The 57,671-nt window shown below is 68.9% G+C and carries 48 protein-coding genes, 1 tRNA gene and 1 pseudogene (2 of these 50 only partly in view); 22 read left to right on the top strand and 28 right to left on the bottom strand.

Annotated elements, in window-relative coordinates:
* Together OG801_RS20315 and OG801_RS20310 are read right to left on the bottom strand one after the other, a co-directional pair.
* A protein-coding gene (locus OG801_RS20315; protein WP_355022089.1) for a sugar ABC transporter ATP-binding protein crosses the window boundary here: on the bottom strand, positions 1 to 217 show its 5' portion. The gene continues 1,367 nt to the left of window position 1, outside the view; 217 of the gene's 1,584 nt are visible here — the first part of the coding sequence; it begins with the start codon at positions 215 to 217; the stop codon falls past the left edge of the window.
* A 153-nt stretch (positions 218 to 370) separates the two neighbouring features.
* A complete protein-coding gene (locus tag OG801_RS20310) occupies positions 371 to 1,348 on the bottom strand; it encodes an ABC transporter substrate-binding protein (RefSeq protein ID WP_355021576.1) in 978 nt (325 codons plus the stop codon).
* A gap of 153 nt (positions 1,349 to 1,501) precedes the next feature.
* On the opposite strand from OG801_RS20310, the gene OG801_RS20305 reads away from it, so the two are divergent.
* The 3 genes from OG801_RS20305 (at position 1,502) to OG801_RS20295 (ending at position 3,887) form a co-directional block, all read left to right on the top strand.
* Positions 1,502 to 2,593, top strand: a complete 1,092-nt coding sequence (locus OG801_RS20305) for a DNA glycosylase AlkZ-like family protein (RefSeq protein WP_406030891.1) — start codon at positions 1,502 to 1,504, stop codon at positions 2,591 to 2,593.
* A gap of 109 nt (positions 2,594 to 2,702) precedes the next feature.
* Positions 2,703 to 3,152: a VOC family protein gene (locus OG801_RS20300; protein ID WP_355021574.1), complete on the top strand. Its 450-nt coding sequence runs from the start codon at positions 2,703 to 2,705 to the stop codon at positions 3,150 to 3,152.
* Positions 3,153 to 3,221: 69 nt separating this feature from the next.
* Positions 3,222 to 3,887 carry a GPP34 family phosphoprotein gene (locus tag OG801_RS20295; RefSeq protein WP_406030889.1) on the top strand — a complete coding sequence of 222 codons (666 nt, stop codon included), beginning with the start codon at positions 3,222 to 3,224 and terminating at the stop codon, positions 3,885 to 3,887.
* A 58-nt stretch (positions 3,888 to 3,945) separates the two neighbouring features.
* On the opposite strand, the gene OG801_RS20290 is transcribed toward OG801_RS20295, so the two are convergent.
* Positions 3,946 to 5,043 (bottom strand): epoxide hydrolase family protein, encoded by a 1,098-nt coding sequence (locus OG801_RS20290; protein ID WP_406030887.1) that lies wholly within the window; start codon positions 5,041 to 5,043, stop codon positions 3,946 to 3,948.
* Positions 5,044 to 5,156: 113 nt separating this feature from the next.
* On the opposite strand from OG801_RS20290, the gene OG801_RS20285 reads away from it, so the two are divergent.
* A complete protein-coding gene (locus OG801_RS20285; protein ID WP_406030885.1) occupies positions 5,157 to 6,122 on the top strand; it encodes a helix-turn-helix transcriptional regulator in 966 nt (321 codons plus the stop codon).
* Between the two features lie 16 nt (positions 6,123 to 6,138).
* Here the strand turns inward: OG801_RS20285 and OG801_RS20280 are convergent, their stop codons facing one another.
* The 7 genes from OG801_RS20280 to OG801_RS20250 form a co-directional block, all read right to left on the bottom strand.
* Positions 6,139 to 6,795: a glutamine amidotransferase-related protein gene (locus OG801_RS20280; protein ID WP_406030884.1), complete on the bottom strand. Its 657-nt coding sequence runs from the start codon at positions 6,793 to 6,795 to the stop codon at positions 6,139 to 6,141.
* Positions 6,796 to 6,848: 53 nt separating this feature from the next.
* Positions 6,849 to 8,654 (bottom strand): methionine--tRNA ligase, encoded by a 1,806-nt coding sequence (gene metG, locus OG801_RS20275; protein ID WP_406030882.1) that lies wholly within the window; start codon positions 8,652 to 8,654, stop codon positions 6,849 to 6,851.
* A 68-nt stretch (positions 8,655 to 8,722) separates the two neighbouring features.
* A complete protein-coding gene (locus tag OG801_RS20270) occupies positions 8,723 to 9,937 on the bottom strand; it encodes a peptidoglycan recognition protein (protein WP_406030880.1) in 1,215 nt (404 codons plus the stop codon).
* Between the two features lie 77 nt (positions 9,938 to 10,014).
* Positions 10,015 to 10,572 (bottom strand): maleylpyruvate isomerase family mycothiol-dependent enzyme, encoded by a 558-nt coding sequence (locus OG801_RS20265; RefSeq protein ID WP_406030878.1) that lies wholly within the window; start codon positions 10,570 to 10,572, stop codon positions 10,015 to 10,017.
* Positions 10,573 to 10,584: 12 nt separating this feature from the next.
* A complete protein-coding gene (locus OG801_RS20260) occupies positions 10,585 to 11,136 on the bottom strand; it encodes a TIGR03086 family metal-binding protein (RefSeq protein WP_406030876.1) in 552 nt (183 codons plus the stop codon).
* A 43-nt stretch (positions 11,137 to 11,179) separates the two neighbouring features.
* A complete protein-coding gene (locus OG801_RS20255) occupies positions 11,180 to 11,824 on the bottom strand; it encodes a DsbA family protein (protein ID WP_406030874.1) in 645 nt (214 codons plus the stop codon).
* Between the two features lie 40 nt (positions 11,825 to 11,864).
* On the bottom strand, positions 11,865 to 13,520 hold the full coding sequence (locus OG801_RS20250; RefSeq protein WP_406030872.1) for a CHAP domain-containing protein: 1,656 nt from the start codon (positions 13,518 to 13,520) through the stop codon (positions 11,865 to 11,867).
* 201 nt (positions 13,521 to 13,721) lie between these two features.
* Between OG801_RS20250 and pepN the strand changes: the two genes are divergently transcribed.
* Complete coding sequence (pepN, locus tag OG801_RS20245) at positions 13,722 to 16,265, top strand: aminopeptidase N (protein WP_406030870.1); 2,544 nt, start codon at positions 13,722 to 13,724, stop codon at positions 16,263 to 16,265.
* Between the two features lie 199 nt (positions 16,266 to 16,464).
* Positions 16,465 to 18,705 carry an RNA polymerase recycling motor ATPase HelR gene (gene helR, locus OG801_RS20240; protein ID WP_406030869.1) on the top strand — a complete coding sequence of 747 codons (2,241 nt, stop codon included), beginning with the start codon at positions 16,465 to 16,467 and terminating at the stop codon, positions 18,703 to 18,705.
* A 13-nt stretch (positions 18,706 to 18,718) separates the two neighbouring features.
* On the opposite strand, the gene OG801_RS20235 is transcribed toward helR, so the two are convergent.
* On the bottom strand, positions 18,719 to 19,009 hold the full coding sequence (locus OG801_RS20235) for a hypothetical protein (RefSeq protein ID WP_355021561.1): 291 nt from the start codon (positions 19,007 to 19,009) through the stop codon (positions 18,719 to 18,721).
* A gap of 256 nt (positions 19,010 to 19,265) precedes the next feature.
* Between OG801_RS20235 and OG801_RS20230 the strand changes: the two genes are divergently transcribed.
* The 5 genes and pseudogenes from OG801_RS20230 to OG801_RS20210 all read left to right on the top strand — a co-directional run bounded on the left by OG801_RS20230 (position 19,266) and on the right by OG801_RS20210 (position 25,790).
* Positions 19,266 to 20,198, top strand: a complete 933-nt coding sequence (locus OG801_RS20230; protein ID WP_406030867.1) for a hypothetical protein — start codon at positions 19,266 to 19,268, stop codon at positions 20,196 to 20,198.
* A gap of 86 nt (positions 20,199 to 20,284) precedes the next feature.
* The gene (locus OG801_RS20225; RefSeq protein ID WP_406030865.1) at positions 20,285 to 21,379 is read left to right on the top strand and encodes a hypothetical protein; all 1,095 of its coding nucleotides are present in this window, start codon (positions 20,285 to 20,287) and stop codon (positions 21,377 to 21,379) included.
* Between the two features lie 105 nt (positions 21,380 to 21,484).
* Positions 21,485 to 21,664: pseudogene (locus OG801_RS20220) on the top strand (multiprotein-bridging factor 1 family protein); the annotation flags it as partial.
* A 180-nt stretch (positions 21,665 to 21,844) separates the two neighbouring features.
* On the top strand, positions 21,845 to 24,766 hold the full coding sequence (locus OG801_RS20215; RefSeq protein WP_406036290.1) for a BTAD domain-containing putative transcriptional regulator: 2,922 nt from the start codon (positions 21,845 to 21,847) through the stop codon (positions 24,764 to 24,766).
* A 73-nt stretch (positions 24,767 to 24,839) separates the two neighbouring features.
* Positions 24,840 to 25,790, top strand: coding sequence for a mechanosensitive ion channel family protein (locus OG801_RS20210; protein WP_406030863.1), 951 nt, complete (start codon positions 24,840 to 24,842; stop codon positions 25,788 to 25,790).
* 48 nt (positions 25,791 to 25,838) lie between these two features.
* Here OG801_RS20210 and OG801_RS20205 read toward each other — a convergent pair whose 3' ends face one another.
* A complete protein-coding gene (locus tag OG801_RS20205) occupies positions 25,839 to 26,264 on the bottom strand; it encodes an OsmC family peroxiredoxin (RefSeq protein WP_355021556.1) in 426 nt (141 codons plus the stop codon).
* 86 nt (positions 26,265 to 26,350) lie between these two features.
* Between OG801_RS20205 and OG801_RS20200 the strand changes: the two genes are divergently transcribed.
* The gene (locus OG801_RS20200; RefSeq protein ID WP_406030861.1) at positions 26,351 to 26,722 is read left to right on the top strand and encodes a globin; all 372 of its coding nucleotides are present in this window, start codon (positions 26,351 to 26,353) and stop codon (positions 26,720 to 26,722) included.
* Between the two features lie 16 nt (positions 26,723 to 26,738).
* On the opposite strand, the gene OG801_RS20195 is transcribed toward OG801_RS20200, so the two are convergent.
* Positions 26,739 to 28,637 carry an amino acid transporter gene (locus tag OG801_RS20195; protein ID WP_406030859.1) on the bottom strand — a complete coding sequence of 633 codons (1,899 nt, stop codon included), beginning with the start codon at positions 28,635 to 28,637 and terminating at the stop codon, positions 26,739 to 26,741.
* Between the two features lie 147 nt (positions 28,638 to 28,784).
* Here OG801_RS20195 and OG801_RS20190 point away from each other — a divergent pair, with 147 nt between their 5' ends.
* The gene (locus tag OG801_RS20190) at positions 28,785 to 29,108 is read left to right on the top strand and encodes a hypothetical protein (RefSeq protein WP_355021554.1); all 324 of its coding nucleotides are present in this window, start codon (positions 28,785 to 28,787) and stop codon (positions 29,106 to 29,108) included.
* Here OG801_RS20190 and OG801_RS20185 read toward each other — a convergent pair.
* From OG801_RS20185 to OG801_RS20160, 6 genes are read right to left on the bottom strand one after another with little or no spacing between them, the layout of a single operon-like run.
* Positions 29,084 to 29,770: a response regulator gene (locus OG801_RS20185; protein WP_406030857.1), complete on the bottom strand. Its 687-nt coding sequence runs from the start codon at positions 29,768 to 29,770 to the stop codon at positions 29,084 to 29,086. The two genes, OG801_RS20190 and OG801_RS20185, sit on opposite strands and share 25 nt — an antisense overlap.
* Positions 29,767 to 32,313 (bottom strand): DUF4118 domain-containing protein, encoded by a 2,547-nt coding sequence (locus OG801_RS20180; protein WP_406030856.1) that lies wholly within the window; start codon positions 32,311 to 32,313, stop codon positions 29,767 to 29,769. Before OG801_RS20180 ends, OG801_RS20185 begins: the two co-directional genes overlap by 4 nt.
* A 4-nt stretch (positions 32,314 to 32,317) precedes the next feature.
* Positions 32,318 to 32,932 (bottom strand): potassium-transporting ATPase subunit KdpC, encoded by a 615-nt coding sequence (gene kdpC / locus OG801_RS20175; RefSeq protein ID WP_355021551.1) that lies wholly within the window; start codon positions 32,930 to 32,932, stop codon positions 32,318 to 32,320.
* Positions 32,933 to 32,934: 2 nt separating this feature from the next.
* A complete protein-coding gene (gene kdpB / locus OG801_RS20170; protein ID WP_406030854.1) occupies positions 32,935 to 35,007 on the bottom strand; it encodes a potassium-transporting ATPase subunit KdpB in 2,073 nt (690 codons plus the stop codon).
* Entirely contained in the window at positions 35,004 to 36,668 is a 1,665-nt protein-coding gene (gene kdpA / locus OG801_RS20165; RefSeq protein ID WP_406030852.1) for a potassium-transporting ATPase subunit KdpA, read from the bottom strand. Before kdpA ends, kdpB begins: the two co-directional genes overlap by 4 nt.
* Complete coding sequence (locus OG801_RS20160; protein ID WP_406030850.1) at positions 36,665 to 36,817, bottom strand: hypothetical protein; 153 nt, start codon at positions 36,815 to 36,817, stop codon at positions 36,665 to 36,667. Before OG801_RS20160 ends, kdpA begins: the two co-directional genes overlap by 4 nt.
* Positions 36,818 to 37,483: 666 nt before the next feature.
* Here OG801_RS20160 and corA point away from each other — a divergent pair.
* The 4 genes from corA to OG801_RS20140 all read left to right on the top strand — a co-directional run bounded on the left by corA (position 37,484) and on the right by OG801_RS20140 (position 41,310).
* Positions 37,484 to 38,620, top strand: coding sequence for a magnesium/cobalt transporter CorA (gene corA, locus OG801_RS20155; RefSeq protein ID WP_406030848.1), 1,137 nt, complete (start codon positions 37,484 to 37,486; stop codon positions 38,618 to 38,620).
* 14 nt (positions 38,621 to 38,634) lie between these two features.
* Positions 38,635 to 39,663, top strand: coding sequence for a magnesium transporter CorA family protein (locus tag OG801_RS20150; RefSeq protein ID WP_406030846.1), 1,029 nt, complete (start codon positions 38,635 to 38,637; stop codon positions 39,661 to 39,663).
* Between the two features lie 47 nt (positions 39,664 to 39,710).
* A complete protein-coding gene (locus tag OG801_RS20145; protein WP_406030845.1) occupies positions 39,711 to 40,670 on the top strand; it encodes a DUF389 domain-containing protein in 960 nt (319 codons plus the stop codon).
* Between the two features lie 94 nt (positions 40,671 to 40,764).
* Positions 40,765 to 41,310 (top strand): hypothetical protein, encoded by a 546-nt coding sequence (locus tag OG801_RS20140; RefSeq protein ID WP_406030843.1) that lies wholly within the window; start codon positions 40,765 to 40,767, stop codon positions 41,308 to 41,310.
* Positions 41,311 to 41,316: 6 nt separating this feature from the next.
* Here OG801_RS20140 and OG801_RS20135 read toward each other — a convergent pair whose 3' ends face one another.
* Positions 41,317 to 42,159 (bottom strand): acyl-CoA thioesterase, encoded by an 843-nt coding sequence (locus OG801_RS20135; protein WP_406030841.1) that lies wholly within the window; start codon positions 42,157 to 42,159, stop codon positions 41,317 to 41,319.
* Between the two features lie 136 nt (positions 42,160 to 42,295).
* Between OG801_RS20135 and OG801_RS20130 the strand changes: the two genes are divergently transcribed.
* A complete protein-coding gene (locus OG801_RS20130) occupies positions 42,296 to 43,510 on the top strand; it encodes an acetyl-CoA C-acetyltransferase (protein ID WP_406030839.1) in 1,215 nt (404 codons plus the stop codon).
* A 49-nt stretch (positions 43,511 to 43,559) separates the two neighbouring features.
* On the opposite strand, the gene OG801_RS20125 is transcribed toward OG801_RS20130, so the two are convergent.
* Positions 43,560 to 44,039: a MarR family winged helix-turn-helix transcriptional regulator gene (locus OG801_RS20125; RefSeq protein WP_406030837.1), complete on the bottom strand. Its 480-nt coding sequence runs from the start codon at positions 44,037 to 44,039 to the stop codon at positions 43,560 to 43,562.
* Between the two features lie 229 nt (positions 44,040 to 44,268).
* Here OG801_RS20125 and OG801_RS20120 point away from each other — a divergent pair, with 229 nt between their 5' ends.
* A complete protein-coding gene (locus OG801_RS20120) occupies positions 44,269 to 45,564 on the top strand; it encodes an MFS transporter (RefSeq protein WP_406030835.1) in 1,296 nt (431 codons plus the stop codon).
* An 82-nt stretch (positions 45,565 to 45,646) separates the two neighbouring features.
* Here the strand turns inward: OG801_RS20120 and ettA are convergent, their stop codons facing one another.
* The 5 genes from ettA to OG801_RS20095 all read right to left on the bottom strand — a co-directional run bounded on the left by ettA (position 45,647) and on the right by OG801_RS20095 (position 52,822).
* Positions 45,647 to 47,329: an energy-dependent translational throttle protein EttA gene (gene ettA / locus OG801_RS20115; protein WP_355021059.1), complete on the bottom strand. Its 1,683-nt coding sequence runs from the start codon at positions 47,327 to 47,329 to the stop codon at positions 45,647 to 45,649.
* A gap of 81 nt (positions 47,330 to 47,410) precedes the next feature.
* Positions 47,411 to 47,938, bottom strand: a complete 528-nt coding sequence (ssb, locus tag OG801_RS20110) for a single-stranded DNA-binding protein (RefSeq protein ID WP_406030833.1) — start codon at positions 47,936 to 47,938, stop codon at positions 47,411 to 47,413.
* A 148-nt stretch (positions 47,939 to 48,086) separates the two neighbouring features.
* On the bottom strand, positions 48,087 to 49,739 hold the full coding sequence (locus tag OG801_RS20105) for a GTP-binding protein (RefSeq protein WP_406030831.1): 1,653 nt from the start codon (positions 49,737 to 49,739) through the stop codon (positions 48,087 to 48,089).
* Positions 49,740 to 49,781: 42 nt separating this feature from the next.
* Complete coding sequence (locus OG801_RS20100; RefSeq protein WP_355021062.1) at positions 49,782 to 51,659, bottom strand: ABC transporter; 1,878 nt, start codon at positions 51,657 to 51,659, stop codon at positions 49,782 to 49,784.
* Positions 51,656 to 52,822, bottom strand: a complete 1,167-nt coding sequence (locus tag OG801_RS20095) for a PrsW family intramembrane metalloprotease (RefSeq protein WP_355021063.1) — start codon at positions 52,820 to 52,822, stop codon at positions 51,656 to 51,658. The genes OG801_RS20100 and OG801_RS20095 overlap by 4 nt, the downstream gene beginning before the upstream one ends.
* A 124-nt stretch (positions 52,823 to 52,946) precedes the next feature.
* On the opposite strand from OG801_RS20095, the gene OG801_RS20090 reads away from it, so the two are divergent.
* Both OG801_RS20090 and OG801_RS20085 read left to right on the top strand, forming a co-directional pair.
* Positions 52,947 to 54,371: an aminopeptidase P family protein gene (locus tag OG801_RS20090; RefSeq protein WP_406030829.1), complete on the top strand. Its 1,425-nt coding sequence runs from the start codon at positions 52,947 to 52,949 to the stop codon at positions 54,369 to 54,371.
* Positions 54,372 to 54,618: 247 nt separating this feature from the next.
* Complete coding sequence (locus OG801_RS20085) at positions 54,619 to 55,260, top strand: N-acetylmuramoyl-L-alanine amidase (RefSeq protein WP_355021065.1); 642 nt, start codon at positions 54,619 to 54,621, stop codon at positions 55,258 to 55,260.
* 50 nt (positions 55,261 to 55,310) lie between these two features.
* Here OG801_RS20085 and OG801_RS20080 read toward each other — a convergent pair whose 3' ends face one another.
* Positions 55,311 to 57,113, bottom strand: coding sequence for a hypothetical protein (locus OG801_RS20080; RefSeq protein ID WP_406030826.1), 1,803 nt, complete (start codon positions 57,111 to 57,113; stop codon positions 55,311 to 55,313).
* 404 nt (positions 57,114 to 57,517) lie between these two features.
* Between OG801_RS20080 and OG801_RS20075 the strand changes: the two genes are divergently transcribed.
* A tRNA-Arg gene (locus OG801_RS20075) sits at positions 57,518 to 57,594 on the top strand.
* Positions 57,595 to 57,616: 22 nt separating this feature from the next.
* Here OG801_RS20075 and OG801_RS20070 read toward each other — a convergent pair.
* Positions 57,617 to 57,671: the end of a YitT family protein gene (locus OG801_RS20070; RefSeq protein WP_406030825.1), read on the bottom strand. 569 nt of this gene lie beyond the right edge of the window; 55 of the gene's 624 nt are visible here — the last part of the coding sequence; its start codon lies off the right edge, out of view; its stop codon occupies positions 57,617 to 57,619.

Genomic DNA, 57,671 nt, shown 5'->3' with positions numbered 1-57,671 from the left:
CGGCGATCTCCACCCGACCCGAGTCGATCGTGTAGACCCCGGTCAGGGCCTTGATCAGCGTGGACTTCCCGGCCCCGTTCTCCCCCATGAGCGCGTGCACCTCCCCCGGCAGGAGTCGCAGCGAGACGCTGTCGAGCGCTCGGACCGCTCCGAACGTGATGGAGACGTCGAGCATCTCCACCACCGGTCGGGGTGGCTTCACTTCTGCCTGGCTCATGTCGTACTGGCTCCTGCTGGTCGGAGGGGGCGGCGGCGGATGCTCACCGAGGTGACTCGGTGGGCGCGCGCTTCCCTCGTGGAGTTCCACGAGGGAAGCGACGCCTCACCGAGGCACCCTTCGACAAGCTCAGGACACCGCCTCGGTTGATGGTCAGTACTTGCGGTCGGGCAGCGCCTCAGCGGCCTGCTCCGGGGTGAAGGTGGTCTCCTCGGTGACGATGCGATCGGGGACCTCCTCGCCGGCGACGACCTTCTCGGCGACGTCCATCAGCTGCGGCCCGAGCAACGGGCTGCACTCGACGATGAAGTTGATCTCGCCGGCGGCCAGCGCGGTCATGCCGTCCTTGACCGCGTCGACGGTGATGATCTTGATGTCGGTGCCGGGCTTCTTGCCGGCTGCCTTGATCGCCTCGATCGCACCCAGGCCCATGTCGTCGTTGTGGGCGTAGACGACGTCGATCTTCGGGTTGGACTGCAAGAAGGCCTCCATGACCTGCTTGCCGCCGTCACGGGTGAAGTCACCGGTCTGGGACTCGGTGATCTTGATCTTGGAGTCCGCGGAGATCTTGTCCTCGAACCCCTTCTTGCGGTCGATCGCCGGAGCCGATCCGGTGGTGCCCTGAAGCTCGACGACGTTGACCGCGCCGTCCTTGTCGACGTCGGACGCGTCTGCGTTGTCGACCAGCCACTGGCCAGCCTTCTCACCCTCCTCGACGAAGTCGGAGCCGATGAAGGTGACGTAGAGCGAGGTGTCTTCGGTGTCCACGGCCCGGTCGGTCAGCACGACGGGGATCTTGGCGCGCTTGGCCTCCTGGAGCACCGCGTCCCAGCCGGTCTCGACGACCGGGCTGAACGCGATGACGTCCACCTTCTGCTGGATGTAGGACCGGATCGACTTGATCTGGTTCTCCTGCTTCTGCTGAGCGTCGGAGAACTTCAGGTCGATGCCGGCCTCCTCGGCCGAGTCCTGGATCGATGTGGTGTTCGCGGTGCGCCAGCCACTCTCGGCGCCGACTTGGGCGAACCCCATGGTGATCGAGCCGTCGTCGGCGGCTTCGCTGCCGCCGCACGCGCTGAGCGACATCCCGCCCAAGGCGAGCGCACACAGCCCGATGAGGGTCTTCTTCACTGTCGTCCTCCAGTGTTTTTACTGCGGCGGCCAGTGTGACCGTCGTCACGATGCGACCCAGTGTGAGCGTTAACATCCGCGCGGTCAAGCGGAATGGGAAGATCGGTTCGAATCGGCAGCAGGTCGTCCGGAACTCCCCATACTGTGTGGACCATGACGCTCACCCTGACCCCGGAACAGGCGCGCCGGATCGCCGTCCGCGCCCAACTCCTCGATGCGCGTCGGCCGGTCTCGCTGGTGGAGACGGTGGACCAGCTGACCCTCCTGCAGATCGACCCGACCAGGGCGATCGCGCCGAGCGCGGATCTGGTGGCGTGGTCGCGGTTGGGGGATGCGTACGACCATTCGGATCTGACCTTCGCCCTCGAGCAGGAGCGCTCGCTGGTGGAGTTCTCCAGCTTCATCTTCCCCATGGACGAGATCGAGACGGTTCTCGCTCTGTCTCCCGGCCGGATCCACCCGACGGCGGTCGAGTGGGTGGACGCCAACAAGAGATTCCGTACGCAGGTCCTGGATCGCCTTCGAGCCGACGGCCCCCTCGTGGCCGGCGAGATCGAGGACACCGCCGAGGTGCCCTGGGCCTCGACCGGCTGGACCAACGACAAGAACGTCCTGCGGATGATCGAGCTGCTCAACCGGATGGGTGAGGTCGCCATCGCCGGCCGCCGCGGCAAGCTGCGCACCTGGGACCTCGCCGAGCGCGTCTACCCGTCCGACCTGCGACTTCCGCCGACCGAGGACGCCCTCAGGGTGGAGACGGTGCGCCGGCTGGCATCGCTCGGGATCGCCCGCCCCGGGCGGAAGGACTCCTCCGGCGGCGAGGTGCTCGGCGCCGGGGACGCGGGCGTCCCGTGCGCCGTGGCCGGCGTCGACGGCGAGTGGCGGGTCGACCCCGAGGCGCTGGCCGCCCTCGAGGACGGGTTCGTGCCGCGGGCCGCCCTGCTCTCCCCGTTCGACCGTCTCGTCTACGACCGCGACCGGGCGCTGGACCTGTTCGGGTTCGAGTACGTCCTGGAGATGTACAAGCCGGCCGCCAAGCGCCGCTGGGGCTACTTCGCCCTCCCGATCCTGTACGGCGAGCGGCTCGTCGGGAAGCTCGACGCGAAGGTGGACCACAAGAAGGCGCTGTTGAACGTCTTCGCCGTCCATGAGGACTTCGGCTGGACCGCCGAGATCGGTGACGCCGTCGAGGCCGAGATCGAGGCGCTGGCCGGGTGGCTGGGGGTCGAGATCGTCCACCCGTGACGCGGACCCGAAAACAGGGCAAACCGACGCGAATTGCTCTTCTCCACCTCCTTCGAGGCGCTTACTGTGAACGAACGGGGTCGGAAATCGATCAAAGGAGACGATCCGAATGGCAACGCTCAACCCCTACATCAGCTTCAAGTCCGAGGCCGCTGAGGCGCTCGAGTTCTACCGCTCGGTGCTCGGCGGCACCGTCGAGACGATGACCTTCGACTCCATGGGCGACGCGATGGGTCCGATGCCGCCGGAGGCGAAGGGCCTGGTCATGCACGGCTCGCTGACCCTCGACGACGGCCTCGTCCTGATGGCCGCCGACACGCCTTCGGGGATGGGCATGGAGTACGTCGCCCCGACCGCCGGCGTCACCGTCGCGATGACCAGCGCCGACCCCGCCGACCACCCGCGCTTCGCCGACTACTACGCCAAGCTCTCCGAGGGCGGTACGCCCGGGATGCCGTTCGCGCAGGCTCCCTGGGGCGATTACTTCGGCCAGTTCGACGACAAGTTCGGCGTGAGCTGGATGTTCGACGTCGCCGGCCCCGAGTCCGCACAGGCCTAGACGAAGGTCCGAGCAAAGATCCGTCTTTCGTAGGAGGCGCCGGGCTGCGAGTCGTTTTACCGTCGATACATGCTGATCGCGGAAGACCTGCTGCTGCTCGTGCTCGACGACGAGAAGGGCACGCTCGCCTCGTCCTGGGTCCAGCAGGCGCTGGGCGGAGCGATCCTGACCGAGCTCGTCATGGCGGGCTCGGTCCAGGTCGTCCCGAAGTCCGGGCTCACCCCGGCCAAGGCCATGGCGGTGCCGGGCCGGCGGCCGGACGAGCCGATCCTGGCCGCAGCGTACGATGTGTTGGCGGCCAAGCCGCTGGCGGCCAAGAACGCCGTCACCAACCTCGGCAAGGGCCTGCACGAGGCCCTCGCCGCGCGACTGAGCGACCGCAACATCCTCAGGCGCCGCGACGAGAAGATCCTCGGCCTCTTCCCGCGCACCACCTGGCCGGCCGCGGACTCGACCCACGAGAACGCCGTACGCGGCCACCTGGTCGCCGTGCTCATCCAGGGCGCCGCACCGGACGCACGGACCGGCCCGCTCATCGCCCTCCTCTCCTCCATCGACCTCGCCCACAAGGTGGTCGACACGAGGGCCGTCGGCGCCGGAGCGGTCAAGAAGCGGGCGAAGGAGATCGCCCGGGGTGACTGGGCCGCCAAGGGCGTCAAGGACGCGATGGACGAGGTCACCGCGGTCATGACCGCGGTGATGGTCGCCACCACCGTCACCACGACGACCACCTGACAAAACCCGAGGATCGCAGCCGCGAAGGGGCTGCGATCCTCGGGTTCGTGCGAGGCGGTCAGGCGAAGAACGCCCGCAGGTCGGCGGCGACGTCCTCGGGACGCTCCATGGCCGCGTAGTGGCCGCCCTCGGAGAACTCCGACCAGTGCTGGATGTTGGCGTTGTCCCGCTCGGCCAGCGACCTGATGGTCTGGAAGTCGTCCTTGAAGACTGCGACACCGATCCGGCCCTGGGAGACCTCCGGCTCGCGCTCGGCGTGCCCCTCCTCGTAGTGGTAGCGCGCCACCGAGGCGTAGGAGTTGGTGAGCCAGTAGTAGGTCGCCTGCTCGATGACCTGCTCAGGGGTGACCAGCGAGGTGCCGTTGCCGAAGGACTCGAAGAGCTCGCTGTAGGCCAGCGTCCCGACCGGCGAGTCGGCCAGCGCCGCGCCGATGGTCTGCGGCCGGGAGCCGTTCATGGCGTTGTAGCCGCCGACCGACTGGAACCACTGCATGTGCTCGAGCGCGGCGTACTCCTTCGGCCCGAAGCCCTCGAACTCGCTCGGGTCTCCCGACGGGAACGAGAAGAGCTGCAGCACGTGCGCGCCGAGGAAGCCCTCCGGGTTCAGCAGAGCCAGCTCGCGGCCGACCATCGCGCCGCCGTCGCTGCCGTGCACCCCGTAGGAGTCGTAGCCGAGCCGGCGCATGAGAACGTCGTACGCCTCGGCCGCCCGCTTCATCGTCCAACCGGTGTCGACCACCGGCGTCGAGAGCCCGAAGCCCGGCAGCTCCGGGATCACCAGGTGGAACTCGTCCGTCAGGAACTCGACCATCGGCAGGAACTCCAGGAACGAGCCCGGGTAGGTGTGGGCGAGCAGGAGCGCCTTGGCGTCCGGGTTCGAGGACGGTACGTGGACGAAGTGGATGACCTGGCCGTCGATCTCGGTCAGGTGGTTGGGCACGGCGTTGATGCGCGCCTCGACCGCACGCCAGTCGAAGCTCTTCCAGCGCTCGACCATGTCGGCGAGGTAGGCCGTCGGGGTGCCGTAGTCCCAGGAGTCACCGGGGACGCTGGGCGCGAACCGGGTGCGCTCCAGACGGGAGCGGAGGTCGTCGAGATCCGCCTGCGGGAACTCGACGGTGACGGTGCTGATCTCGGTGTTGACCTGCGTGTTCATGACTTCTCCTTGGTTGTTTCCGACCTTGTGAGACCTACGTTATGAAGGGTTCCGGCAAGCCTGATTCCGGAATTCCACTGGCCCGTGAATCTTTTTTCCCGCACTCTGAGCCTGTGCTGGAAACCTCTGCGCGACTGCTCGCGCTCCTCGGTCTGCTGCAGTCCTCGGCCGGCTGGACCGGCGCCGACCTGGCCACCCGGCTCGACGTCTCCGAGCGCACCGTGCGCAACGACATGACCAAGCTGCGTGACCTCGGCTATCCGGTGGAGTCGGTCCGCGGCCCGGGTGGGCGCTACCGGCTCGGTGACGGCGGGAAGCTTCCGCCGCTGCTGCTGGATGACGAGGAGGCGCTCGCGGTCGCCGTCGGGCTGCGTGCCGCGACGGGCATCACCGGTGTCGCGGAAACCAGTGCCAGGGCGCTGGGCAAGCTCGAGCAGGTGCTGCCCGACCACCTGCGTCGCAAGCTCGCCGCGGTGGTCGATGCGATGGATGCCGGCCCGGTCAACACCGACAGCAACGTCCCCGACCCGGACGTCGACGCCGGCACCCTGCAGGCGCTGGCCACCGCCATCCGGGACCATGTCGGCGTACGCGCCGACTACCGCGACGAACCCATCGAGGTCGAGCCCTACCGGCTGATCGCCTGGCAGCGCCGCTGGTACCTCGTCGCCCGCGACCCCCGCGCCGAAACCTGGCTGCCGCTGCGCGTCGACTGGCTGCGTCTCAAGATCCCCGGCGGGCGCCCCTTCCGTCCGAGCGACCCCTCCTTCGACCTCACCGAGTTCGTCGTACGCGAGGTCGCCCGCACCGGCTGGGCCGTCCACGCCCGCCTGATCATCGCCGCCTCCGCCGCAGAGGTCCTCTCCCGGATCAACCCCGCCGTCGGCACCGTCGAGCCGATCTCCCCCGACCGCAGCGTCCTGGTCACCGGCGGAGACAGCCTCGAGGTCGTGGCCGTCTGGATCGGCATGCTCGGCCTCGACTTCACCGTCGAGTCACCCCCAGAGCTCCGCGACCACCTCAAGATTCTGGCGAACCGCTACGCCGCCGCCGTCGACCTCCCGAACCTGACCAGGTAGGTGCATCCGGCGCGGCTCAGCCGCGGACAGCCTCGACGAACGCGCGCACGAGGGGATGGACCGGGGCTCCAGCAAGGGCGCCGATGTGGGGCTGGAACATGCTGGTGACGTAGAACGGATGGTCCGGGAACTCCAGGACCTCCGCGCCGGCGTCGTCCGCGGTCGCGCCGACGACGACACCGATCTTCTCCAGCGTCGCTACCGCCTCTGCTGTGGGCGCGTAGTTGCAGAAGTGCATGCCGACGAACGGCTCCGGCTGCCAGCCCGCGAAGCGGGTGCCGGGGACCGGGGTCACCAGCCGCTCCTCGCCGTAGAGCGAACAGGCCAACGCGGCAACCGCATTGTCCTCCCCCGCGCCGTCGGACTCGGCATGGGTCGCCGCGGAGCCGAGCACGTTGCGGGTCCACTCCAGCACGGCGTACTGCATCCCACCGCACACCCCGAGAAACGGGATCCCCCGCTCGCGCACGACCGTGAGCGCCGCGACCACCGCAGCGTCATCGGCATAGGGCGAGCCAGGAACCAGCCAGACCCCGTCGTAGCTCGAGATCTCGAACCCCGAGTCGGTCGGCACCCACTCCGTCTCGACCCCGAGCTCGGCCAGCTGCGGCCGAAGCGCGTTGAGCTCCTGATGGCTGCGGTGTCCCCGGTCGTCGCCGAGCAGTGCGATCATGCGCCGAATCGTCCCAGCCATGCCGGGCTCGATCCAACCGATTACGGCAGCCGCTACTCCGGCTTGATGCCCAGGCGGTCGAGCTCCTCGTCGATGATCGCGGTGTCCAGCTTCTGGAAGACCGGGGTGGGCTTGGCGACCGGAGTGCCGACGACGATCTCGTGGCGCTCCCAGGTGGGCGCGCCGGAGTAGTCGCCGGTGATGATCGGGTAGGGCTTGCCGTCGTCGAGGTCCTCGACCTCCTCGATGCGGGGCATCGGGGCGACCTCACCCTTGCCACCGAGGGCCTTGTCGATCTCGTTGGCGGAGAACGGCAGGAACGGGGACAGGATCAGGTTGAGGTCGGCGACGCACTGGGCCATCACGTGCAGCACGGTGCCGAGCCGCTCGCGGTCCTCGGGAGCCTTGGCCAGCTTCCACGGCTCGAGGTCGGTGACGTACTTGTTGACCTCGCCGACCGCGCGCATCGCCTCGCCGATCGCCTGCTTCTGCCGGTGACGACCGATCAGGTCGCCGACGGTGCCGAACGCGGCGCCGACGGTGTCGAGGATCGCCTGGTCCGCCTCGGTCAGCGTTCCGGCGGGGGGCAGCTCGCCGAAGTTCTTCGCGATCAGGGTGGCGGTGCGGTTGACCAGGTTGCCCCAGCCGGCGACGAGCTCGTCGTTCGTACGCCGCACGAACTCCGCCCAGGTGAAGTCGGAGTCGTTCGACTCGGGGCCGGCGGCGGCCACGAAGTAGCGGAACGCGTCGGGCTGGTAGCGCGAGAGGAGGTCGCGTACGTAGATCACGATCTTCTTCGAGGAGGAGAACTTCTTGCCCTCCATCGTCAGATACTCGCTGGAGACGACCTCTGTCGGCAGGTTCAGCACATCGAACGAACCGGGCTCGCCGCCCTTCGACCCCTGGCCGTTGTAGGCGATCAGCTCGGCCGGCCAGATCTGGGAGTGGAAGACGATGTTGTCCTTGCCCATGAAGTAGTACGACAGCGCCTCCGGGGCGTTCCACCAGTCGCGCCACGCCTCGGGGTCACCCGAGCGTCGGGCCCACTCGATCGAGGCGGACAGGTAGCCGATCACCGCGTCGAACCAGACGTACATCCGCTTGGTCGGGTTCTCGCGCCAGCCGTCGAGCGGGACCTTGATGCCCCAGTCGATGTCGCGCGTCATCGCGCGCGGGCGGATCTCCTTGAGGATGTTCTGGCTGAACCGGATGACGTTGGGACGCCACAGGCCGGTCTGCTCGCGGTCGTCGAGGAACGCGTGCAGCGCATCGGCCAGGGCGGGCAGGTCGAGGAAGAAGTGCTGGGTCTCGACGAACTCCGGCGTCTCGCCGTTGATCTTGGAGACCGGGTTGATCAGCTGGTCCGGGTCGAGCTGGTTGCCACAGTTGTCGCACTGGTCACCGCGAGCCCCGTCGGCCCCACAGATCGGGCAGGTGCCCTCGATATAGCGGTCCGGCAGCGTCCTGCCGGTCGACGGCGAGATCGCGCCCTTGGAGGTCTGCTCGACGAAGTAGCCGTTGTTCCACACCCCGAGGAACAGCTCCTGCACCACCGAGTGGTGGTTGGCCGAGGTGGTGCGGGTGTAGAGGTCGTACGTCAGGCCGAGCGAGACCAGATCCTCGACGATGATCCGGTGGTTCTTGTCGACGAGCTCCTGGGGAGTCACGCCGGCCTCGTCGGCGGCGATCAGGATCGGGGTGCCGTGCTCGTCGGAGCCGGAGACCATGAGCACGTCGTGGCCCGCCATCCGCATGTACCGACTGAAGACGTCGGAGGGCACGCCGAAACCGGCCACGTGGCCGATGTGGCGCGGGCCGTTTGCGTACGGCCAGGCGACTGCGGACAGAACGTTGCTCATGGCCCCATCCTAGGGAGAGGGCGCCATCAGTTTTCTATCGACATGGCTATCGATGCGGGCAACCCGGATCACGGGTTGAACATCTGGTCCCGCTGGTAGGCGTACTTCCGGATCCACGGCAGCCACTTGGCGAGCTGTGCGCCCGGGCAGGAGGTCTCGTTGGTGTGGAAGTGGCCGTCGATGACCCAGACCCGGACGCGCCGGCCGGCCGGGAACCGGTCGCTGCCCTTCGAGATCGTCTCGAGCGTCCCGCGCTCGTCGCGGCCGGCCATGTCGAGCTTCCAGGCCGCCATCCGCTCGGTCTTGATGAGGGCGTCGTCGGAGGGACGTACGTTCTCGAAGTTGCCGATCAGGGCGATGCCCATCGACTGGTGGTTGAAGCCACGCGTGTGGGCGCCCTTGACGAGCCGGTCGATGCCGCCGGAGCGTCCCTCCCAGGCACGGCCGTACTTGTCGATGAGGAAGTTGTAGGCGATGTCGAACCACCCCAGTGACCTGGTGTGATAGCTGTAGATGCCGCGGATGATCCCTGGCACGTCGCCCTTGGAGTAGTTGTTGCTGGTGGCGGTGTGGTGGATGTGGACCTGCTTGAGCGAGCTGTTGTACTCCGGCCGGCCGTTGCGCCAGGAGTTGTTGGCACCCCACTGCGACCGGGTGAAGATCACCGGCTTCGGCGCCCACTTCGGTCGCGACCGCGCGACCCGGCCGTTGGCGCTGCCGTTCGAAGCGCTGCCGTAGCCCAGGTCGTCGGCCTCCCGCTTCGGCGCCTTGACGTCCTCCTGCGGCCCGGTGTTGATCAGGGTCAGTTTCAGGTCCTTGGGCTGCGCACCCTCGACCCGCACCTGTACGCCGCTGGCCCGGCCGGTCCACACCGGCTGCGTGCCTCGGCGCTCGACCTTGCCGCGCGCGGCGACGTCCCCTTCGCCGCCGTCGGGCAGGTCCTCCTGCAGCGGCAGCTCCTGCCACTCTCGCCACTGGTCCGACTTGCTCACCCGCACCTCGACCTGGGGAGTCTGCGCTCCGGTCCAGGAAACCCCGACCATCGAGAAGGTCGTCGTACGCAGCTTCTCCGTCGAGGCCGCGGCGGCGGACCGCTCGTTCAGCCGCGGCGGCAGCTTCACGTCACGGGTGGCGATGCCGTCCTCGAGACGGGGCAGCTTGATCAGCTGACCCTCCTCGGCGGCAGCCGGATCGATCGCCGAACCGATGGCAGGCACGAGCATCGACGCGCCGACAACGACAGCGGTCAGGGTCACGGTGATGACGCGGGGGAAGCGGGCCATACCCTTGATTTTGAAGAGTCGAGCGCCCGACATGCCGCAAACGCATGTGTTCGGTGTGTCGTTTGGGACTTCTGTGACTAAAGCGACGGTGCCGGCGCGAACGGCACCGGCCTCCCGGCGTACGCAGCCAGGTGCTCGTAAGCACACGATCCCTCGGGCGCCGAGAGCGCGTTGGCGAAGGCCCGCCCCTTGCGCTCCGGCCCAAGGATGCGGTCCATCGCGACGACCGCCCGCTGGGCGACCGCCTCGTCGAGGCCGTCGGTCGGGCGGCCGAGCGCCGCGCACACGTCCCAGGTGTGGACCGCGATCTCGGCCGACTGCCAATCGGGGTCGATCATCACCATGTCGTCGGGGCCGACCTCGCGCCACAGGTTGATCAGCGCGTTGCCCCTGGTGCGGAGCTCCTCGCCCAGATTGACCGCGTAGTCCTCACGCCCGTCCCATCCCGGCGGCGAGCCCTGGAGCATCGTCACGAAGACTCGGGGCTGGGCGATCATGTGGTTGGCCAGCTTGCGCAGATCCCACTCGGGACACGGCGTCGGCCGGGTCAGGTCGTCCGCCGTGACGGTGTCGAGAAGCTCTGCTGCCTGCGTCAGTGCCCGCTGCAGCGCGAACACTCCCATCTGGTCAACCACACCACCATGGTCTCAGGCGAGCCTGCGTCCCGCGAAAGCAGCCAGCCGCTCGTACGCCCCGGCGCCCTCGGGCGCCGCCACCTCGGCGTCGAACGCACCCGTGCGCATCTCCGGCTTCAGGGTCGCCTTCATGAAGGCCAGCCCGACCTCGGCCAGCTCCGGGTCGAGCTCGGAGGTCGGGACGTCGAGCGCTTGTGCGAGGTCCCAGGAGTGAGTGGCGTACTCGGCGACGAGCAGGCCGACCGGCACGACCGCGCCGCCCTCCCAGCCGTCGGTGCCGGGACCCTGGCCCCACGCGTGGATGACGTCGTCGGCACCGACCTTGAACGCCGGCCCCCAGCTCTCACTGATGTGCGGCGCCGGCGCACCCCAGTCGGGCTCGCCGCCACGAAGCATCGTGACGAAGTTGGTGCCGTCCGCGATCACGTGGTCGGCCAGCGTGCCGACGTCCCACTGCCGGCACGGTGTCGGCCGCGAGACGGTCTCGGCGTGCACCCGGTCGAGCAGGTCGCCGGTCTGGTCCAGCGCCCGCGAGAGAATTCCTGCCTCGTCTGTAGTAGTCACCCAGCCAACGTACGACTGGTCGACCTCGGCGTCACCGCCAAATTCAGCTGAAGTCGAGGTCGTGGACCCGCGCGCGCTTGAGCTCGTAGACGTAGGGGTAGGCGGTGATCAGCTGGAACCCGTCCCAGAGCTTGCCGGCCTCCTCGCCCTTGGGCGCCTTGGAGATGACCGGCCCGAAGAAGGCCGAGCCGTTCATCGCGATCGTCGGGGTGCCGACGTCGTTGCCGACCTGGTCCATGCCCTCGTGGTGGGACTTGGCGATGTCCTCGTCGTACGAGGAGTCATCCATCGCGTCGGCTAGCTCGACGGGCAGCTCGACCGAGGCCAGCGCGGCCTCGATGACCTCACGGGTGAAGTCCTTCTTCTCCACGTGGCGCCGGGTGCCGAGCGCCGTGTAGATCTCGGCGAGCTTCTCCTGGCCGTACTCGTTCTGCACCGCCATGCAGACCCGCACCGGGCCCCAGGCGGTCGCGAGCATCTTCCGGTAGTCCTCGGGGATGTCCTTGTCCTGGTTCAGGTACGCCAGGCTCATGATGTGCCAGGTCACCTCGACGTCACGCACCTTCTCGACCTCGAGGATCCAGCGCGAGGTGATCCAGGCGAACGGACAGGCGGGGTCGAACCAGAAGTCGGCAGAGGTCTTCTCGAGGGTCTTCTCGGACGGCGCAGCGGGGGTGGTCTGTGTCATATGACACTGAACCACCCCCGCTGCGGATCTGTTCCGGCCGTCAGTTGACGGTGGTGAAGTCACCCCCGCTGGCCCAGTAGGCGACCTCGTCGCCGCTGTAGGCAGCAGTCACTGCATACTCGCCCGCGGGGAGCTTGACGAAGGTGACTCCGGCCGAGCTACCACTGAGCGTCTTGGTGACCGTACGTCCGCCGTTGGTCGTGATCTTGACCGTCCCGGTCGGCTGGTAGCCCGGCGCGGTGACCTGGACGGCCACCTTCGCCTCCCGGGATCCGCCGGTCGCGGTGACCTTGACGCTCGGCTTGACGCGGACCCGGCCGCTGGGGCCGTACGTCTTGGTCAGCGTCCCGCTGCTGGAGCGGGCGACCACGGTGACGCTGAGGCGGCGACCGACGTCGGCCTCGGCCGGACGGTACTTCTCGGTCGTGGCGCCGGAGATCGGCGTGCCTTCACGCGTCCACTGGTAGGAGAGGTCGACCGCCTCGCTGAAGCCGCCCGGGTCGACCTGCATCAGGCCACCGAGACGAGTGCCGCCCTTCACGAAGCCGGCCTCGGTCTGCGCCAGCTCGCCGCCGCTGGGCGGCTCCGCCGGCTGCTGCGGCGCCTTGCCACCGCCGACGAGCGTGCTGGCGAAGGCGTACGACTGCTTCGGGCGGTAGCCCTCCTGGACACCGACGACGACCGCGCCGATCCTCTTCCCGGAGGCCGCTGCGGGCACCTTCAGGAAGCGGGACTTGGTGCGCGTGATCAGCTGCTTGTCGGCGTACCACCTGACCTCGCCGATCTTGGCCGACGGCTCGTAGTCCGCCCCGCCGACGGAGACCGTCGAGCCGACCTTCTGGGTGCCGGTGATCTTCGGCTGCGCCAGGACCTTGAACGTGCCCTGCTTGATCGGGGGCAGGATCTGGCTCATCGTCTTGGCCTCGCTGTAGTCCCGGCGGGTGCCGGTGAGCACCGCCGCGATCTGCTTGCCGGCGAGGTGGCCGGGGATGCGGAAGGTCTTGTTGGTCGCACCCGGGATCGGCTTCTTGTTCACGATCCACTGGTAGCGGATCTTGTTCGGGTTCGGGCTCCACGAGCCGGTGTTGACGGTGACCGCCTTGCCGACCTGTGCGGTGCCCTCGACCGTGGGCCGCTTGGTGACCGAGAGGCGCTGGTCGTTGAAGTGGATGAACCCGGTCGGGTAGTTCACCGAGTCCCTGCCGATCCGGCGCCAGCTGATGTCGCTGCCGTAGTTGGACTCCGAGATCGTGATCGTGTCCGCGCCGACCTTCTCGACGATCGCGACGTGCCCGAAGCGGCTCGCGCTCGGGTGCGAGGAGTGCCACCAGGCGACCGAGCCGACGGTCGGCGTCCTGTTCGTCAGCCTGCTCAGCGCAACGCCCCAGTTGGTGGCGTTGCCCTCGCCCGACCAGGGGCGAGCGTTCGGCAGGCCGGTCTGGATCAGCTTGTACGCGACGTAGTTGGTGCAGTTGCGACCGGCGTACATCCGCCAGTACATGCTCCCCCACGCACTCTCGTAGCCGCCGGTGGAGTAGCCCTTGCTGCGGCAGTCCGAGAAGCCGGAGCAGAGCGTGATGGAGCCCGCGTGCGCCGGTGATGCCAACTTGGGGATGACTTGCACACCGAGGCCGACGAGCAGCAGAACCGCACCGGTGACCAAAGCCCGGCGCAGCGCCCCGCCAGGCTTCCCCACCTGGCGCGACTCCTGTGAATACTGATGTTCCTGTGACTTGAGGGGCACATGAGCACCCTAGAGAAAGTTGTCAACCATTGATACCGGTGTGTCGGAATTACAACACTGTATTTTTACTTTTCACGCTCAGTGACTCCCAAGAACCGGCAACAAGCGCTATATAAATGTCTCGAATTCCGGGCACAGTGAGAGGATCCAGCCATGCCTGGAACCAATCTGACGCGCGCCGAAGCCACCGCTAGGGCCGCACTACTCGACGTCCTGTCGTACGACATCGATCTCGACCTCACCACGGGTGCTGAGACCTTCGGTTCGACGACGACGATCACCTTCACCTCCACCGAGGCCGGCGCCTCGACCTTCGCCGATCTGGTCGGCGCGACGGTCCACGAGATCACGCTCAACGGCGTGGCGCTCGACCCCGCGGTGGCTTACCAGGACTCTCGGATTCAGCTCGACGGCCTCGCCGCCGAGAACGTGCTCGTCGTCAAGGCCGACTGCGTCTACTCCCACACCGGCGAGGGGCTGCACCGCTTCGTCGACCCCGCCGACGACCGCGTCTACCTCTACTCCCAGTTCGAGGTCCCCGACGCGCGCCGCGTCTACACCACCTTCGAGCAGCCCGACCTCAAGTCCGTCTTCACCTTCCACGTGACCGCTCCCGAGGGCTGGAAGGTCGTCTCCAACGCGGTCACGCCCGAGCCGAAGCCGCTCGGCGACGGTCGTGCGACCTGGGACTTCGAGCCCACCAAGAAGATGTCGACCTACATCACCGCGCTGATCGCCGGTGAGTACCACGAGGTCCAGGACGTCTACGAGGGCAAGTTCGGCACCATCCCGCTGGGTCACTACTGCCGCCAGTCGCTGGTCCCCCACCTCGACCGCGACGAGGTCGTGAAGATCACCAAGCAGGGCTTCGAGTTCTTCGAGGACGCATTCGACTTCCCCTACCCCTTCGGGAAGTACGACCAGCTCTACGTGCCCGAGTACAACATGGGCGCGATGGAGAACGCCGGCGCCGTGACGCTGCGCGACGAGTACCTGCCGCGCTCCAAGCAGCCGCGCTCCTTCTACGACTTCCGCGCCTCGGTGATCCTCCACGAGATGGCGCACATGTGGTTCGGCGACCTGGTCACCATGAAGTGGTGGGACGACCTCTGGCTCAACGAGTCCTTCGCCGAGTGGGCCTGCTACCACGCCCAGGCCAACGCGACCGAGTTCACCGACGCCTGGACCGGCTTCACCAATGCGCGCAAGCAGACCGGCTACCGCCAGGACCAGCTGCCCACTACGCACCCGATCGCCGCGGACAACTACGACCTGCAGGCCGTCGAGGTCAACTTCGACATGATCACCTACGCCAAGGGCGCCTCCGTCCTGAAGCAGCTCGTGGCGTGGGTCGGGCTCGAGCCGTTCCTGGAGGGGCTGAAGGCCTACTTCAAGGAGTTCGCCTACGGGAACTCCGAGTTCAAGGACCTGCTGCGCCACCTCGAGGCCGCCTCTGGCCGTGAGCTCCAGGGCTGGGCCCAGGAGTGGCTGCAGACCGCCGGCGTCAACACCCTCGCGCCCGAGTTCACGCTCACCGAGGAGGGTGCCTACGCCTCCTTCGCCGTGCGCCAGTCGGCGGCCGCCGACTACCCGACGCTCCGTCGCCACCGCATCGGCCTCGGCCTCTACGACCTGGTCGACGGCTCGCTCGTGCGCCGCGACGCGTTCGAGATCGACGTCACCGGTGAGCTGACCTCGGTTCCCCAGCTCGAAGGCGTCAAGCAGCCCGACCTGCTGCTGCTGAACGAGGGCGACCTGACGTACGCCAAGATCCGGCTCGACGAGCGCTCGCTGGCCACCGCGCTGTCGTCGCTGTCCGTGCTGGGCGACTCGCTCTCGCGCGCGCTGATCTGGGGTGCGGCCTGGGACATGACCCGCGACGCGGAGATGCGGGCGAGCGACTTCGTCGAGCTCGTACTCGCCAACATCGGCCAGGAGACCGACGCCTGGGGCGTCACCCGGATCCCGGTCTTCGCCGCCCAGGCGGTGGGCTCGTTCTCGGCTCCGGCCAACCGCGACGCCCTCAAGGCGCGCTGGGAGACCGGTCTCCGGGAGCTGCTGGTGGCCGCCGCGCCGAGCAGCGACCACCAGCTGACCTTCGCCCGGACGTACGCCGCGGCAGCCCGCTCCGAGGCCGCGATCGCCGACCTCAAGGGCCTGCTCTCCGGCGACCTGGCCTTCGACGGTCTCGACATCGACCAGGACCTGCGCTGGGCACTCGTCACCGGCCTGGCCGCCTCGGGCACCTTCGGCGAGGCCGAGATCGCCGCCGAGCTCGAGCGCGACAACACCATCTCCGGCCAGGAGAAGGCAGCCGCCGCCCGCGCCGCGCAGCCGACGGCCGAGGCCAAGGAAGCCGCCTGGGAGTCGGTCGTCGTCCGCACCGACGTGGCCAACGAGACCGCTCGCTCGATCGTGCTCTCGTTCCAGCGCGGCGGGCAGGACGAGGTGCTGGCGCCCTTCGTCGACCGCTACTTCGAGGCCGCCGACACCCTCTGGGACCACCTCGGCACCCACCGCGCCTCGACGGTGCTGGAGTTCATCTTCCCGAAGCCGGCCGCCTCCCCCGAGCTCCTGGAGAAGGCCGACAAGTGGCTCGAGACCTCCCCCGCCGAGCCCGCCGCCAAGCGGTACGTCCGCGAGGGACGTGACGAGGTCGCCCGCGCCCTCGCCGCTCAGGACCGCGACGCGCAGTAGCACCACACGCGAAGGGGGCCCCGGAAGCACCTGCTTCCGGGGCCCTTCGTACTTGCTCGAAAACCAAGAATGGAAGGGAGATCTCCCCTTCCACTAACAACTTTATAGCGCATATAGGGGCTTGCCGCAAGACCCCCGGATTGGGGCAGAATCTCGTCCTCGAACAGGTAAAGTGCCTGATCAGACAGGGGATTCAACGTTGCAAGCATTCGATCTCGCGGGCCGTCACGACGCCAAGGCGGACCCGGCACTGATCGCCGAGGACGAGCAGCACTTCGCTGCCATCGCGCAGAGCCTCGAGGAGCAGATCTCCGAGCTGAACGAGCGGCTGGATGACGTACGCCGCCGCCCGGGCGGGCACGGGCAGGAGGCGATGGACCGCGATCTGGAGGTGCACCGGATCGGTGGGCAGCTGCGGATGCTGCGCAGGTTCAGTCTGGACCTGTGCCTGGGGCGGATCGTCACGGAGTCGGGCAGCACCATCTACATCGGGCGGCTCGGGCTGACCGCCAGCGACGGCCGGCGGCTGCTGGTCGACTGGCGCTCGCCGGCAGCGGAGCCGTTCTTCGCGGCCACGCATGCCGACCCGCGCGGGCTGCTGAGCCGGCGCCGCTACCGCTGGACCAACGGTCGGATCACCGACTACTGGGACGAGGTCTTCACCGCCGAGGGGCTCGAGGGGCACGCCGCCCTCGACGACCAGTCGGCCTTCATCGCCACGCTCGGCAGCAGCCGCTCGCCGCGGATGCGCGACGTGCTCGGCACCATCCAGGCCGACCAGGACGCCATCGTCCGAGCGTCCTCGCGGGGCGCCCTGGTCGTCGACGGCGGTCCGGGGACGGGCAAGACCGTGGTCGCGCTGCACCGCACGGCGTACCTCCTCTACTCCGACCCGCGCCTGGGCGAGGGCAAGGGCGGGGTGCTGTTCGTGGGACCGCACGAGCCCTACCTCTCCTATGTCGCGGACGTGCTGCCGAGCCTGGGCGAGGAGGGCGTACGCACCACCACGCTGCGCCGGATGGTGCCCGAGGGTGCCTCGCTGGTCCCGGAGCCGGACAAGGAGGTCGCCCGGCTCAAGGCCGAAGCCCGGATGGTCGCGGCGATCGAGCCGGCGGTGGCGCTCTACGAGAAGCCTCCGTCGAAGCCGACCCTGGTCGAGACCCCCTACGGCGACGCGGTGATCAGCACCGGCGACTGGGCCGAGGCCATCGCCGCGGCCGAGCAGGGTACGCCGCACAACGACGCCCGCGACCAGGTCTGGGAGGCGCTGCTGAGGATCGTGACCGAGAGGATCCAGGAGAACACCGGCGCCGACCCCGACCGCGACTACGACGCCGATATCGACGACTGGGGCGACGAGGACCAGGAGGAGGACGAGTTCGACGCGTACGGGCTCGTCGACCAGGACTCGACCGACGCCCTGCGTGCCTCGCTGGAGACCAACGCCGGACTGCTCGACGTCTTCGGCGAGGTCTGGCCGCGGCTGCGCCCGGCCGACATCGTCGGGGACCTGTGGGAGGTGCCCGCGTTCCTGCGGATGTGCGCGCCCTGGCTCACTCCCGACGAGATCAAGACGCTGCAGCGTGACCGGGTTCTCCAAGCCGGCAAAGCCTGGACCGACGCGGACCTGCCGCTGCTAGACGCCGCCCACCGCCGGCTCGGCGACCCCGACGCCTCGCGGCGCCGGAGCGCCCAGAAGGCAGCGGCGGCCGCCGACCGGAAGGCGAAGGCAGCGGTCGTCTCGGACCTGATCAGCCACGACGACTCCGACATGAAGGTGATGTCGATGCTGCGCGGCCAGGACCTGCGCACCGCGCTCCTCGACGACTCGGTGCGGGAATCGGAGGAGCTCGATCCCTACGCCGGCCCGTTCGCGCACATCGTCGTCGACGAGGCGCAGGAGCTGACCGACGCCGAGTGGCAGATGCTGATCAGCCGCTGCCCCTCGCGCAGCTTCACGATCGTCGGCGACCGCGCCCAGGCGCGGCACGGGTTCACCGAGTCGTGGCAGGAGCGGCTCGAGCGTGTCGGCCTGGACCGGATCGAGATGGCCGGCCTGAGCATCAACTACCGCACGCCCGAGGAGGTGATGACCGAGGCCGAGCCGGTCATCCGCGCAGCACTTCCCGACGCCAACGTGCCCACGTCGATCCGTGCCTCCGGCATCCCGGTCGTCCGCGGATCCGTCGCGGATCTCGACGTGATCCTGGACACCTGGCTCGCCGAGAACGAGGAGGGTGTCGCCTGTGTGATCGCCACTGGCTCACCGGACATCAACGAAGGCCGCGTACGCCGCCTGTCCCCCGTGCACGCCAAAGGGCTCGAGTTCGACCTGGTCGTCCTCATCGCCCCCGAGACGTACGGGACCGGGATCGAGGGTGCCGTGGACCGCTACGTCGCGATGACGCGGGCGACCCAGCAGTTGGCCATTCTCAGCTAACCGACCCGAAGGGTCAGTGCGTCGCGGCGGGGAGGTTGTCGTCGTCTGCCTTGTGGGGCTTGGGCAGCAGCCCCTCGCCGCGGAACACACCCGGCAGGAGCACGAGGAGGGAGATGACCACCATCAGGATCACCGGGATGAGCAGGATGAGCAGGAGCAGACCGGAGGCGGTCATGTCCTCGGCGACCGGCCAGCCGTTGGGAACCTCGGCGCTGGCGGGGCCGGCGGTAGCAACAGAGGCGACGACGGCGGCGGAGGCGGAGGCGCCGAGGAGGCCGGCGCGGCGCAGGATCTGGTTGCTCACGGGTCAGATACTAACGGCGTAGGTCCCGTAGTACGGACTCGGTGCGGGCATTGGCACGCGCACGATGCTCCATACCGTCAATGGCATGTCGACGAGACGAGCCGCAGTTGCAGTTGCAGTCGCAGGATTGCTCCTCAGCCTCACGGGCTGTTCCTCGGCCACACCTGAGAGTGATTCGCGTGACGTCCGCGCCGAGGATCGCGCCGAGGGTGCAGCTGAGGGCGAGTTCGGCGTTTCTCGAGAACCGTGGCAGGTGGTGCTGAGCGCTCCGCGGGCCAAGGGCATGTGGTCCGCGGAGTTCACCACCGACTACGTCGCGGTGTGGGATGACAGGGAGGATGTCGGCCAGCGGCAGAAGCTCTCCGTCTCCGACAAGGCGCATGACGAAGTCCTGGAGTGGACGTCACGCGGTGGCGACTGGATCCTCCAGGACGTCTGGCTGACACGCCACTTCCTCGTCGTCGAGGAGATCAACGAGACGGCCAAGAGGATCGAGCTGAGGGCCTGGGATCTCTCCACGGGCGAAGAGATCGAGATCCCCCTGCAGCCCAGCCAACCCGAGATGGCGGCCGACTTCGGCCGTGTGGCCTTCATGACTGGGCGAGCAATCACCAGCATCTGTCAGCAGAGTCTGGATCTTGCCACCGCGGAGCTCGCCACACCGCGCTGTGCCCGGCCGGGCGCCGTTCTCGGAGACCTCGCGCTCGGCCAGAAGGAGACCACGTACTCCGAGGTTGTTGCCCCAGGAACCGACGATCGCTGCAAGAGTCTCCTCGTCGACGGATCGAACCCGACGCGCGAAGTACCCATCACGAAGCGCTGCCTGGGCTGGAGCTCGGCGATCGCCGATGGCCTGGTCGCTTGGGACGAGACGGATCCGGCGAGTGAGAGCTTCCCGACCTCTCTCGGCTACGTCCTCGCCGGCGACCGCAGGAGTGCGCTGGGTCCGATGGTGACCGACACACTTGTCGGCTGCGGGTCGAGCTTCTACTGGATCGAGGTCGACGGGCTCGGCCACCGGATCGAGCGCTGGACGCGCGGGTCCGGCGTGCAGACCGTATGGGGTCCGCAGGACGAACGACTACCAGGCGAGCTGCAGTGCGCCGACGGACGTTGGCTGTCGACACGTGTCGATGACATCGACGGGCACGAGGAGTCGCTGACCTTCGCGGTCCTCGACTCGGCGTGAGCACCGACAGCGCTTGCTGCGCTGCATCAACGTCCCGGGGACCATCCGGACTCGGGCGAAAGCAATGTCGAACAGGAAGGAAGCTCATGAATATCCCCCAAGCGGTCGCAAGTATGACCGCACTGATGAGCCTCGGCGCACTCGCGTCGACGGCCCCGGCGCATGCGACGGATGTCGGCACCCTCGACACCTCGGCCATCGCGGCGGAGGTCGCGGCGACCTCGCCGAGCAGCGCGGAACTGGCCGAGCTCTCCACGCTCGACCAGGTCACCAAGCTCAACCGGTGTGTGGACCTGGCGACCGAGCGCTACTGCATCGGGCTCGGGTTCGTCGACGTCGACCCGAGCTACGAGCGACTCGCCAACGCTGCGAACGCCGCGCCGGTGTCGGATCCGACCGGCGCCATGTCGACGGCGGACTGGGTACGGACCCGGCTGGAGATGTCCGATGCGGAGCGGATCAAGGCTGAGCAGGACGAGATCGACGTCGCCCTTGCCGGCGTCGAGAAGGCCCGCACCGAGCGTCTTCGGACCGAACTCACGCAGTCCGGCGACTTCGGCCAGGCCGACGTCGGGACGCAGGCAGCTGTGGGTGGGCCGTACACGATCATGACCGGGTACCAGACCAAGCAGGGGAAGACCTACTACTGCGGGCCTGCCACGATGCAGTCGATTGATTGGGGCGACCCGGGCGACGACGGCGTGAAGGACACCCAGAACGTGTGGGCAGACATCCTGGGCACGACGGCAGGATCAGGCACCGGAATCTCGGCGTTGGTGTCGACGACCAACTCAAGCACGACATGGGACAACTACGTCAACTCCTACATCGTCGGCTCCGTCAGCTCGTGGAACACGGCGACCTGGTACGACAAGCACTGGAACCACTTCGGCGGCAATCCGAACGCTCGCTCGCGCAAGGCCCCGATCATCGAGCACGTGATGCTCAAGAAGGCGTACTTCCCGTACTTGAAGTACGACCACGGCGGCCACTTCCAGGTCGGACGCGGGGCGAAGTGGGCCTCCGAGACCGACCCCAAGACCATCTACTACTTCGAGGTCTACAACGAGAACGACTGGTACAGCTCCGTGACCACCGATACGTGGGGTCCGAGAACGATCGCGTCCAGCACCTACCTCAACGCGACCAAGGCCCACGCCCAGCAGAACATCGGCTACTGATCCGGGAACATTCACCCGGGCCTGCCGATCCTCCCGAGGATCGGCAGGCCCCTCGGCATCTGCGAAGCGCCGTCGGCCCGGACCGGCCGCCGCTATGATTCGCGCGTGGATCGGGCTTCCGACGGTGGGCCACCACCATCACTCGAACGTCCCTCGTCACGGGACTTCAGTGGTTTGCTGCGGTTCCATCGCGAGTCCGGTGGCCTGACCCAGGACGAGCTCGCACACCAGGCGGGCGTCAGCGTCGCTGCGATCCGTGACGTCGAACAGGGCCGCACCAGGCGACCCCGACCCGCGACGGTCACCCGGATCGCGGCGGCCTTGGGTGTGACCGAGGATGAGCTGCTGCGGTTCGGCGGCGGGGCTGAAGCCACACCCGGTTCCACGCCGACCAGACCTCGCGCCGACGGCCGCGTCACGATCAACGTGCTCGGGCCGTTGGAGGCCAACCGCGGCCGGAGTCCTGTGCTGCTGACGTCGAGGAAACAGCGACTGCTGCTCGCCCGCCTCGCCCTGACCCCTGGCCAGCCGGTCGAGAGACACGAACTCATCGACCTGATGTGGGGTGACGCACCGCCAGCAGCGGCACCCGCACGGCTGAGCAGCCACATCACACGTCTACGCCACCAGATCGAGCTGCCCGGAGAGCGACTCATCTTCCCTATCGCAGCCGGCTACCGACTCGAGATCGATCGCGACCGGCTCGACATCACCCGCTTTCGGCACTTGGTCGCCACCGCCACCACGCAGAGCCCGGAAAGCTCGTTGGCGGCCCTGGGCGACGCCCTGCGACTGTGGCGTGGGCACCTTGATCTCGAGGAACTACGTCAGAGTCCGCTCGCTGCGGCTCTCGACAATGAGCATCTCCAAACGATTCACGCGTACGCGTCCGCCGCCGTTCGTCACGGAACCCCGGAGCTGGCGTTGCCCGAGCTGCGGTCGGCGGCTGCACATCACGAGCTGGATGAGGGTCTACACGCCCGGCTGATCGCTGTCTTGGGATCGGCCGGGCGACGCGCCGAGGGGCTGGCGCGGTACGACTCCATTCGCCGCCGACTCGACGACGAGCTGGGAGTGCGCCCCGGCTCCGCTCTTCAGGACGCCCTCGCAAGCGTTCTCCGGAACGAGATGGAACCGGCGACGCCGCGGACCAGTGTCCGCGAGAAGCCCCAGCAGCTGCCAGCACGTCCGCTGACCCTCGTAGGACGTGACACCGAGGCGAGTCGAGTCGAACGTGCCTTGTCCGAACCCGAACGGCGTCGCACCCCGGTGGTCGCGCTCATCGTCGGACCAGCCGGCGTCGGGAAGACGGCGCTCGCACTCACGCTCGGCCACCGCCTGGCCCATCGGTATCCCGACGGACATCTGTACGCCGACCTGCGGGGCGATGCCGGAGCGACCGTGCCACCGCGGATGGTCCTGGCCAGGTTCCTCAGGGCACTTGGGGTGCCTCAGCGCCGGATCGGTCGTGACGAGGTGGAAATGGCTGCCCTGTTCCGCAGCGAGCTGGCCGATCGCTCGATGCTCATCGTGCTTGACAACGTCGTCGACGGAGCGCAGCTGATGCCGCTGCTTCCTGGCGTCAGCGGCTGCAACGTGATCGCCACGAGCCGGCGACGGCTCCCGCAGATCCACGCCACCGTCACCCAGGAGCTGACCCCGCTCTCACCGGGCGACGCATGTGCCTTGATCGCCGCAGCTGCGGGCTCCGCGCGAGCAGCGGCAGAGCCGGGCGACACCGAAAGGCTGGCCGCTGCCTGCGGATATCTTCCACTTGCGCTACGGATCGCCGGTGCGCGGCTGGCGAGTCGCCCCACGTGGACCATCGCGCACATGGCCGGCCGCCTCCGTGACGAGAGCCAGCGGCTTCAGGAGCTGGCCGCAGGCGACGTGAGCGTACTGGCGACCTTCCAGGCCGGTTATGCGGACCTCAGTGCACGAGCGAGAGATGTCTTCAGGCTCTGCGCCGTCCATCCGGGTCCTGACGTGGATGCGGAAGCAGTCGCCGTCCTGCTCGGCTGTGACCCGGCCGAGGCCGAACTGGGCCTCGAAGAACTGCTCGACGCCAGCATGATGATGCAGTACGTGCCGGATCGCTACCAGGCCCACGACCTGTTGCGTCTCTATGCGCGCAGGCTCTTGGAGACGAGCGACGACGAACTCGATGCCCGTGCCCGCCTCCTCCGGTGGTACGTCGATCGCGTCACGGCCGCGATCGATCTGACGTATCCGAGGTCGGTGCGGCTGCGGGGGCACCTGGATGACCCCGGCCCGTTCCAGGACGAACACAGCGCGATGGCATGGCTCGAGCGAGAAGTCGGAGCGATGGTGATCCTGGCCGAGCGGGCCGTCCAGCGCCCAGCGACGCGGTATGCAGCGTGGGCCATGGCAGATCAGCTTCGGTCGTACTTCGTCATGCGTGGCGGCGTCGATTGGTGGGACCGGATCACGAGCGCCGGGCTCGAGGCCGCCCGCGCAGCTCAGGACAAGGACGCCGAGGCAATGATGCTGCTGTGCCGCTGCCAGGCCGCGGAAGCCTTAGGTCGTGAGAAGGAGTTCTTGGCCGACTCTGCCGAGTGCACACGGTTGGCACGGGCGAACGGCCAGTGGGAGATTGCTGCGTACGCGTCCTACGTCGTGGGGTGGTACCAGTTCGAGCGCGGGTCGTTCGGGGAGGCAGAGTCTTGGCTGGCCGATGCGGCGTCAGCGGCCGAGGGAGAGATGAGCGGTGTCAGAGCCACCATCCTCAATGGATTGGGCATGCTCGCGCTCGAGCGCGCCGACTTCGAGGACTCTGCCGACTACTTCCGCGGCGCGATCGACATCAATCGCGCCATCGGCCGACGTCACACGGTACTGACCAACCGGGGGAACTTGGCCAGCGCAATCAGGCTGATGGGTCACGCCACCGGCGCCGAGGCCGAGCTGACCGATGTCCTTCGTGAGTTCGTGGCTCTCGGCGACCGGCGGGGCGAGCTGTCGACACTGGACGAGTTGAGTCGTCTGGAGCTGGATCGTGGAGACTCTCGCGAAGCCGTACGGCTTGCGACCCGTGCCCACACCCTTGCCTCGGCCCTCCACGACCCGAGGGCGACAACGATGACCGCGTGCACCCTGTCGATCGCCTCCAGCGCGGCGGGCTCGCACGAGCACGCGGCCCAACTCGCTCGTGCATCCATCGGACTTGCCGTTCGCCATGGCTACCGGTTCCACGAGGCCCGCGCCCGGGTTGCACTCACCGACGCACTTGCCCACCTTGGAGAGTGGGGAGAGACCCACTCGGAGCTCCAGCGATCCTCCGACCTCGTACGTAGCCACGATTATCGCGCGATCGAGGAAGCGTGCGTTCGACTTGCCGCAATCCTCGAAGAGGAGCAGCCGCCGTGATGACCGTCGCGTCGCGCCCGATGCCCGGGCGGGGATTGGCCGTCGAGCTTGAACGGCTTGGATACTGGAACCCATGTCCATCCCCCCGAACCCCCCACTGATCTCGGTCTCCTGGTCGACGCTCGGCAATTGGGTGATCGGCATCCCCTTGCGTATCGCCGGCCTGATCCTGCTGGCGATCGTGCTCCGCTGGATCCTGCACCGGGTGATCGACAAGGTCGTCGTCCGCGCCGTGGAGGCCCCCGGGCTGAGCGGCAAGATCACCAAGATGGCCGACGGAGGCGAGGCCAGCGTCGCGTCATCGCGCCGCAGTCAGCGCGCCCAGGCGATCGGCTCGCTGTTCAAGAGCGTCGTCACCGGCGTCATGGTCGCGATCTTCGCCACGATGATCCTGGACCAGCTCGGCATCAACATCGCCCCCATCATCGCCTCGGCCGGGATCGTCGGTCTGGCGCTCGGTTTCGGCGCCCAGTCGCTGGTGCGGGACTACCTGTCCGGCATCTTCATGATCATCGAGGACCAGTACGGCGTCGGTGACAGCATCGAGGTCAACAACATCAGCGGCACCGTCGAGGCCGTGACGCTGCGGATCACCCGGCTGCGCTCGCTCGACGGCACGGTCTGGTACATCCCCAACGGCGAGATCCTCACCGTCGGCAACCACAGCCAGAACTGGGCCCGCGCCGTCATCGACGTCGGCGTCGGCTACAACGAGGACCTCAACAAGGTGCAGCGCGTGCTGCGCGAGGTCTCCCACGACCTGTGGGTCGACGAGGAGTTCAAGGGCCAGATCATCGAGGAACCCGAGGTCACCGGCGTCGAGGCGCTGGCCGCCGACGCCATCACCGTGCGGGTGCTCATCAAGACCCTGCCGCTCAAGCAGTGGGGGATCGCGCGCGAGATGCGCCAGCGGATCAAGGCTCGCCTCGACTACGAGGGCATCGAGATGCCCTTCCCGCAGCGGGTCATCTGGCACCGTGACGAGAAGGCGGCCGCTTCCGAGGAGGAGACGGCCAAAGCCTGACGTACGCCGCCAGTGATGCCCCGGCCGAGGTCGGGGCATCACCACATTTCAGGCGAGGGCGGCGTCGAGGGTGATCGTGGTGCCAGCGAGAGCCTGGCTGACCGGGCAGCCGGCCTTGGCCGCCTCGGCGAGGCGGACGAAGGTGTCGTTGTCGAGGCCCTCGACCACACCACGCGTGGTCAGCTTGATGCCGGTGATGCCCTTGCCGGGGGTGAACTCGACGTCCGCGCTGGTCTGCAGGCTGGTCGGCGGGGTGCCGTTGTCGGCCAGGCCGTTGGAGAAGGCCATCGAGAAGCAGGAGGAGTGGGCGGCGGCGATGAGCTCCTCGGGGCTGGTCTTGCCGCTGGGCTCCTGCGAGCGGGCCACCCAGGTGACGTCGTAGGTCCCCAGGCCGGAGGAGTCCAGCGTCACCTTGCCGGCGCCCTCGAAGAGCGAGCCCTCCCAGACGGTGGTGGCGGTGCGGGTGGTGGCCATCGTTATCTCCCAAAGTTCGTGTGAATGCGTACGCCCCCGATCCTGCCACGGCAGGCGAGCGCGGACCCGCGTGGAAGAATGGCTCAGTGACGTTTTATGAGGAGATCGGCGGGATGGACACCATCCGCACGATCGTGGCCAAGTTCTACGAGGGCGTGGCGACCGACGAGCTGATGCGGCCGATGTATCCCGAGGAGGATCTCGGTCCGGCGCAGGAGCGGCTGACGCTCTTCCTGGCTCAGTACTGGGGCGGCCCGACGATCTACTCCGAGCAGCGCGGCCACCCGCGCCTGCGGATGCGTCACGCCCCGTTCGAGGTCACCTCGGAGGCCCGAGACCGCTGGCTCCAGCACTTCCGCGAGGGCCTCGATGCCGCCGGGCTGACCCCGGAGCAGGACGCGCAGTTCTGGGCGTACGCCGAGCATGCCGCCAACTTCATGATCAACACCCCGAGCTGAACCCCGGGCCGATCCGTCAGCCCACGTGCACGTGCGGCCGCCGGCTCCGGTCCGGCTCGGCGCGCCGCAGAATCTCTCGGGTGGTCGGGGCGACCTCGCCGACCCCGATGAACAGGAACCGCAGCAGGTTGGTGACCGGGTTGCCCTCGGTCCACTCGAAGTAGATGTGCGGCACCACGCCGGTGACGTCGCGGACGTGGAGAAGGACGGCGGCCAGCGCGTTGGGCACCGCCGGTGCCTCCAGCCGCAGCACCCGTCGGCGTCCGGTGACCTCGCCGCGTACCTTCAGGGTGCCTTCGAAGTCGGACGGGTCGGTCACGAGCACCTCGACGAAGATGGTGTCCCCGTCGTCGGCCAGGTCGTTGTCGAGGACCATCTGGCGCAGCTTGTCCTCGTACTCCTCCGGCCCCTCGGTGCCCTCGTGCTCGTTGGCGATCAGCCGGATCTTGCGGCGCGCGCACTCGCGCAGGAACGTCTCGGCCTTCTTGTCCAGCTCGACGCCGGTCACCCGCAGCTCGAAGGAGCGCATGATCCGGGAGACCAGGGAGACCCCGATGATCGCGGCGATGAAGCAGGCGGCGATCTTGACCCCGTCGGGACGCTCGATCACGTTGGAGACCGTGGTGTAGGCGAACACGGCCGCGATCAGGCCGAACAGGACCGTCCGGACCCGCTGACCGGCCTTGTGCGCGGCCAGCGTCACCGCCACCGCGGCGGAGAGCATCAGAACCAGCACACCCGTCGCGTACGCCCCGCCCTGGGCGTCCACGTCGGCGTCGAAGATCCAGGTGATCAGGAAGGCTGCGGCCGAGATGGTCACCACCAGCGGCCGGGTCGCTGCCGCCCACTCCGGTGACATCCCGTAGCGCGGCAGGTAGCGCGGGATCAGGTTGAGCAGGCCGGCCATCGCAGAGGCGCCGGCGAACCACAGGATGAGGATGGTGGAGACGTCGTACGCCGTCCCGAACGCGCTGCCGAGGTAGTCGTGCGCGAGGTAGGCCAGTGCCCGGCCGTTGGCCTCGCCGCCCTCCTCGAACGCCTCGGCCGGGATCAGCAGGGTGGTCACCCAGGAGGAGGCGATCAGGAAGACGCTCATCGTCAGCGCGGCCGTGGTGAGGAGCTTCTTGGTGCCCCGGATCCGTCCGGCGGGGCGCTCCTCGGTGTCGCTCTCTTCGCCTCTGACCTGCGGCATCACGGCGACGCCGGTCTCGAAGCCACTCATCCCGAGGGCGAGCTTGGGGAAGACGAGCAGCGAGACGGCGATCATCGTGGTGATGTTGCCGTGCTCGACGAAGAGGGCGTCGTTCCAGCTGGTGAAGACGCTGGGGTTGCTGAACACGTGCACCAGACCGACGGCGATGACGATCGCGTTGAGCACGAGGAAGGTGGCCACCAGGCCGACGGCGATGCCGATCGCCTCCTTGAAGCCGTTGAGGAAGACGGCCCCGAGTGCCGCCAGCAGCACCAGGGTGATCAGCATGTTGTGCCCGTGCCAGGCGGACGGGAAGAGCGGGTTCTCGACCATGTGAGCGGCACCGTCGGCGGCGGAGAGGGTCATCGTGATGATGAAGTCGGTGGCCGCGAAGCCGAGCAGGGCGAGCACGAACGCCTTGCCGCCCCAGCGGGACAGCAGCCGCTCCAGCATCGCGATCGAGCCCTGACCATGCGGGCTCTCGGCCGCGACGCGGCGGTAGACCGGGAGCGCACCGAGCAGGGTCAGCCCGACCAGGACCAGCGTCGCGATCGGCGAGAGCAGGCCGGCGGCGAGGGCCGCGATGCCCGGCTGATAGCCCAGGGTCGAGAAGTAGTCGACACCGGTCAGGCACATCACCTGCCACCACGAGTGCTTCTTCTCGTGGGTCTCGGTGGGCTCTGCCGCGCCGGGGGCGCTGCTCGCCGTGGTCACTGCGGTCACCCGATCAATTCTTCAGGCCGGGCGGCCCGGATGCGGCATCCCAGCCCCACAGGAAGGCGTAAGGATTCCGTCAAGATTCCGCGAGGCGGGTGTCAGAGGAGCGTCCATACCGCCACCGGGGCCCGATCACGGGCGCACGCTGGGGATATGGAGCTGCTGGAGAAGGTCACGGCTGTACGCGCCGGAGCGGCCGCCGCCACGCTGCTGGTGGCCACGGCCGTCCTCACCGTCGCCGGCGTCGGCTTCTCGGCCTGGCTGATTACCATGGTCGCACTGAGCACCGGGGCCGCGCTGACGCTGACCATGCCGTACGCCCTGCTGCTGGCGCTGACCGGTTGGGGGCTGGTCACCGGATTCGCGGTCAACACCGGCGGTCAGCTGACCTTCACCGCCAGCGACCTGCGCCACCTGGCGCTGCTCCTGGCCCTGGGGGTCGTGGCCTCGCTCTACTCCCCCGGGTCGAGGGTGTAGCCGACCCCCGAGGTGGTGACCAGGTAGCGCGGATGCGAAGGGTCGTCCTCGAGCTTGCGGCGCAGCTGGGCGGCGTAGACGCGCAGGTAGTGGGTCTCGCGCGCATAGGCGGGACCCCAGACCTCCTTGAGGATCTGTTCGCGCGGAACCAGTCGGCCCACGTTGCGGGCGAGCAGCTCCAGGAAGGACCACTCGGTCGGGGTGAGGCGTACGTCGTCCCCGGCCTTGTGCACCCGCTTGCGGGCGAAGTCGATCTCCAGGTCACCGACGGCGAGGGTGGTCGCGGCTGGGGGCGCGGACTCCTGGGAGCGGCGTACGGCGGCTCGCAGCCGCGCCATCAGCTCGTTCATCGCGAACGGCTTGGTGACGTAGTCGTCGGCGCCGAGGTCGAGCGCCTCGACCTTGTCGTCGCCGTGCTGACGGGCGGAGAGCACGACCACCGGCACCTGGGTCCAGCCCCGCAACCCCTCGATCACCTCGGTGCCGTCCAGGTCCGGGAGCCCGAGGTCGAGAAGGACGACGTCGGGGTGGGTCGCCGCGGCGGCGGCTAGCGCCGAGCGGCCGTCCGTCGCCGTCTCGACCTCCCAGCCGGCGGCGCGCAGGTTGATGGCGAGCGCCCGCAGCAGGGCGGGCTCGTCGTCCACCACGAGTACGCGACTCATCGCACACTCCTCGCGCGCGGCACCGCGACGACCATGGTCAGGCCGCCGCCGGGGGTGTCGTCGGCCGACAGCCGGATGCCCAGTGCCTCGCTCAGGCCCCTGGCCACGGCCAGACCGAGCCCCAGCCCGCCGGCCGAGGTGTCGTCGAGACGCTGGAACGGCTCGAACATCCGCTCCCGCTGGTCCTCGGGAACCCCAGGTCCACGATCGACGATCATCACCTCCACAGTCTCCGGTGTCTCGTGCGCCAGGACGCGCACCGGCTCGCCGGCGTTGGGCCCCTGCCTGCTGACCCGGACCGCGTTGCTGACCAGGTTGGCGACGATGCGCTCGAGCATGCCTGAGTCGGTGCGTACGAGCGGGGTGTCCTCGCCCACCTCGAAGGCGATCGATCCGGGAGGCAGGCCGGCGACCGCCATCGGCAGCGACTCCTCCAGGCTGACGTCCCGCATCGCGGGATGCACCAGACCTGCCTCGACCCGGGAGAGGTCGAGCAGGTTGTCGATGAGCGCCTCGAGCTGGTCGGCTGAGGTCGCCGCCGACTCGACGAGCTCCTTGCGGTCCTCCTCCGGCACCCTGCCCACGAGCAGGCCGTCGAGGGCGGCACGCATCGTGGCCAGCGGCGTGCGCAGGTCGTGGGAGACCGCGCGAAGCAAAGCGGTCGAGGTCTGCTCCGCCCGCTCCAGGGCGAGGGCGCGGTCGGCCTGGTCGCGCAGTCGCCGATGCTCCAGCACCAGCGACGTCTGGACCGCGAAAGCCTCCAGGACCCGTCGATCGCTCGCCCGCAGCGGGGTGCCACGAAGGACGATCACGTGGGTGTCGTCGACGGCGACCTGGGCGTCACCCTGGTCCGGGTCTGCCGGATAGCCGATCCCGGCACCGGCCAGCCGCACCCACCCCTGGGGTGTCTCCTCCAGCAGGACCACCGCCTGCTGGGCGAAGGTCTCACGCACCCGGCTCACGATCGCCTCGGCGGTGTCCTGGCCGGTGAGCACCGAACGGGACAGTGCACCCATCGTCGCCGCCTCTCCCCTGGCCTGGCGTGCTTCGGCAGCTCGCCGCGAGGCACGGTCGACGACGGTGGCGACGCCGACCGCGACCGCGACGAAGATCACCAACATCACCAGGTTGCGTGGCTCGGCGATGGTGAAGCGGCGTACGGGCTGGGTGAACCACCAGTTCAGGTGGAGGAACCCGGCCAGGGCGGCGACCACCGCCGGCCAGCGCCCACCCACGAGCGCGACCAGGACGGTGGCGGCGAGCAGCAGCATGCTGGCCAGCGGGAGCTGGTTGGAGATGTCGCCCTCGATGCCGTCGTTGTGGAGCAGCCAGACCAGGGCCGAGGGCACCAGGAGCGCGCTGATCCACCCCAGGGTCTGCCGGGTGCGGCTGAGCGGTGACCCGAGGCCGCCTCGGACCCGCGAGCCGCGGGCGATCTCGTCGTGGGTGACGAGGTGTACGTCGATCGAGCCGGCCGCGGCCGCGATCCGGTCTCCGGTGGTGCCGGTGAAGAGCCTTCGCAACCGCCCGTGACGGGAGACGCCGACGATGATCATCGTGGCGTTGGCGCCGGTCGCGAAGTCGACGACGGCGGTCGCCGCGTCCTCGCCGATCACGCTGTGGAAGGTGCCGTCCAACGACGCCGTCAGCGCCTGGACGCGCTCGATCGACCCGGCCTCCGGCCTGGCCAGCCCATCGGCGGTGACGACGTGTACTGCCAGCAGCTCGGACCCCTTCGCCCTCTGGCACAGCCGAGCCGCTCGCCGCAGCAGCGTCTCCGACTCCGGGCCACCGGTGACCGCGACCACGATTCGCTCCTTGGTCGGCCAGGGGTGCTCGATCCGGTGCTCGCGGCGGTAGTCGCCGAGCGCATCGTCGACCCGGTCGGCGAGCCACAGCAGCGCCAGCTCGCGCAGCGCGGTCAGGTTGCCGACCCGGAAGTAGGAGGTCAGGCTCGCGTCGATGTTCTCGGGCTTGTAGATGTTGCCGTGGGCCATCCGCCGCCGCAGCGCGTCGGGCGCCATGTCGACGAGCTGGATCTGGTCGGCGGTGCGGACCGCCTCGTCGGGCACGGTCTCCCGCTGGCGTACGCCGGTGATCCGCTCGACCTCGTCGTTGAGCGACTCCAGGTGCTGGATGTTGACGGTGGTGATCACGTCGATTCCGGCCGCACGGATCTGCTCGACGTCCTGGGCTCGTTTGGTGTGCCGGCTGCCGGGCACGTTGGTGTGCGCGAGCTCGTCGACGCAGACCACCTTCGGGTCGCGGGCGATCACCGCCTCCACGTCGAGCTCGGTGAAGGTCGCCCCGCGATAGTCGATCTCCCGGCGCGGGATCACCTCGAGTCCTTCGATCTGGCGCGCGGTGTTGCTGCGGTCGTGGGTCTCGACGAACCCGACCACCACATCGGTCCCCCGCGCCTGGCGCCGCTGCGCCTCGCCGAGCATGGCGTACGTCTTGCCGACGCCTGGCGCGGCTCCGAGATAGACGGTCAGGCGGCCCCGCTTTCGCGGGGACCGCCCGTCCGTTGACGTGGTCTGCACGTCCCTATTCAACCCTCTCCGCGCGCACCGCGATGTTGAGCTCGAGCACATTGACCCGCGACTCGCCGAGGAACCCGAAGGTACGGCCGTCGGTGTTCTCGGTCACGAGCGACTTCACCTGCTCCTCCGAGAGCCCGTTGGCCCGGGCGACCCGGGACACCTGGATGGCTGCGTAAGCCGGCGAGATGTCTGGGTCGATGCCGGATGCGGAGGTGGTGACGGCGTCGGCGGGGACCTGGTCGACCGAGACGCCTTCACGCGCGGCGATCTCGCGCTGGCGCTCCGTGATCGCCTTGACCAGGTCCGGGTCCTCCGGCCCGAGGTTGGAGCCGTAGGTGGACAGCGTGTCCCAGCCGTCGCCGGCCGCGCTGGGACGCGGGTAGAAGAGCCCCTCGTCGTCGTTGCCCTGCCCGATCAGGGCCGAGCCGACCGCCTCGGCGGGGTCGTTGGTGTGCGAGCCGGACTCGGTGACCAGGGAGCCGTCGGCACGCCAGCCGAAGGCGGCCTGGGCGACGCCGGTGACGACCAGCGGGTAGATGATCCCGCACAGCAGGGTCGCGGCGATGAGCACGCGGAGCCCGGCGAGCGAGTGACGTAGCAGTGCAAAGAGATCAGACATTTTCACAGTCCTGGGATGAGGGAGATGACGAGGTCGAGCAGCTTGATCCCGACGAACGGCACGATCAGGCCGCCGACCCCGTAGAGCAGCAGGTTGCGGCGCAGCAGCGCGGAGGCCGAGGACGGCCGGTAGCGGACGCCGCGCAGCGCCAGCGGGATCAGCGCGATGATGATCAGCGCGTTGAAGACCACCGCGGAGACGATGGCCGACTCCGGCGAGGACAGCCGCATGATGTTGAGGACGTCCAGCGCGGGGAAGGCGCCGACGAACATCGCCGGCAGGATCGCGAAGTACTTCGCGACGTCGTTGGCCACCGAGAAGGTGGTCAGTGCGCCCCGGGTGATCAGCAGCTGCTTGCCGATCTCGACCACGTCGATCAGCTTGGTCGGGTCGGAGTCGAGGTCGACCATGTTGCCGGCCTCCTTGGCCGCGGTCGTCCCGGTGTTCATCGCGACACCGACATCGGCCTGCGCGAGCGCGGGCGCGTCGTTGGTGCCGTCGCCGCACATCGCGACCATCCGACCCCCGCGCTGCTCCTTGCGGATCAGTGCCAGCTTGTCCTCCGGGGTGGCCTCGGCGAGGAAGTCGTCGACCCCTGCCTCCTTGGCGATGGCCGCGGCGGTGGCCGCGTTGTCGCCGGTGATCATCACCGTCTTGATGCCCATCGCGCGCAGCTCGTCGAACCGCTCGCGGATGCCGTCCTTGACGACGTCCTTGAGATGTACGACGCCCAGAACCCGAGCCGGGTCGCTGTTGCGGTGCTCGGCGACGACGAGCGGCGTGCCACCGGTCTCGGCGATCTCCGAGACGATCACTGCGGTCTCCGGGGGCACCTGGCCGCCGTTCTCCTTGACCCAGGCCGTCACCGCGGAGGCGGCGCCCTTGCGTACGCTCAGGCCGGGGCTGTCCAAGCCGGACATCCGGGTCATGGCGGAGAACTCCACCATGGTGGCCTCTGCCGGCCCACCCATCGAGCGCCCCACCAGTGTCAGGATGCTGCGACCCTCGGGCGTCTGGTCGGAGAGGCTGGCCAGGACGGCCGCGTTCTCGGCCCCGGTCAACGTGGTGCCGGTGACCGGGATGACCTCGTACGCCTGCCGGTTGCCGTACGTGATCGTGCCGGTCTTGTCGAGCAGGAGCACGTCGACGTCACCGGCCGCCTCGACGGCCCTTCCCGACATCGCCAGGACGTTGCGGCGTACGAGCCGGTCCATGCCCGCGATGCCGATCGCGCTCAGCAGCGCGCCGATGGTGGTCGGGATCAGGCAGACCAGCAGCGCGGTCAGGACCAGCCAGGACTGGTGCGCACCGGAGTAGCCGGCCAGGTAGTAGAGGCTCCAGCAGACGACCACGAATATCGCGGTCAGGCTGGTCAGGAGCACGTTGAGCGCGATCTCGTTCGGCGTACGCTGCCGCTCCGAGCCCTCGACCAGGGCGATCATCCGGTCCACGAAGGAGTGGCCCGGGTCGGAGGTGATCCGGACGACGATCCGGTCCGAGAGGACCAGGGTGCCGCCCGTGACCGCCGACCGGTCGCCGCCGGACTCGCGGATCACCGGAGCGGACTCGCCGGTCACCGCGCTCTCGTCGACGCTCGCGACCCCCTCGATGACGTCGCCGTCGCCGGGGATCCGCTCGCCGGCCTCGACCACGACGACGTCGCCGGCGCGTAGGCCGGTGGAGGCGACGACCTCCTCGGCACCGCCGAGGCCACCCTTCAGGCGGCGCGCGGAAGTCTCGGTCTGCAGGGAACGCAGGCTGGCCGCCTGGGCCTTGCCACGGCCCTCGGCGACGGACTCGGCCAGGGAACCGAAAACGACGGTGAGCCACAGCCAGACGGTGACCAACCAGCCCATCACCGACGGGTCGAGGACCGACATGACGGTCGTGGCGGCCGCACCGATCTCGACCACGAGCATGACGGGCGTCGCCACCAGCTTGCGGGGATCGAGCTTGCGCAGCGCACCAGGCACCGCCTCGGCGATCTGCTTGGTCGTGAGCACCGACGGTGCCGCCTCGACACGGGTGGCGTGCTCGGTGTGTTCTTCAGGGGTACGTACTGGGGTCTGGGTCATGACAGGGACTCCACGATCGGGCCCAGCATGAGAGCCGGGACGAAGGTCAGGCCGACGACGACCAGCGCGACGCCGGTCAGCAGGCCTACGAAGAGCGGGCGGTGGGTGGGCAGGGTGCCGGCGTTGTCCGGCAGCCGGTTGGCGGTCGCGAACCGGCCCGCCAGGGCGAGCACGAAGATCATCGGGACGAACCTGCCGAACAGCATCAGCAACCCGAGCAGCGTGTTCCAGAACGGCGTGCCCGAGGTGATCCCGCCGAAGGCGGAGCCGTTGTTGTTGGCGGCGCTGGTGACGGCGTACAACGCCTCGGAGAGGCCGTGCGGACCGTCGGTCGAGAGACCGGCCAGCCCTGCCGGAGCGGTCAGCGCGATCGCGGCGCCGACGAGCACCAGGATCGGGGTGGTCAGGATGTAGACCGCGACCAGCACCATCTCGTCGCGGCTGATCTTCTTGCCGAGGTATTCAGGCGTACGTCCCACCATCAGGCCGCACAGGAACACCGTGACCACGGCGAGCATGAGCATGCCGTAGAGACCGGAGCCGACACCGCCCGGCGCGATCTCGCCGAGCATCATCCCGAACAGCGCGACGCCGCCACCGGGCGCGGTCAGGCTCTCGTGCATGCCGTTGACGGCACCGGTCGAGGTGCCGGTGGTGGCGGCGGCGAAGAGCGCCGTGGCGGCCTCGCCGAAGCGGGTCTCCTTGCCCTCCATCGCGGCTCCGGCGAGCTGCGGAGCGGTGCCGGGGCCGGCCATCTCCGCCCAGGTCAGCAGGGTGATGCCGACGGTGAGGAGGGTGCCCATGGTGGCCAGGACAGCGCCCCCTTGGCGCTTGTCCTTGACGATCAGGCCGAAGGCCCAGGCCATCGAGAACGGCAGCACGAGCAGCGCCCAGATCTCGAGCAGGTTGGTGAACGGGTTGGGGTTTTCGAAGGGGTGGGCGGAGTTGACGTTGTAGAAGCCGCCGCCATTGGTGCCGAGCTCCTTGATCGCCTCCTGGCTGGCCACCGGACCTCCGGTCAGGGGCTGGGTGCCCCCGGTCAGCGTGGTCATCTCGTGCACGGAGTGCAGGTTCTGCACCGCCCCGGCCGCGACCAGCACGATCGCGACCACGAATGCTGCCGGCAGGAGGACCCGAACCGTCGTACGCACCAGGTCGACCCAGAAGTTGCCGATCCTTCCCTGGTTGCGGGTGCGGGCGAGCCCGCGCGCGAAGGCCGCGGCGACGGAGAGACCGACCGCGGCGGAGACGAAGTTCTGCACCGCGAGCCCGGCCATCTGGATCAGGTGGCCAGTGGCCGCCTCACCGGAGTACCACTGCCAGTTGGTGTTGGTCACGAACGAGACGGCCGTGTTCCAGGCCCCGTCGCTGGGCAGCGGGTCGAAGCCGCCGTCCAGCGGCAGCCACTGCTGCAGCCGCCCGAAGGCGAACAGGAACAGGATCCCGGCCAGCGAGAAGCCCAGTGCCGACATCGCGTAGGAGCGCCAGTGCTGGTCGGCCTCGGCGTCGACCTTGAGCGCCCGGTAGGCGACCTTCTCGGCACGCAGGTGCTTCGGGCTGGTGTAGATGTGGGCGAGGTAGCGGCCCAGGAGCGGAACCGCGACGGCCAGCGCTGCGATCAGGACGACGATCTGCAGGACGGCGGCGACGACGGAGCTCATCGGCTCACCGCCCGCGGCTCGGTCTCAGTGGGGGTGGCGCCGGTGTCGGTGTCGGAGGGCTGGCCCAACCGCCGGTCGATGAGACCGACGAGCGCGGCGAGCCCTGCGAAGGACACCAGCGTGATGAGGATGTAGACGAGATCTAGCACGACTCCATTGCATCCCCGCTCGGAGCCTTGGAGTGCCCACCTTGACGGTTCCCTGACGACGTACGCCGTCCGATTGACGCATCCTTGACCTGGTGCCACAGAAATTGCCTCGCGCCGGACATACCCGAGTACGTCCGGCGCTCGTGGCTGGCGCGGCCTAGTAGAGGAGAACTCGCATCAGCAGGCTCAAGGCGACGGCAAAGGCGGCCGCGGCGGCGACCACCAGGACCCCGCCGTACTCAGGCCCCGCCATCACACGGACACCTTCTCGACAACCGGCGCGGATCGACAGACCAGAACGCCAGGAACGCTTGACTGAGACTCGTAGAGACACACCCCGCGACGCTAGGGGCCACCCGCCTCGTCCCCGGTCCGATTGACACATCGCTGACGCCGGTGGCGTCCACCTTGACGCATTACTGACGCCCCGGCGACTACCTGCGGCGAGCAGGCCCGCCGTACGATGTCCCGGCGCGGACGAGGCTCCGCGCGGACACAACAGGCAGTCGGTTGCTACCGCGAGCGAGGAACAGGAGGTGGCTGAGATGGACGGCCAACCTCCGAGTACCACCTCGCCCTGACCGGTCCGGCCCACCTGAGAGCGTGCCGGGCTGGTGCGTCGCGTTCCCGCGTCGCGATCCCGCTCGCACCATCTGGGAGGCCATCATGTCCGAGCACCCGTTCCTGCGCCCCTTCACCAAGCAGCGCCGTTCCGACCCGCCGGCGACGCTGCCGCTGCATGGCGGAGGCGGTCGGGCCTCGACGCCGACACCCATGACTCGTGGCAGCGTGATCGACAGCGCCGTCTACGTCGGCGGCGACCGGGTCGACTCCCCCTCGACGCTGGCCGAGACGTACCGCTCGCTCCGCGACCACGACGACGCAATGGCCTGGATCGGTCTCTACCAGCCCAACCAGCACGAGCTGGCCTCGCTGGCCGAGGAGTTCGGCCTGCACGAGCTCGCCGTGGAGGATGCCATCCTGGCTCACCAGCGACCGAAGATCGAGCGCTACGACGAGACGCTGTTCGTGGTGCTGCGGGCAGCCTGGTACGTCGACGAGACCGAGAACATCGACTTCGGCGAGCTGCACCTCTTCGTCGGTCCCGACTTCGTGCTCACCGTCCGCCACGGCACCCAGCCCGACCTCTCCCCGGTGCGCCGCCGGATGGAGAGCAATCCCGATCTGCTCAGGCTCGGCCCGGAGGCGGTGCTGTACGCCATCCTCGACCGCGTCGTCGACGGCTATGCGCCGGTGGTGGCCGGACTCGCCAACGACATCGACGAGATCGAGACCGAGATGTTCCGCGGCGACACCCAGGTGTCCCGTCGCATCTACGAGCTCTCCCGCGAGGTGGTCGAGTTCCAGCGGGCGACCCGACCCCTGCTGGGCGTCGTACGCTCCCTGGCCGCCGGGTTCTCCAAGTACCGCACCGACGAGGAGCTCCAGCGCTACCTGCGCGACGTCGAGGACCACGTGATCGGAACCGTCGAGCAGATCGACGAGTTCCGCAACCTGCTGCGCGACATCCTGACCGTCAACGCCACCCTCGTCGCCCAGCAGCAGAACGAGGAGATGAAGGCGCTCAGCGAGCTCAGCGTGCAGCAGAACGACGAGGTCAAGAAGATCTCCGGCTGGGCGGCGATCCTGTTCGCTCCCACACTGGTGGGCACGGTCTACGGGATGAACTTCGACTTCATGCCCGAGCTGCAGTGGCGCTACGGCTACTTCATGGCGCTCGGGCTGATGCTGACCGTCAACGTGGTCCTCTATATCCTCTTCCGCCGCCGCAACTGGATCTGAGGAGAGGCCCCCACATGATGGTCTACGCACTGCGCCCGACCGGGCTCACCGAGCACGCCCCGAAGGAGGTCCCCGATCTGCTCGACGAGCCGGACACCGTGGTGTGGATCGACGTGCCACAGTGCGACGAAGCGGCATCCGAGCAGCTCAGACAGTGGTTCCCCTTCCACGCCCTCGCTCTGGGCGACTGCATGGCCCGCAACCACATCTCGAAGTTCCACTTCTACAGCGACCACGTCTTCACGGTGCTGCACGCTCCAAAGCTCGGGACCGGCGGCCACGTGCACTACGTCGAGCTCGACCAGTTCATCGGCGCGAACTACCTGGTCACCGTGCACGGGCCGGTCAACCCGGTCGTCGCCCCGGAGGTGGCACACATCGACACCGACAACGTGCGCCGGCGGCTCCTGAAGGGCGAGGTCGACCTCCGTACGTCCTGGGACCTGTCCCACGCCATCGCCTCGTCGATGATCCGCCGCGAGACGCAGCTCGTCGCCGACCTCGCCCGCGAGTCCGGACGGATCGAGCAGCAGGTCACCGACGACGACCCCGACGACGATCCGGCGACCCTCCTGGAGGACCTGTTCCAGGTCGGCCACGCGCTGCTGACCGTACGCACCATCGCCACGCACAGCGCGGAGACGTGTCGCGCGGTCGCGCGGCGCGGGACCGGGCCGGTCGCAGGCCTGGCGGCACGAGCGGCCGAGCTGGCCGACCGGTTCGACATGGTGCGCACGATGGCCGACGGGCAGGGCGAGTTCGTCCGCGGAGTGATCGACTTCTACCAGGCTCGCACCAGCACTCACCTGGCGCTGGCCACCGAGGAGCTGGCCGCGACCTCGGTGCGGCAGAACGACGACATGCGCCGGATCTCGGCGTGGGTCGCCATCATCGCCGCCCCCACCCTGGTCACCGGCTTCTTCGGTCAGAACGTCCCCTACCCCGGGTTCGGTCAGTTCAGCGGCTTCATCGTCTCGAGCGGCATCATCGTGGTCGCCGCGATCGTCCTGTACGTGCTGCTCAAGGCCAGACGCTGGCTGTGACCCGGGGGGCCGGGCTCGACGACGAACGCCTGGGCCACAATGTGCCCATGCTGCAGCTGCGGATCACCTCGCCGACGCGCCTGACACCCGCGGTCCTCGAGATCCTCACCACCGACCCCGCCGTCAGCGAGCTCTCGTCCCTGCCGGGCGCCTCGCTGCGCCCGGAGGGCGATGTGGTGCTCGCCGCGGTCGCCAGGGAGGCGGCCAACGACATCATCGACCAGCTCCGCGACCTAGGTGTGCCCCAGGAGGGCAGCCTCCATGTCGAGCCCGTCCAGACGTGGATGTCCGAGGCCGGCCTGGTCGCCGACCACCTCGCCCCGGGCAGCAGCGCCGACTCGGTCGTGTGGGCCGACGTCACCCAGCGGGCCTACGAGGACTCCGAGACCAACTGGACCTTCCTGAGCCTGATCAGCCTGGCCACGATGCTGGCCGGCATCGCGATCGTCCTCGACTCCCAGATCCTGGTCATCGGGGCGATGGTCATCGGACCCGAGTTCGGCGCGATCGCCGCCCTCGGCGTCGCCCTGGTGCGCCGCCGCTTCGGGCTGCTGGGCCAGTCGCTGCGTACGTTGCTGGTGGGGTTCGCGGTCGGCATCGCCATGACCACGCTGGCCGCGCTCGTCGCCCGCGGGCTGGGCTGGATCACGGCCGCGAACGTCACCGCGGAGCGACCGGGCACGGCCTTCATCTACACCCCCGACAAGTGGTCCTTCATCGTCGCGCTGATCGCGGCCGCCGCCGGGGTGCTCGCGGTGACCTCGGCCCGGGCGGGCAACCTGTCCGGCGTTTTCATCTCGGTCACCACCATCCCGGCGGCCGCCAACGTGGCCCTGGGCCTCGCCTTCGGGCTCGGCGAGGAGATCTGGGGCAGCACCCTGCAGCTCGTCGTCAACGTCGCAGGCATGGCACTCGCCGGCTGGCTGACCCTCCTCATCCAGCAGCACGTGTGGCAGCGCGTCTCCGAACGCCGCGCGCTGTTGGCCGCGCGGCTCAGGAAACGCTGACAAAGGTCCCGCTTCTCGACAACTGACGCAAGCACTGGGAGGCTACTGGACTCAAGCAGAACATTTGGTTGACCAGAGCGCTCTCGGAGGACGCATGCGGGCAATTCAGCGGGCTATCGTCGGAGTCGGGCTTGCAGTCGTCGCCCTCGTCGCGATGGCGCTGCTCATCGGAGGGATACGGTCGATCGGACCGGACCAGTCGAGCCGTCCCGCGCACCAGGCGACCGGCCTGCAGACCCGGCTCGCCGATGGCCCGACCGGTCCGCCCGAGCCCGTCGACGCCGCCGAGGACACCTCGGTCGGCACGCTGCCCCCTCCCCCCGACGCCTCGCTCGCCACCCAGCTCGCCTCCCGCGACCTGCTCGCGCCGCCCGACTCGGCGCCGAACGCGAAGCAGCCCACCGAGGCCAGCACGCTGAGCGCCCGGAAGACGCGCGGCCGCGAGAAGTCGGGCGAGACCCCAGGTCAGGTCCCGGCCATGCCCGGGCAGGACTTCACCGCGACCCAGGACGGCTGGGACTGGAGTCAGTGGGCCGACGCGGACGGCTGGTACGGCGACCGCGACAGCGACGACGACTGCCGACGTGAGCACCACGACGACCGCCGCGACGACTGCGACGATGACGACCGGCGCGACTGAGCCTGCCTAGAGCACGCTCTCGACGGCCGCACGCACCTCCGGGCTGGGCTCGATGGCCTTCCCGGACTCCAGGTCGTAGAAGACCAGCGTGACCTGCCCGCGGGCGAGCCTGAGGTCTCCGTCGGCGATCTCGGACTCGATCGTCATCGACTTGGTGCCCAGCCGGGAGACGTAGCTCCACACGTCGTACGGCTCCGAGCGAGCCAGGACCGGCGCGTGGTAGGTGACGTCTGTCTGCGCGACCACGACGGACGGCCAGCCTTCGATGCCGTGGTGCGACCTGAGCCGCATCATGAGTGCCAGTCGCGACTCCTGGAAGTATTCGAAGTACTTCACGTTGTTCACGTGCCCGTAGGCGTCGACGTCGGAGAAGCGGACGAAGAGCGGGAAGCGCCCGTCCTCGAGCCGCTTCGGCTCGCCCAGGGCGAGCGGCTTCGGCGACCATCCCTCGGGGTCGGCCTCGAGGTACGGCTGAAGGTTGGCCTTCTCCTCAGGCTTGAGCCGGCGCGGCGACTCGGTGGCGAAGACGTACGGCGCCAGGACCGTGCTCGCCCGCACGAAGACCTTGCGGGTGCCGTCGGGCTGGTCGCGGAAGATCTCGTAGGCCATCGTGAAACTGGCCGCCCGGATGTCGGTCACCCACGACTCGACGTAGACCGGCTTGAAGTCGAAGAGCAGCGGGGCGACGTACGTGACCTGGTGGCTGGCCACCACGACTCCCTCGGCCAGGCCCTGGGTCTGCGGGCTCCGGGCGTGCGTGCGCAGCATGTCCACGCGCGCCTCTTGGAGGTAGTCGACGTAGACGACGTTGTTGACGTGGCCGAGCATGTCGAGGTCGGCCCAACGCATGGGGCATTCGTAGAGGTGGCGCACGTGACCGATCCTTCCAGATGATCTTGGGCACTGGGCCTGGCGACCAGACGCTGTCCGGGCGAGTATGGTGTCGACCACAGTTCTACCTACTCATCAGTAACCGGGAGTCTTCATGCCTGAGGCAGTCATCGTCGCCGCCGCCCGCACCCCGATCGGGCGAGCCAACAAGGGATCTCTGAAGGACTTCCGTCCCGACGACCTTGCGGCACTCATCACCAAGGAAGCCGTCGGCAAGGTCGAGGGCCTCGACCCCAACGACATCGACGACCTGCTGCTCGGGTGTGGTCTGCCGGGCGGCGAGTCGGGCAACAACATGGGCCGCGTGGTCTCCGTGCTGAACGGCTGGGACAAGGTGCCCGGCGCGACCATCACCCGCTATTGCTCCTCCTCGGTGCAGACCTCGCGGATGGCGCTGCACGCGATCAAGGCCGGCGAGGCCGACATCATCGTCTCCGCCGGTGTCGAGACGGTGTCCCGCTTCTTCAAGGGCACCTCCGACCACCTGCCCGACACCGTCAACCACCTCTTCGACGACGCCCAGTCGCGGACCACCGCGACCGCCGCGTCCAACGAGAAGTGGCACGACCCGCGCCAGGACGGCCTGCTGCCGGACGTCTACATCGCGATGGGCCACACCGCTGAGAACCTCGCCACCTCGCGCGGCATCTCGCGCCACGAGATGGACGAGTTCGGCGTACGCTCCCAGAACCTCGCCGAGAAGGCCATCGCCGACGGCTTCTGGGCCCGCGAGATCACCCCGGTCACCACCCCCGACGGCACCGTCGTCTCGGCCGACGACGGCCCCCGCGCGGGCGTGACCCTGGAGGCCATCTCCGGCCTCAAGCCGGTCTTCCGCGAGGATGGCACCGTCACCGCCGGCAACTGCTGCGCCCTCAACGACGGCGCCGCCGCCGTCGTGGTCATGTCCGACACCAAGGCCGCCGAGCTCGGCGTCACCCCGCTGGCCCGGATCGTGTCCACCGGCGTCTCCGGCCTCTCCCCCGAGATCATGGGCCTCGGCCCGGTCGAGGCGACCCGGAACGCGCTGAAGTACGCCGGCATGTCGATCGGCGACATCGACCTGGTCGAGATCAACGAGGCGTTCGCGGCCCAGGTGATCCCGTCCTACCAGGACCTCGGCATCGACATCGACCGCCTCAACATCAACGGCGGCGCCATCGCCGTCGGTCACCCCTTCGGCATGACCGGCGCGCGCCTGCAGAACACCATGCTCAACAGCCTCGACTGGCACGACAAGACCACCGGTCTGATCACCATGTGCGTCGGCGGTGGCCAGGGCATGGCAATGATCCTCGAGCGCATCTGACACAACTCCCGCCGAGTCGGCTCGTTATGACGAGCCGACTCGGCGGGAGTCAGCGCATCTCGATGCCGGGGCGGTCGCTGATCAGGTGGTCGGAGACGGCGTTCATCACGCGACCCAGAGCCGCGAAGTCTTCCTCGCTGACCAGATCGATGAGGTAGTCGCGTACGCCGGTGACGTGGACCGGAGCCGCCTCGCGCAGCAGCTCGAAGCCGCGGTCGCTGAGGGTCGCGACGACACCGCGGCCGTCGTCGGCCGAGTTGCGGCGCTCGACCAGCCCGGCACGCTCCATCCGGGTGATCGTGTGCGTGATCCGGGAGCGCGAGTGGGCCAGCGAGTCGGCCAGTTGAGCCATCCGCATGGCGCCGTCGTTCTCGGAGAGGCGGACCAGGATCTCGTACTCCGGGAGCGAGATGTCGAAGCGGGTGCGTAGATCGGCGTCCAGGCGGTCATCGAGCAGGGTCATCCCCATCATCAGCGCACGCCACGAGCGCTGTTGCTCCTCATCCAGCCACCGAGTCTCATCACCCACGGGGCATTACGTTAGCCCTGTCCACGGGCTGTTCCATGCACTGGCACCCCTTAACGGCGAGGAAGTTGTCACCGAAGGTTCGATTCGCACCCGGGACGAGAGCCCTGAAACAGCCGGGACCAACGGCAATATGAGGCGGGACCTTAGCCCGGGCATTGGATCGGCCCGAGCCTTCACAGTCCCTTAGAAACAATTCGCCACGGCTCCGGGTAGAGGCGAAGATTGTGCGGTGTCGACTCCCCCTGCTCTCGGTCTCCGTGACTTCATAGCCGCACTTCCACGCGAGGGCCGCTGGCTCCTGTCGACGGTTGCGATCCAGCTCCTCGGTCGCGGCATGACGCTGCCGTTCACGATCATCTACCTGCATGAGGTACGCGGCTTCGACCTCGGTCTCGCCGGCACCCTGATGGGCCTGATCGCCATCGTCGGCTTCATCGTCACCGGCCCGGCGGGCAGCCTGATCGACAAGTACGGTGCCCGCCCCGTCATCCTCGGCGGTCTGGTCTGTGCGATCGCCGGCGACGTCATGCTCGCCTTCGCCACCACCCCGGTGCTCGCCGGTGCGGCACTGTGCCTTCTGGGCGTCCAGGCCGGCGTGTCCTGGCCGGCCGCCAACGCCCTGGTCGCCACCGTGGTCGAGGGTGAGCTGCGGCAGCGCTACTACGGGGTGAACTTCGCGCTGATCAACCTCGGCATCGGCATCGGTGGCGTCATCGGCGGGCTCTTCATCGACGTGAGCCGGCCCGAGACGTTCACCTACGCCTTCCTCGCCAACGCCGCCACCTTCACGATCCCGGCCCTCGTCCTGCTCGGCCCCCTGCGTCATCTGCACGGCCGCGCCGCGCGACCTGCTGCCGACGAGCCCGACGCGACCGCGTCGTACGCCACGATCCTGCGCCGTCCCGAGGTCATCTGGCTGGTGGTGATCGGGGTGCTGCTCTCGACCCTGGGCTATGGCCAGATCGAGAGCGGGTTCCCGGCCTACTCGCGTCAGATCGCCGAGGTCTCCACCCGGGTCATCGGGTTCGCGTTCGTGGTGAACTGCGCCGTGATCGTGCTCGCCCAGTTCTGGGTGATGAACCGGGTCAGCGGACGGCGGCGCACGCGAGTGCTCGTCGCCACCGCCGCGATCTGGGGCCTGGCCTGGGTGGTGTTCGGGGCGACCGGCCTGGTGCCCGGCTCCGTCGCGGCCATCGTCGGCGTGGTCGCCTTCCAGGGCATCTTCTTCGCCCTCGGCGAGACGCTGATGCAGTCGGCCTACCCGGCCCTGACCAACGACATGGCGCCCGACCATCTGCGCGGGCGCTACAACGCGATCAACTCGGCCTCGTTCCAGACCGGGGCGATCATCGGCCCGATCCTGGCCGGCTTCCTGCTCGAGCACGGCCAGTCGACCGCATTCATCGCCCTGATGGTGGTCGGCTGTGTCGGCATCGTCGCTGCCTCGATGCGCCTGGAGCGCCGGATCACCCCCGCCGTGAACGGCGTACGCCCGGCAGCGACCCAGGAGCCCGCAACCCTGTGACAAACCGCGCCGAGTCGGCTCGTTGTGACGAGCCGACTCGGCGCTGGGTTTGGTCAGGACGCGCCGACTCGGCGCGGGTTGGTCAGTCGCGGGTGAGGCGACGGTGGGTGACGCGGTGGGGGCGCGCGGCCTCCTGGCCGAGGCGCTCGATCTTGTTGGCCTCGTAGGACTCGAAGTTGCCCTCGAACCAGAACCACTCGCCCTCCTTCTCCTCGGTGCCCTCCCAGGCGAGGATGTGGGTGGCGATGCGGTCGAGGAACCACCGGTCGTGGGAGGTGACCACGGCGCAGCCGGGGAAGTCGAGCAGCGCGTCCTCGAGCGAGGAGAGCGTCTCGACGTCGAGGTCGTTGGTGGGCTCGTCGAGCAGCAGCATGTTGCCGCCCTGCTTCAGGGTGAGCGCGAGGTTGAGGCGGTTGCGCTCACCACCGGAGAGCACGCCGGCCTTCTTCTGCTGGTCGGGACCCTTGAAGCCGAAGGAGGCGACGTAGGCGCGCGAGTTCATCTCGAAGTTGGCGACCTTGATGAAGTCCAGGCCGTCGGAGACGACCTCCCAGACATTCTTGTTGGGGTCGATGCCACCGCGGCTCTGGTCGACGTAGGAGATCTTCACCGTTTGGCCGACGTTGAGCTCACCCGCGTCGGGCTTCTCAGAGCCGGTGATCATCCGGAACAGCGTGGTCTTGCCGACACCGTTGGGGCCGACGATGCCGACGATGCCCGCACGCGGGAGCGAGAACGAGATGTCGTCCCACAGCGTGCGGCCCTCGAAGCCCTTGACCAGGCCCTTGGCCTCCATCACCACGTCGCCCAGGCGCGGGCCCGGCGGGATGTTGATGTCGGCGGTGTCGATCTTGCGGGCCTTGTCGGCCTCGGCGGCGAGCTCCTCGTAGCGGGCCAGACGCGACTTCGACTTGGTCTGGCGGGCCTTGGCGTTGGAGCGGACCCACTCCAGCTCCTTCTCGAGCATCCGGGCGCGCTTGGCGTCCTTCTGCCCCTCGACCTTGAGACGGTCCTTCTTGGTCTCCAGGTAGGTGGAGTAGTTGCCCTCGTAGCCGTGGATCGCGCCGCGGTCGACCTCGGCGATCCACTCGGCGACGTTGTCGAGGAAGTAGCGGTCGTGGGTGACGGCGAGGACGGCACCCTTGTAGGACTTGAGGTGACCCTCCAGCCACTGCACCGACTCGGCGTCGAGGTGGTTGGTGGGCTCGTCGAGCAGCAGCAGGTCGGGCTCCTGCAGGAGCAGCTTGCACAGCGCGACCCGGCGGCGCTCACCACCGGAGAGGTTGTCGACGATCGCGTCGCCCGGAGGGCAGCGCAGCGCGTCCATGGCCTGCTCGAGCTTGGAGTCGATGTCCCAGGCGTTGATGTTGTCCAGGTAGGTCTGGAGGTCACCGGTCTCGGCCATCAGGGCGTCCTGATCGGCGTCGGGGTCACCCATCTCCATGTAGGCGTCCTCGAGGCGCTTCATCTTCGTCTTGATCTCGCTGACCGCCTCCTCGACGTTCTCGAGGACAGTCTTGCCCTCGGTCAGCGGCGGCTCCTGCTGGAGCATCCCGACGGTCGCGTCCTGGTCGCGGACGATGTCGCCGTTGTTGGGATGGTCCAGCCCCGCCATCAGCTTGAGCAGCGAGGACTTACCCATGCCGTTCGGGCCGACGACGCCGATCTTGGCACCGTGCAGGAACGAGAGGGTGACGTTGTCGAGGACGACCTTGTCGCCATGGGCCTTGCGCACATTGCGCAGGGAGAGGATGTAGTCGGCCATGGTGCCCACCCTAATGAGGGAGAGGCACGCCGGTACAACCGGCGCACCCCGCCACCGGGGCCGGCGCAGGCCCGGCTCACCTCAGGCCGCCACAGACGGCTCCGTCTCATCAGTCGCCTCGCCCTCATCCGGGGTGATCGGCTTCTGATCCCACGGGTCCGCGCCCGGCGCCCGCCAGTCGGAGAGCGGGTCGCGCTCGGGGTCGTCGTCGCGGGGTTCGGGGGCAGGGGCAGCGACCGCGGCCAGGGAGCGCGGATTGCGCGAGAGGCTGCTCATGCCACGGTTGAGGTCGTGGCCGACGACGGTCGCCTCGACCTCGAAGGTGTTGACCTCGAGCCCGTCCTTGTTGACGTAGCTGCGGGTGGACAGCCGTCCCTGGACGACCACGGGGTCGCCCTTGCGAAGCGAGCGCCCGACGTTCTCCCCCAGCTGACGCCAGGCACTCACCGAGAACCACTGCGTCACGCCGTCGCTCCACTCGCCGGTGGACCGGTTGAGCTTCCGCGGTGTGCACGCCATCCGGAAGTTCGCGACCGAGAACTCACCGACGCTCCGCACGACGGGGTCGGCGCCGACGTTGCCGCGCAGGGTGATGATCGAGTCGTTCATCGTTGTCTCCTCAGAGTTCGCGCCCGCCTGATGCGGGCCTCGGAGACAACCCTGCGCTCGACCACCGACAGTTCCGGGCGGCGTACGTCCGCCTGTGGACAACCCCGGATCGAACCGTGCCTGTGGACAGTGATCGGCCCGCTGCCGGTCAGCGCAGCGCTTTGGCCACCCCGTGCCGAAGGGCGGTGTAGGCCGCCAGCTCAGTCTCGATCGGGTCGACGACGAGCTCACGTGACACGTCGGCGACCGCCGTACGCAGCCGCGCATCGGCCGACCGCGCGCGCCGTCGAGCGGTGCTGATCACCAGCAGATGGCACACCGCCCACAGCACCAGCCCGAGCCCGACACCCCCGATGAAGAGGACGTACGGCAGCTCGACCCCGGCAACTGAGGGCGTCACGTCGCCGAGCTGAGCGGCTCCGGAGAGAAGCAGCGCCACCGACCACACCAGCCCGACGGTGGCGAGGATGATGAGGAGCCACTGGAGCGCCTTGACCAGCCCGATCCACAGCGGCAGCCGCTCGGCGTTCAGATCGACACCGCCGACCGATGCGTCGAGCCTGTCGGCGAGGTCATCCATCCGCGAGACCGATGCCCGTCGGATCGCGTCGCGCCACGGCGAGGCGAGCCCGGCGCCGGCCTCGTCGGCCAGCTGACGCACCTCGGTGTCGACCCGCGCGCGCTCGACGGCAGTGGTCTGCGGCAACGAGGTCCGGGCGCGCCCGGCCAGCTGGGTCGCCTCCTCCCCCAGCGCCAGATGAAGCCGCTTCAACGGATCCGGCCTCAACCGGGAGACCCACGAGACCAGCGGCCAGCCCGTGGCCGCCCTGGCCCGGGTGCGTACGGATCGCTCGACCGCGTCCACCACGGTCGGCACCCCGGCGGCCTCGGAGATGGCGTCCTCGAGGGCCTCCACCCGGGGCTTGGCCAGGGAACGCGGCTTGGCGTCACCGGACGCCTTGGCGAGCTTCACGGCGGCGGTCTTGATGTCGGCGGAGAGCCGGGACTTGTTGGCCCGCTTCGCCGCGGCCCGCTGGGCGATCTCGGTCTTGAGCTGCGGGATCCCCCAGCCGAGCTTGGCCGAGACCGGGATCACCGGCACGTTGCGCAGCCCGTCCTGGTCGAGCAGGCGGCGTACGTCACCCAGCATCGACTCACGACGGTCCTCGGGAACGCGGTCGATGTGGTTGAGCACCACGACCATGATCTCGGAGTGGGTCCGGAGCGGCTGCAGGTAGCGGTCGTGGATGGCCGCGTCGGCGTACTTCTGCGGGTCCAGCACCCACACCAGCATGTCGGCGAGCTCGACCAGCCGGTCGACCTCGAGATGGTGAGAGACCTCGGTGGAGTCGTGGTCGGGCAGGTCGAGCAGCACCACGCCGTCGAGCTCGTGCCCCTCACGGCGGGTGTCGAGCATCGAGTCGCGGGTGGTCTGGTGACGCTCGGGGATGCCCAGCCACTCGAGCAGCTCCTGAGCGCCCTCCGAACCCCACACGCAGGCGGTCGCCCAGGAGGTGGTCGGGCGACGGACACCGACGGCGGAGAGCTCCAGCCCGGTCAGGGCGTTGAACGTGGACGACTTGCCCGACCCGGTCGCCCCCGCGACCCCGACGACCGTGTGGTCGGCGGAGAGCTTGAGGCGTCCCTGAGCCTTGTTGACCACAGCGCGCGCGTCCTCGACGAGTCCGTCGTCGAGGCGCCCCGTCGCCGCCACGGTCGCAGCGGTCAGTCCGTCCAGCCGATCACCGAGATCTCCACCTCGGCTGACCAGGTTCTTCGCACCTTCGAGCAGGCCGCTCAATGATCCCCCTTCCCTTCCCGAAAAGTCTCAGTCTGACAAGTCTCAGTCATCGCCGCGCTGGCTGGCGAAACGAGCGTCGCCGACCTTCCGCGCAGCGTGCCGCAGTCGCTCCGGTGCACCATGGTCGATCTGCAGCGCGTCGACCTGACCCGTGTAGCGCGCACGCTCCTCGTCGACGAGCCCCACGATGCGTACCTCCAGCGCCTTGCGCGCTCTGGACGCGAGCCCACGCACGGCCTGGTCGCCGAAGACCGCCTCCAGGAGCTTCTGGCCGAGCAGGAGGGTGCCGCCGGCGATGCCCACCTCGGCACCGACGAGCGCTCCGCCGGTCGAGGCGAAGACGACCACCATCAGCGCGACGCCGAGGCCGTTGACCCCGTAGGAGAGGAACTTCGCGGTCGTACGTTTGTCCTGACCCTCGCTGCGCACCATGTCGAGCACGTCCTGCTGCCAGTCGCGCACCGCACGCTCGGCCTTGGGCCGCAGCGCACGCGAGGCTCGGCCGAGGTCGGCGGGGCCGGCGGCGAGCAGCCCGCGGCCCGCGGGACTCATCTGCCAGGCCGCCTCTGCCCTCTCGGCAGCCGCCTCGCACTGCTCCAGGATCAGCATCTCCAGGCCGCCCTGTACGGCCGCGGTCACCCGTTCTGCCTGCTGGGGCTTGCCCTTGATCGAGCCGAGGATCTTGTCGCGGAGCATCCCCACCTTCGTCTCGAGCGCCTTGAGGATCTCGCCGCTGCCGACGAACTCCTGCCAGCGCGCGAGCACCTCGCCACGCAGCAGCGTCCCGTCGGCGGTCGCCGCCATGATCGACTTGAGCGCCTCGTCGTAGGCCATGTCCGCATCGGTACGCAGCCGCTGCGCAGCCTCTCCCTGACCGTCCGCGGTGTCGGCGATCGGGTGGACCTCCAGGGTCAGCGCCCGCACCGCACCGTCGAGGGTCTGGGTGACGACCTGGTGTCGCGCGGTGGCGTCGTCGGCGAGCATGTCGAGCCAGGCGCGTACCTCGGCGACGTGTTCGGCCGGCAGCAGCCCGTGCTCGGAGACCTCGCCCTCGTGGACGATGAAGAGCGGTGAGTCCTTGAGCCCGCGCGAGGCGAGCATCCGGGCCAGGTGGCCGGCGACGGTTTGGACGGCCTCGGTCGGAGTGCGGTCGAGCACCACCGCCACCGCGGTGGAGCGGTTGGCGGCGAGCTGGAGGAACTCCCAGGGCACCTGGTCGGCGTAGCGTGCGGCCGAGGTGACGAAGACCCACAGGTCGGCCGCGGCGAGCAGCTCGGCCGCGAGCACCCGGTTGGCCTCCTCGACCGAGTCGACGTCGGGCGCGTCCAGGATCGCCAGGCCGGGGTGGAGCCGGTCGCTCGCGACCAACTGCAGTGCGCCGGGGTCGTTGGTCGGGTGGTGGACCCGCTCCAGCTCGGGAAGCAGGCGGTCCTGGCCGAACCAGCGGCCGTCTTCGGGGTTGTGCACCAGCACCGGCGAGCGGGTCGTCGGCCGCAGCAGCCCCGGCGTGGTCACCTTGGTGCCGACCAGCGAGTTCACCAGCGTCGACTTGCCGGCTCCCGTGGAGCCGCCGACGACCGCGAGGAGCGGCGCGTCGATGGTCATCATCCGCGGGATGACGTAGTCCTCGAGCTGCTCGACCATGTTCTGCCTGGCGGCCCGCTGCTCGTCGGCGCCGGGCAGGTCCAGCGGCAGGGTGACCTCGGTCAGCGCCTGGTGGAGCTGGATGAGCGAGGTCACCATCCGGTTGCTCTCGCCGCCGGACGCCTCGATCTCGGCCCGAGCGGCCTCGAACTCGGTGGTCGGCTTCTCCGCGAGCATCCCCGCAGTCAGCGCCTCGTAGGGCTCCGGCCGCGTCTCAGGGGCATGTTCCGGAGCAGGCTCCGGCGCGTTGTCGTCGTGTCTGTTCTCGTCAGTCATCCGGCCATCACCTGCCCGCTCGGGAACGCGATGTGTGGACGTACCTCACTGATGCGGTCAACGTATGCCCTCCCCCGGGCGGCGAAGTCTGGCGGCGGGTTGCCGCGCAGGAATCGCCAGTGCAAGTATCCGAGCTCGATGGCAGCCTGCTGGTATTCACGCATGGCCGCAACCCCCTGAGCCCCTCCGTGGGTCGACGCGAACCTCCGCGCCTGCTCCCGGCGCCGCAGATCGACCACCCAGTCGATGTCGGTGTAGGGAATCAGCCCCCGTTGGGCGGCGTCGGTCAGCGACCGGGTCAGCACGATCCGCTCGGACTTTCGCCGCCAGACCGCGAAGACCACCAAAGACACGAACGCGGGCACCATCACCACGACGTACGCCAGCAGGAACCCGGCCCCGTCATAGAGCAGTGTCGAGCCGTTCCAGGTGGCGTGGGCGAGCACCGCGATGGCGTAGCCCAGCAGCGGCGCCACGACCTTCAGCCAGCGCTTGCGCGTGACCACCGCGACACCGATGCCTATGCCGAGGAAGGCGGTGAAGAACGGGTGGGCGAAGGGGCTGAACAGGCAGCGCATCACGAAGACGGCGGTGAACTCACCGATGTGTCCTGTGGAGCTGTCGCCCATGCCGGGCGTGCCGTTGTAGGTGCCGCCCAGGTAGAGGATGTTCTCGGTGAAGGCGAAGCCGATGCCGACCATGCCTGCGTAGACGATGCCGTCGAGCACCCCGTCGAGGAGGTGTCGACGCCAGACGAGCAGCACCAGGAGGAACAGCCCCTTGGCCGCCTCTTCGGTGACCGGAGCCACGATCGCGAGCTGGGTCGGCTGGCTCCACCCGGCGAGCAGCGCCCCGACGCTCTGGACGATCAGCGCGGCGGCGACCGCGACGAAGGCGCCCCACCCCAGACCGAGCGCGAGCAGCGACTTCGGCTCAGGTTCGTAGCGGTCCAGCCACAGGAAGGCGTAGACCAGCGGCACCACCGGGATGGCCGCGAAGAGCACTCCCAGGATCGCGCCGGTCGGGGCAAGATGGTCGTTGACGACGCTGGTGCTGAGCAGAACGATGCCAAGCACCGGCAAAGAGGTCAGCACGACAAGCACGCCCACCACGATGGTGAACGTGCGGTTGCTTCTCGTCGGATCCTTCGGGATCGCCCCCATGCGCGCCAGACTATCGGGCGTGCGGACCGCACGTGCGACCCGACACCGATCGAGACGTCCCCGCCACCCGCGTGGCCTGGGAACTCACGAGCGTTGTAGATCCGGCGCGGCGTACGATTCCGGTATGACGGACAAAGGCGCCCCCACTCCTGCAGACGACCACACCGAGAGCCACGACCAGACGGTTCCGGAGGCGTGGTCCACGTTCATGAGGGAGGGCTGGGACGACCGCGAGGTCGAGGTTCCCGAGCATCCGATCACGCCATGGGCGGCCGCCCGCCGGGAGCGCCTCTCGGGCATCTTCCCGGGTGAGCGCCTGATCGTCCCGGCCGGCACCTACAAGGTCCGCGCCAACGACACCGACTACCGCTTCCGCGCCGACACCGCCCACGTACACCTGACCGGCAACCAGACCTCCGACGCCGTCGTCGTGATCGAGCCCGACGGCACCTCGGTCCTGTACGCCCGTCCGCGCAGCGGTCGCGACACCGACGAGTTCTTCCGCGACCGTCAGTACGGCGCGCTCTGGGCCGGTGCGCGTCCCTCTGCCCGAGAGCTCTCCGACTCGCTGGGCATCGAGGTACGCCACATCGACCAGCTCGAGTCCGGACTCTCCGGCAACACCCCGACCCGCGTCCTCCGCGGAGTCGCGGCCGACGTCGACAAGCTGGTCGCCCCGGCCGAGGCCTCCCGCGACGAGGAGTTCGCCAAGGCGCTCTCCGAGCTGCGCCTGATCAAGGACGAGTGGGAGCTCGGCGAGCTCAAGGAGGCCTGCGACATCACCGTGCGTGGCTTCACCGACGCGGTGCGCGAGTGGGACCAGGTCCTCAAGCACGGCGAGCGCTGGATCGAGGGCACCTTCTTCCGCCGCGCCCGCGCGGAGGGCAACGACCTCGGCTACGACTCGATCGTCGGCGGCGGGTCCCACGCCACCACGCTGCACTGGATCGACAACGACGGCCCGATCGTGCCCGGTGAGCTGGTGCTGCTCGACATGGGCGTCGAGGGCCACAACCTCTACACCGCCGACATCACCCGCACCCTGCCCATCTCCGGGACGTTCACGCCGCTGCAGCGCAACCTCTACGAGCTCGTCTACAAGGCCCAGCAGGCCGGCATCGAGGCGATCCGCCCGGGCGTGACCTTCCGCGCCGGCCACTTCGCCGCGATGGAGATCCTCGCCCACGGCCTGGACGACCTCGGTCTGCTGCCGGTCTCGGTCGACGAGGCGCTCTCCGAGGACAACAAGACCTACTCCCGCTGGACCCTCCACGGCGTCTCCCACATGCTCGGCCTCGACGTCCACGACTGCGCCTCCGCGTCGAAGGAGTCCTACATCGAGGGACCGCTGCAGGAGGGCATGGTCCTCACCGTCGAGCCGGGCCTCTACTTCCAGAAGGAGGACAAGCTCGTCCCCGAGGAGCTGCGCGGCATCGGCATCCGCATCGAGGACGACATCGTCGTCACCAAGGACGGCTCCGTGAACCTCTCCGCCGGCCTGCCGCGTACGGCCGACGACGTCGAGGCGTGGATGGGTCAGCATCTGTGACGTGAATGCTGACCGAGGCAACTCAGTCGAGTCGCGCTTCCCTCGTGGAGTTCCACGAGGGAAGTGGCTGCCCACCGAGGTAACTCGGTCAGCGGCCGCCGTGGCCGGCTGCCTCGCTCTGACGGCGACCCTGGCGGCCTGCAGCCCAGGAAGTACGCCACGGCAGCAGCCCGCCGCATCGCCATCAGGGACGGCGTCCCCGTCCGCGCCCGCGTCGAGCAGTTCAGACGACGTCTTCGAGGGAGCCGTGGTCGGGATCGACCCGGGCCACAACGGCGGCAACGCGGGCGCGCCCGAGGTGATCAACGAGCCGGTGTGGAACGGGCGCTCGCAGAGCCCGTGCAACACGACGGGCACCGCGACCGACGACGGCTACCCGGAGACCGACTTCACCTGGGCCGTTGCCACGAAGCTCGCGGCCGATCTGCGCGAGTCCGGCGCGAAGGTGGTCATGACCCGCGACAGCAACGACGGGGTCGGGCCGTGCATCGATAAGCGGGCGAAGATCATCAACGATGCGAAGGCCGACGTCGCGATCGACATCCACGCCGACGGGGCAGCCGCGTCCGAGCGGGGCTACTCGCTGCTGATCCCGGTGCCCTCGGGCACCAACGACGAGGTCGTCGAGCCCTCGCGACGCTACGCCCAGATGCTCCGCACCGAGATGCGGAAGACCGGGATGCCGCTGGCCAGCTACCTCGGTGAGGGCGGGTTCGTCGAGCGCGACGACCTGGCCGGCCTCAACCTCACCACGGTGCCGCAGGTGCTGCTCGAGACCGGCAACATGCGCAATGCCGAGGACGCGCGCCTGCTGAAGTCCGACCGGTTCCAGGCACGGACGGCCGCCGCCATCAAACGGGCGATGGCGGCGTACCTCCGCTCACGCTGAGCTCCGCGCTTCGCGCGGTCACTCCTTCGCTCGGCCTCGCTCCAGTCGTCTCAGAGCTTCTTCCACTCGACGGGCTCGAGGCCGTACTCCTCCGCGATCGGCCCCCACGCCTTGGCGGCCGCCTTCTTCGGGTCGTGGCTGGCCAGGCTGAGCGTGGTCGCCTTCTCCAGCTTGCCCTTGCCGCCCACACACTCGCCGTCGGCGTTGACCTTGCGCTTCTCGCCCCAGGCGGCGAAGGCCAGGTCGGCGTTCTGCGAGGTCATCCATGCGGACTCGAGGTTCTTGACGAGCTTCCGCGACCCCGGGAGGACGGCGGTGTCGATCTTGGCGACCTTCGTTGCCAGCTTCTCGCGAGAGGCCGCGGCGTCCTGGAAGGTCTGGATCGCCTCGTCGATGTTCTCGCAGGCCTCGAGGTCGGCCTGAGCGGCACCGATGGCCGCCTTGTCCTTGGCCGAGGTCTTGATGAGGTCGTCGATCTTCTTGGCCTCGGCCGCGGCACCGCCCTCGGTCGTGGTGGCGCCCTGGGTGGTGCCGGTCTCGGCGTTGGCGTCGTCGCCGTTGCTGTTGATCAGGCCGATGACGAAGGCGATGATCGCGACGACGACGGCCAGCGCGAGGACGATCAGGCCCCAGCGCTTCAGGTCGAGACCGCCAGGTCCCTTGCCCTGACCGCCCTGCGGCTCGTAGCGGGCGTCGTAGCCGTTCCCGTACGGGTCGTAGCCCTGCGGCGCCATCGGCGGCGGCGCCGGGGTGTTGGGCCCACCGCCGACCGGCGGCTGCCCGACGAGGGTGGCGTCGTTGTAGGGATTCTGGCCGTAGGGGTCACCGTACGGCTGGCCGAACTCGTCCTGGGACCGGTCCTGCGGCTGGCCGTAGGGCTGCTCGTAGGACTGCTCGTACGCCTGGCCGAAGCCCTGGTCGGGGCCCTGGCCGTACGGCTGGTCGTAGGGCTGGTCGTAGCCCTGGGACCACTGGGCCTGGTCCGGCTCCAGTTGCGGTGCGAGCGGGGCGTAGGCAGGGTCGCCGTACGTCGGGGCCTGCTGGCCGAGATCGGGCTGGCCGTCGTCGTAGCGCGACTCGGGCGCCGGGGCGTCGAACTGCGGCTGTGGCGGCGCGAACTGCTCGAACTCGTCACGCGGACGGGTGCCCCCGGAGGCCTCCTCGTCGACGGCGTCGAACCGAGGGCTCATCGCGACTTGGGTCTCGTCGGGACGGACCGGCTCGGGCTGGCGTCGCTCGACCGGCGGCATCGCCTCGTGGGTCGCCTCGTAGGCCGCCTCGGGGGCCGGGCCACCGAACTGCGGCGCGGGCTCGACGAAGGTCGGGTGCTCCGCGCTCTGGTGGTACGCCGCGGCCGGACGCTCGGGCAGCGGAGGCGCAGCCATCGGCTCCGGGGTCTGCGGCGCCTGCGGTTCCGGCATCTGCGGCTCGGGCGTGGGCGCGGGAGCGGGCGGCTCGGGCGCGCGCTCCTGTGCCGGCGGCCGGGTCGGCAGATCCGGGAGCGGCGCCGGCGCGGCCGCCTGTGCCTCGGGCTCAGGATCCGGGGTCGGCTCGAGCTCTTCTGCGGCGCGCTTGCGCTTGGGCAGGAAGAGCGACTGCGACTGGGAGGCGAGCTCGGGCTCGAACTTCGGCGTACGCGCCGCCAGCCCGAACAGGCCACCATCATCCGAACCCGCCGGCGGCGGGGCCATGCCACCACCGAAGGCCGGCTGCTCACCGCTCGGCGCGGTCATGTTCAGCTGAGGCGCCATCGAGGCCCCCGGCGTACGCCTGACCTGCTCGAGCGGCAACGGGGCCGGCTCCGGGTCGGCCTCGGGCGTGGGCGCAGCGACTCCCTGCCCACGCCTCGGCAACGACAGACCACCCTGCTCAGGATCGGCACCCCGCTGCGGCAGTCGCGGCGGTGCAACCGGCTCCGGTGCACCCTGCGACGGCGGCTGATGAGCGCTTCTGACGGGGGTCCCACAACCTGTGCAGAAGCGCATACCGGTGACGGCCGCACCGCACGAGGTGCACATGGACTCCATAGTCATGTCCGGGGACCTTACCGATGATCGGGCCCAGTCTCGAACCCTCGTGGTCCGCCAATCGGACACTCACGTCGACAGTGCGGGGACAGTGCACCCAAATACCCCCCACACCTTGGTAACACTCCGGCCAGCGTTTCGGATTCCGATGCACACAAGGGATACGGGCACCGGTAAGATCGTGCGCGGCCTGCGCAAACCCCCTTCAGCGGGGTGCTCACACAGGCCACGCCTCCGTAGCTCAGCTGGATAGAGCATCGGCCTTCTAATCCGACGGTCACAGGTTCGAATCCTGTCGGGGGCGCCACAGGAAATTCGTGTGGGTTAAATCATGCGCTCGCGCGTGTTTCGGCGGCGACCGCCGCGGCGTCCGGCCGCCCGGCG

Origin of the sequence: Nocardioides sp. NBC_00163 (assembly GCF_045206295.1) — a bacterium.
GTDB lineage: Bacteria > Actinomycetota > Actinomycetes > Propionibacteriales > Nocardioidaceae > Nocardioides.
The sequence above is the reverse complement of the archived record's forward strand: the minus strand, read 5'-3'. Positions and strand labels throughout refer to the sequence as shown.

What these genes read in the sequence shown, in the direction of transcription:
- OG801_RS20295 (WP_406030889.1), top strand. Translation starts at nt 3,222, where the DNA reads ATGCTGATCGCGGAAGACCTGCTGCTGCTCGTGCTCGACGACGAGAAG.
- OG801_RS20205 (WP_355021556.1), bottom strand. Translation starts at nt 26,264, where the DNA reads ATGGCCACCACCCGCACCGCCACCACCGTCTGGGAGGGCTCGCTCTTC.
- OG801_RS20190 (WP_355021554.1), top strand. Translation starts at nt 28,785, where the DNA reads ATGGAGCTGCTGGAGAAGGTCACGGCTGTACGCGCCGGAGCGGCCGCC.
- ettA (WP_355021059.1), bottom strand. Translation starts at nt 47,329, where the DNA reads ATGGCCGACTACATCCTCTCCCTGCGCAATGTGCGCAAGGCCCATGGC.
- OG801_RS20100 (WP_355021062.1), bottom strand. Translation starts at nt 51,659, where the DNA reads ATGACTGACGAGAACAGACACGACGACAACGCGCCGGAGCCTGCTCCG.
- OG801_RS20150 (WP_406030846.1), top strand. Translation starts at nt 38,635, where the DNA reads ATGATGGTCTACGCACTGCGCCCGACCGGGCTCACCGAGCACGCCCCG.
- OG801_RS20305 (WP_406030891.1), top strand. Translation starts at nt 1,502, where the DNA reads ATGACGCTCACCCTGACCCCGGAACAGGCGCGCCGGATCGCCGTCCGC.
- OG801_RS20300 (WP_355021574.1), top strand. Translation starts at nt 2,703, where the DNA reads ATGGCAACGCTCAACCCCTACATCAGCTTCAAGTCCGAGGCCGCTGAG.
- OG801_RS20225 (WP_406030865.1), top strand. Translation starts at nt 20,285, where the DNA reads ATGAATATCCCCCAAGCGGTCGCAAGTATGACCGCACTGATGAGCCTC.
- kdpC (WP_355021551.1), bottom strand. Translation starts at nt 32,932, where the DNA reads ATGTCTGATCTCTTTGCACTGCTACGTCACTCGCTCGCCGGGCTCCGC.
- ssb (WP_406030833.1), bottom strand. Translation starts at nt 47,938, where the DNA reads ATGAACGACTCGATCATCACCCTGCGCGGCAACGTCGGCGCCGACCCC.
- OG801_RS20210 (WP_406030863.1), top strand. Translation starts at nt 24,840, where the DNA reads ATGTCCATCCCCCCGAACCCCCCACTGATCTCGGTCTCCTGGTCGACG.
- OG801_RS20135 (WP_406030841.1), bottom strand. Translation starts at nt 42,159, where the DNA reads ATGCGTTGGGCCGACCTCGACATGCTCGGCCACGTCAACAACGTCGTC.
- kdpB (WP_406030854.1), bottom strand. Translation starts at nt 35,007, where the DNA reads ATGACCCAGACCCCAGTACGTACCCCTGAAGAACACACCGAGCACGCC.
- OG801_RS20290 (WP_406030887.1), bottom strand. Translation starts at nt 5,043, where the DNA reads ATGAACACGCAGGTCAACACCGAGATCAGCACCGTCACCGTCGAGTTC.
- OG801_RS20270 (WP_406030880.1), bottom strand. Translation starts at nt 9,937, where the DNA reads ATGGCCCGCTTCCCCCGCGTCATCACCGTGACCCTGACCGCTGTCGTT.
- OG801_RS20090 (WP_406030829.1), top strand. Translation starts at nt 52,947, where the DNA reads ATGACGGACAAAGGCGCCCCCACTCCTGCAGACGACCACACCGAGAGC.
- OG801_RS20185 (WP_406030857.1), bottom strand. Translation starts at nt 29,770, where the DNA reads ATGAGTCGCGTACTCGTGGTGGACGACGAGCCCGCCCTGCTGCGGGCG.
- OG801_RS20130 (WP_406030839.1), top strand. Translation starts at nt 42,296, where the DNA reads ATGCCTGAGGCAGTCATCGTCGCCGCCGCCCGCACCCCGATCGGGCGA.
- OG801_RS20140 (WP_406030843.1), top strand. Translation starts at nt 40,765, where the DNA reads ATGCGGGCAATTCAGCGGGCTATCGTCGGAGTCGGGCTTGCAGTCGTC.
- pepN (WP_406030870.1), top strand. Translation starts at nt 13,722, where the DNA reads ATGCCTGGAACCAATCTGACGCGCGCCGAAGCCACCGCTAGGGCCGCA.
- metG (WP_406030882.1), bottom strand. Translation starts at nt 8,654, where the DNA reads ATGAGCAACGTTCTGTCCGCAGTCGCCTGGCCGTACGCAAACGGCCCG.
- OG801_RS20145 (WP_406030845.1), top strand. Translation starts at nt 39,711, where the DNA reads ATGCTGCAGCTGCGGATCACCTCGCCGACGCGCCTGACACCCGCGGTC.
- corA (WP_406030848.1), top strand. Translation starts at nt 37,484, where the DNA reads ATGTCCGAGCACCCGTTCCTGCGCCCCTTCACCAAGCAGCGCCGTTCC.
- OG801_RS20280 (WP_406030884.1), bottom strand. Translation starts at nt 6,795, where the DNA reads ATGATCGCACTGCTCGGCGACGACCGGGGACACCGCAGCCATCAGGAG.
- OG801_RS20095 (WP_355021063.1), bottom strand. Translation starts at nt 52,822, where the DNA reads ATGGGGGCGATCCCGAAGGATCCGACGAGAAGCAACCGCACGTTCACC.
- kdpA (WP_406030852.1), bottom strand. Translation starts at nt 36,668, where the DNA reads ATGAGCTCCGTCGTCGCCGCCGTCCTGCAGATCGTCGTCCTGATCGCA.
- OG801_RS20255 (WP_406030874.1), bottom strand. Translation starts at nt 11,824, where the DNA reads ATGACACAGACCACCCCCGCTGCGCCGTCCGAGAAGACCCTCGAGAAG.